Source organism: Acidimicrobiales bacterium (genome assembly GCA_040219085.1).
In the GTDB taxonomy this organism is placed as follows: domain Bacteria; phylum Actinomycetota; class Acidimicrobiia; order Acidimicrobiales; family JAVJTC01; genus JAVJTC01.
The window spans coordinates 57672-115342 of the sequence record JAVJTC010000028.1 but is presented as its reverse complement, the minus strand read 5'-3'; the positions used below and the strand labels follow the sequence as shown (position 1 = coordinate 115342).

Below are 57671 nucleotides of genomic sequence, written 5' to 3'. Positions count from 1 at the left end.
GCTCGCCTCCGGGGTCGTCGTCGGCGCGGTGGCCCTCGTCGGCATCGCCGTCCTCGAGACCGACGCACCGACTCTGGCCGACACCCTGCTGGAGGGGCGTGGCCTGGTGCTCGTCTCGCTGTCAGCTCTGAGCGGCGGCGCAACCATGTGGGCCCTTGCACGCCGCTCCTTCACCGTCGCGCGTCTACCGGCGGTCGCAGCAGTGTCCACGATCATCATCGGCTGGGGCGTCGCGCAGTACCCGTGGGTGCTGGTCGACGAGATCGACATCGACGCAGCGGCCGCCTCGGACCCGACGCTGTGGGGACTGCTGATCGCGTTCGGCGGTGCCGCCGTGCTGGTCATCGCGCCGTTGGCCTGGATGCTGCGCCTCAGCGACACCGGGGCGCTCTCGGAGTCCGCCGACCGGCCCGACTCTTCCTCCGCGGTGCTCGAACGCCTGCGCTCCGAATCCACCCGGGGCTGACCCCACGCGGTCGCAGGGAACGGGTCAGCGCATGCGACGCGGACCGCGGTGGGGATCGACGTCGGTCGGGTCCTCGGGCCAGGCGTGCTTCGGGTAGCGCCCCGCCATGTCCTTACGGACCTCCGCCCACGAACCCGCCCAGAACCCCGCGATGTCACTCGTGATCTGAACCGGTCGGTCGGCCGGCGACAACAGATGCAGCGTCAGCGGCACCGCTCCGTCGGCGATGGTGGGTGTCTCGCTGGCGCCGAACATCTCCTGCACCCGGACCGCGACCGCCGGCGGATCGGCGTCGTAGTCGATCGCCACGTTGCGGCCGCTGGGCACTGCGACGGTCTCCGGCGCGAGTCGGTCGAGTTCGCGACGGTGGTGCCAGCCGATGAGGGTCATGAGGACCGTGGACAGGTCGACACGGCGCAGCCGTGCCCAGGTGGCCACACCGTCGAGGTGGGGGACCAGCCAGTCCTCGAGGCTGTCCAGCAGGGCCTGGTCGGAGAGATCCGGCCACTCCCCCACTCCGTGCCGTCGGCAGAACTGCGCGCGGGAGCGGATCCGACGGGACCGGTCCGTCCAGCCGAGGACGTCGAGGCCGTCTCGACGCACACGGGCGACGAGTTCGGCCGTCACCTCCGGCGACGGCTCGGGACGGCGTATCACCACGTCGAGCGCGATCTCGCCCAGTCGCCGCTCTACACGTTCGGTCAACTCGTCACGTCCGTCGTCCCACATGAGGATCGTGCGTTCGTCGATGCGGTCGCCGAAGTCGGCGAGAAGGTCATCGTGGTCGAGGCCGGCCGCGAGCCGGATGCGGGCATCACGGCGTTTGCCGTCCAGGTCCGCAGCGACGACGAACGCCTCGACGGCGAGAGGGTCGGACTCGGCGATCCACGCCCCGCCACCACCCACGGTGATGAACCGGCCGACGCCGGTGGGGCGCTTGGCCGCGACACGGTCCGGGTAGGCGAGGGCGAGGACGCGCCCGGTGTGGGTCGGATTCACGTGGTCGTCGGTCACCGCGGCCCGGCGTGCGAGGTCGGCCGCGCGGTCACGGGCCCGGTGCAGGGCACCGACGTCGAGCGCGCGATGGCGCCGACCCCGGTCGACGAGCAGACGTACGCGTTCGGTGAGGTCGACGGGGAGATCGTCGGGACGTCCCCGGAGGATGTCGCGGTCGTCGAGGAGCGCTGCGAGAAGACACGCCAGCGCACCGTCCCCGGACGGGACCGCGTCGAGGATCATGCGGGCAAGTCTCGGATGAACGCCGATCGCGGTCATCGCGTGGCCGAGTTCGCTCGGGCGTCCCTCCGTGTCGAGCGCACCCAGGTCGGTCAGTAGTTGGCGGGCCTCGTCGAGGGCACGGCCGGGGGGCGGATCGAGCAGCGCGAGCGTCGTCGGATCGGCGACACCCCAGGCCGCCGTCTCCAGGACGAAACCGCACAGGTCGACCTGGGTGATCTCCGGCGAGCGCCGCCGTGGGCGCGTCCCGTGCTCCATCTTCGACCACAGTCGGATGGCGACCCCCGGCCTGGTCCGCCCGGCGCGCCCCGCGCGTTGGTCGGCGGAGTCCCGGCTGGCGGCCACTGTCACGAGGCGGGTCATCCCGCTACGGGCATCGAACCGGGGCTCACGGGACAGCCCGGCATCGACGACGGCCGTCACACCTTCGACGGTGAGGCTGGTCTCGGCGATGTCGGTGGCGAGCACGACCTTACGTCGCCCCGCCGGACTGGGAGCGACGGCCGCGTCCTGTTCCGCCGCGCTGAGACCGCCGAACAGTGGCCGGACGTCGACGTCCGGAGGCAACTCCGAGAGAGCCTCGGCGCTGCGGCGGATCTCACCCGCGCCGGGCAGGAAGACGAGGACGTCCCCCTCCGACGCCAGTGCCTCGATGACCGCGCGGGCGACGGCGGGTTCGAGGTGGTCGCGTCGGCCCCGCGGCCGGTAGGTGATGTCGACGGGGTGGGTGCGTCCGGCGGCCTCGATCACCGGAACGGGTTCGCCACCACCGCCGACGAGAGCGGCGATCCCCGCCGTGTCGATGGTGGCGGACATGACGAGGAGCCGCAGATCAGGACGAAGCGACGCCCGCACGTCGAGAGCCAGAGCCAAACCGAGGTCGGCTACGAGGTTGCGTTCGTGGAACTCGTCGAAGATCACGGCGCCCACCCCCGACAGCTCGGGGTCGTTCTGGATGCGACGGGTCAGGATCCCCTCGGTGACCACCTCGATACGCGTGCGGGCCGACACCCGCCGGTCGTCGCGCGTGCGATAGCCGACGATCCCGCCGACCTCGTCGCCGAGCAGCGACGCCATCCGCGCCGCGGCCGCACGGGTGGCGATCCGGCGCGGTTCGAGCATCACGATGCGACGGTCGCCGAGCCACGGTTCCGCCAGCAGCCGGAGGGGCACAACGGTCGTCTTCCCGGCGCCGGGCTCGGCGGTGAGCACGGCCGAGCCCCGTGCGGCCAGAGCCGCGCGCAGTTCGCCGACGACGCTCTCTACCGGAAGGCCGGTGTCGGGCGGTCCGTCCGACGGGTCAGCCACCGGTTACCAGCGCCCGGCGTCGGGCTTCCAGCGCCGGCTCTTCTTCTTGTCCGATCGCTGCTTCTTCGCCTTCAGCCGTCGTTCCTTGGACCCCCGAGAGGGTCGGGTGGCACGCCGCTTCTTGCGGGGCCGCAGAGCTGTGCGCACATCATCGGCCAGGCGGTCGTACGCGGCCACACGGTTGCGCCACTGGGATCGTTCGTCGTCGGACACGACCCGGACGACCTCGCCGAGCGCGGCGACGAGCCGGTCGCGGTCCGACGCGCTGAGCACAGCGGACCCGGCGACGTCCCAGACCAGCTCCACCCGGGTGTTGGCCGTGTTCGCGTGCTGACCACCCGGACCGCCCGAACCGGAGAACCGCCACTCGAGCTCGGCCGCGGGAATGACCAGATGGCTCGACACCTGAAGGTCGCCGGTCGGATCAGACATGGCGGCGACCGTAGCGTCGGCGACCGGAGAGCACCCCGGCGGGGACCGCCGGCGGCGGTGGAACTAGGGTTGCCCGATGGCCATCAGGGGGATTCATCACGTCGCCATCGCCACCCGCGACATCGACCGGCTCGTCGCCTTCTACCGCGACGTGGTCGGCTTCACCGTCGTCGCCGAGGGGGGTTGGCCCCGGGGCAGCACCCTCATCGACGAGATCGTCGGACTCGAGAACTCGTCGTCACGCACGGCCATGCTGCGCGCCGCCAACACCCACATCGAGATCTTCGAGTACAGCGCCCCCGAACCCGGTCCGGGCGATCCGCACCGGCTCGTGCACGAGCCCGGTTACACCCACTTCTGTCTCGACGTCACCGACATCGATGCCGAGTACGAGCGGTTGCTGGCCGGCGGCATGACGTTCCACCGGCCGCCGCCGGCTCCCGGTGAACTCGGCCCCGGCCACCGGGCGACGTACGGGCGTGACCCGGACGGAAACGTGATCGAGCTCCAGGAGACCCTCGACCACTCTTCCCCCACCTACCTCGACCTGGACTGACGCGCCGGTGGCGGACACCGTCGTCTTCGTCCACGCCCACCCCGACGACGAGGCCATCTTCACCGGTGGGACGATGCTGCTCGCCTCCAGGGCGGGCGTGCGCGTCGTGCTCGTCGTCGCCACGAGCGGCGAACGGGGCGCCGCCACCGCTGAAGCCTCGGGCGCCGGGACCGCCACACTGGGCGAGCGGCGCCGCGCCGAGACCGCCGATGCCGCCGACCTCCTCGGCGTCGACACAGTGCGGTTCCTCCCCTTCGGTGACTCCGGGATGGCCGGCGACGGGCCCGCACCCGCCGGTTCGCTGTGCGCCGCGAGCCCGGCCGACGTCACGTCGACGCTGGCTGCGGTCCTGGCGGTCGAGAACCCGGTGGCCGTCGTCACCTATGACGACACGGGGATCTACGGACACCCGGATCACGTCGCGGTGCACCGCGCGAGCGTCGCGGCCGCGGCCACCGTCGGCATCGCCACGGTCTACGAGGCGACCGTGGATCGCGAGTACCTGCACTTCGTCGAGACCCACCTCGTCGTGGAGGCCGGTGTCGGCCCCCGCCCAGCCGACCTCGGTCTCGCGTCGACCTCGCTCGGCTCGCCGACGGTCATGATCGACGTGACCGTGGATGTCTCCGACGTGCTCGACGCCAAGCGGGCGGCGATGGCGGCCCACGAGTCACAGATACCGGAGACCTCCTCGGCGATGCAGCTCCCGACGGGCGACTTCGCCGCCGTCTACCGCTACGAGTGGTACCGCCGCACCGGTCCCGTCGGTCCGCTCGAGGCCCTTCCCCGGCTCTGAGGTAGCCGCAGCCGGTAGGGTTGGAGGACCAAACGCTCGTTTGATCCGGAGGTCCGAACCATGGCCGGTTCCGTCATCGTCGCAGGTGCCCGCACCCCTATCGGGAAGTTCCAGGGAGGCCTGTCGTCGGTCTCCGCCACAGACCTCGGCGGTGCCGCCATCGCCGGTGCACTCGCGAAAGCCGGCATCTCCGGTGATGACGTGGACTACGCGATCATGGGCCAGGTCATCCTGGCCGGGTCCGGCCAGGTCCCCGCCCGCCAGGCCGCCGTGGCCGGTGGTCTGCCGATGAGCGTTCCGTCGCACCTCGTGAACAAGGCATGTCTGTCGGGGCTCAACGCCATCCACCAGGCGGACCTGATGATCGCCGCGGGCGAGGCGGACATCGTCGTCGCCGGTGGCATGGAGAACATGACGCGCGCCCCCTACCTGCTGCTCGAGGGCCGCTCCGGATTCCGCTACGGCGACGGCACGGTCCACGACTCGATGCAGAAAGACGGACTGACCTGCGCTTTCGACATCTGCGCCATGGGTGAGAGCACGGAACGCTACGCGGCATCGAAGGACATCGCCCGCGGGCCCCAGGACGAGATCGCGGCGGCCTCACACGAGCGGGCCGCGGCCGCACAGAAGGACGGCCTCTTCGACGCCGAGATCGTCCCGTTCGAGATCCCCCAACGCAAGGGTGACCCGATCGTCATCTCCGAAGACGAGGGCATCCGGCCCGGCACCACCGCCGAGAAGCTCGGTGGTCTGCGCCCGGCGTTCGCCGAGTCGGGCAACATCACCGCCGGGAACGCGTCCCAGATCTCCGACGGCGGCGCCGCCGTCGTCGTGATGTCCAAGGCCAAGGCGGAAGAACTCGGGCTGGCGCCGCTGGCGGAGATCGTCAGCTTCGGTCAGGTCGCCGGCCCCAACACCTCACTTCTCAACCAGCCATCGCAGGCCGCGCTCGCCGCGCTCGCCAAGGCCGGCCTCGGTGTCGGCGACGTCGACCTGTTCGAGATCAACGAGGCGTTCGCCGCGGTCGCTCTCGCATCGATGGACGAGCTGGGTGTCTCGACCGACATCGTCAACGTCAACGGCGGCGCAATCGCACTGGGTCACCCCATCGGCGCATCGGGTACCCGCCTCGCTCTGCACGCGGCCCTCGAGCTCGGACGCCGTGGCGGCGGGCTCGCCATGGCCACCCTCTGCGGTGGCGGCGGTCAGGGCGACGCGATGCTGCTGAAGGTCTGAGCGGCTCCGCGTCGACGGGGAGGGACGTCATCGACGTCGTCATCGTCGGCGCGGGTCTCGCCGGACTGACCGCCGGACGGGAATTGGTCCGCGCCGGCGTGAACGTCCGCGTGCTCGACAAGGGGCGCGGGGTCGGCGGTCGCATGGCTACCCGTCGTCTGGGGGCGGCACGCGCTGACCACGGCGCCCAGTTCTTCACCGTGCGTACCGACGTGTTCCGGGCACTCGTCGACGAGGCTGCCGCCGACGGGGTCGTCGCCGAGTGGTGCCGGGGCTTCGAGGCCGATGACGGCCACGTGCGCTGGCGTGGCAGCGACGGCATGACCGATCTGGCGAAGTGGCTCGCCCGGGATCTCGACGTCACGGTCTCGCACACCGTGCGTGACCTTCGCGACGAACCGGCCGACGCGTACATCGTCACGGCTCCCGTGCCTCAGGCGCTGGCCCTGTTGGTGGCCAGCAGAATGGTGGCCTCGCCGGACCTCGACGATCGCCTTGCGACGATCCGCTACGAGCCGACGATCGCGCTGATGGTCGTCCCCGACGGCCCGACGGCGGTGCCTGCGCCCGGTGCGGTTCAACGTCCCGCCGACTCCGATCTGGCTTTCGTCGCGGACAACTCCGCGAAGGGGATATCGACCGAACCGGTTCTCACGCTGCACGCGACCGCGGCGGCGTCACGGCGCCTGTGGCGCAGCGACGACGAGACGGTGGTGGCCGAGATGTGGGCTGCCGCTGCGCCGTGGACGTCGGGCGCTGGGGTCAGCGGGTTCTCGATCCAACGGTGGCGCTACGCGGCACCGGTGACGCTGTGGCCCGAGGCCTGCGCCGTTCTCGACACCGACCCGCCGGTGATTCTCGCGGGCGACGCCTTCGGATCGGCACGCGTCGAGGGTGCCGTCTGCTCGGGTGCGGCGGCCGCAGCTGCGGTCCTCGCCCGCCCCCGCTGAGACTGATCAGGGGGCCGGCGACTCGATGGGGCGGCCGCGCTGGTCCAGAACACTGATGGCCGTCGGCCCACCGAGTTCCAGCACGCGGCGGATGTCGTCGGTGCGATCGCCGTCGTCGAGATGCACCACGATGCGGGCAGGGGCATCCGGGTCGGCGGCGAAGGTCTCACGCCACGCCGTCGAGGCGGCGGAGCGGGCGAAGAGACTGTAGAAGGCGCCGACCGCGGCCCCGAAGGCGGCGAGGCCCACGAGGGTGGCCGACCACACCGTTGCTCCGGAAGTGTCCGATGTCGCCGAGACGACGCCGCCCACGATGACACCGAGTATCAGCCCGGCCAGAACCCCGCCGAGCACTCCGACACCGAGGCGTCGGGCAGTCAGGCCGAGGAAGCGGCGATCGGCGCGACCCATGGGCGGGGCACCCGAGACGAAGGACGCCTGCCCGCCGTCGAGGCCGTCGCGTTCGAGTGCGGCGAGCACCTCGCGGGCACGGTCGGGGTGTGGGTACACGGCCACGACGTTGGTCTCGCGGAACGGCTGGAGCTCCACGGCGACCGGGGGCTCGGGGGCGTGGTGGGGGTTTCGGGTGGTGTTCGTCATGTCACGTCGAGGGTTACCCGCACCGGGACGGAGCGAAACTTCCAGGAGCCCGACCGTGCTGGCCTGGGCGGGTCAGCTCGACGGGAGCGAGGTGATCTTCCCGCAGGGGAGCTCGTCGCCGACGGCACGCCACGTTGCGAGATACGAGCCGAAGCGGGCCGTGAAGGCCTGCGTGTCCTCTGCGAGTAGTCGCGCTCCGAGACGGCGGGAGCGCCGGAGGAGGTCGGCGCGCTGATGGGCCAGGACGAGATCGAGTTCGGACCGTTCGGAAGCCGTTGCGAAACCCTCGCCGCCGGCGTGCAGCCACGCGGAGAGGACGGCGAGGTCGTGGTCGTCACCGAGGGCATCGGAGAGGGCCTTCAGACCGTCCCCCATGGGGGTGAGCACGCTCGGCGCCGCCATCTCGAGGAGCCGTACCTCGTACCAGAGGTACTTGACGCGCTTGCGCCAGTCGTGGAGAGCGTCGTCGTCGGGTGACGTGGCGGAGCGTTTCAACGCCCGGCGCGACCGGGCGTAGGTCGCGCCCACACCCGCTGCAATCGCATCCAGGTCGTCGCCGAGATCCCAGCTCCCGGCGATCAGGCGGCCCGCACGCAGCTGGCGCCGGGCGACGTCGAGACGTTCGTCGCCGGCGGAGAGGGACGCCGACACCTCTTCGGAGCGACGTTCGAGCTCAGCGCGCACCGAGGGGAAGCCCCCGGGTGCATGGTGACGGTTGGCCTCGACCAGGTGGTCGAACGTCTCGAGGACGGCGTGCGCGTCGCGTATCGCGGACAGGCCCCGGGAGAGATCTCTGAAGTGGACGTTGAGGCGGCTGAACCCCCCGCCGAGCGAGGGCCGCACCAGACGGGCCAGGCCGCGCAGCTTCTTGCAGCGCTTGCGGACGTCGTGGACCGACTCGACGATGCCGAGATGGTCGAGGTCGTCGAGGGTCGCGAGAGCTCCCTGTATCTGTTCGTCCGCGATGCGGCGGGCTGCGTCGTCGACGCGCTCGCCGGTCTCGAACCGGTAACTCACGGGAGAATCCTTCCCATACCGCCAGGTCGATGTGTGCGGGGCCCCTCGCCCGACGAGAAGACCATCGGCAGGTCCCGTTCGGATTCCAGCGTCGGGGAGCTCCGGCCGGTCGCGAATCTACCGCGACATCACCGCGACCTCGGTGTCGGGGCCGCACGACCGGTAGGCGCGGCCGGTGGTCACAGGCTCAGGTGGCGGTGGCCGCCGGTGGCGCCAGGCGATGGATCAGCGATGCGCACGCCGTCGCAGCGACCGCCGCCGACACGACGACCGGCCCGTACTCCGGATCAGACGCGCCCACGAGCCGAGCCGACGCGACGGCCGTCCACCCGAGGGCTGCCACGGCGATGCACGTCTCGACCACGGTGAGACCCCGTCCCGCCGGGCCCCGTGGCGTCGTGCGCAGGGTTGCTCCCACGAGCGCGCCATGGGCGACGAGCCCTGCTGCGATGAAGCCGACCACGACCGGCGTGCCGCCCACCCAGAGGAGGACGACCGTGAGGACCGCGGCGAGGATCACCTCGGCGGCCGCGCCGAGGGCGGCGAGTCCTCCGCACAGGTGACCGACCGTGTCACGCAGGTGGAGCTTCGCCACGCGGGCCAGGTCGCCGGGCACGGAGCGCCAGAGGTGCCACGCGGACCCGCCGAAGCGCACGAGGTCCTCCGCGAGTGCCAACTGGTCGGCCTCGTGGCGCGCGCGGTGCGTGGGCGGTGCCAGGCGCCAGACCTGCCTGTAGATCGCCAGGTGCCGGCGCACGCGACGGGTCGGCATCTCAGGTGGTCCAGGCGACGTTGTTGGAACGGGCGTAGGCGACGATGCGGTCCAGGCGTGCGAGTTCTTCGGCCAGCACGGCACGGCCCTGCGTTGTGATGCGGTAGTAGCGGCGCCGGGCGTCGTCGAGTTCGGGGCTCGGGCGCTCGTCGGTCTCGATGATGAGGCCGAGGTCGATGAGTCGACCGAGTGCCGCGTACAGAGAACCGGGACCGAGGCCGGCCCGCCCACCGGTGAGTTCGTCGGCTTCGGCCATGATCCCGTAGCCGTGGCTGTCACCGGCTGCGAGGACGACCAACACGTGCAGGTGGGATCGTGGAACCGTCACGGCAACAATATAGCGGTATCCGATATAACGATCAACGCGTGTCGACTGGTGTCACACGACGCTGGCAGGATCATGCCATGAACGCAGCGACCCACACCGATCGCCCTTCTGAGGGCTTCGCCGGCTTCCGTGCCGGCCTCGGGATCGTCGACGAGCTCCCTGGCTGGACCCGGGAGGAGTACCACGACCGCAAGCCACGCGTGGCCAGCGAATTGATCGAACCGGCAAGAGCGCTCGTTGGCGACATCGGCGACCGGCTTCGATCCTCGGTCGACGACGGCCTGGTCTGGGAGACGAAGGTCGGCGGGTCCATCTCGCCGCTGAACCGGGATCTGCGCTTCGCCCGCGACACATCGACTCTCTACAAGGATCACCTGCTGCTCACCTGGTGGGGCGGGACCGACAGGCGACGCACCCCGACACTCTGGTTACGGCTCACCGCGGAGGACGTCGGCTTCTCCAGCGGGCTCTCATTCGACGGCCCGGTGAGGCAGCGGTGGCGCGACGCCGTCGCCGGTGCGCCCGGGGCCGAACTCGAGGCGGTCATCGCCACGCTCGCATCGGCCACGGGTGCCGAGGTCCACGGGCAGGAACTCAAGCGGGTCCCGGCCCCCTGGGGAGCCGACCACCCCCGGGCGGACCTCCTGCGCCACAAGGGATTCTGGGTCCGGTGGTCCGAACCGATCCCCGCCGCCGCACGCAACGCCCGCTTCGTGACCTGGGCGGCGCGGAGGCTGGAGCAGTGCGGGCCCGTGCACCGCTGGCTACAGGAGAACCTCACATGAGTGACCGCACCGCATCCGAGGAGCTGTTCTGGGACCTCGCGGAGCAGGTGAGCGCTCGCTGTCCGACGCACTGGCCCGCGGTACCAGGTGAGGTGCCGGCGTCACGTCGAAGTACCGGAGGCGGTGTCGGCATGGCACCATTGGACCAGCTACCCAGGGGGAACAAGATGGCGCGTATCCCGATGCTGTCGGCATCAGAGCTCGACCCGGAACTGGCGGAGATGGTCGACGCCGACCACCGCACACCACTCGAACTCGGCAACATGCGGATCTACGGCCATCGACCCGAGCTGGCCAAGGCGTACGCGCAGTTCGCCGGGGCGATGAAGACACCCGGCCTGCTCCCCCGACGCCTACTCGAGCTGGTCCGACTCCGGATCGCCTTCCACAACCAGTGCCGCAGCTGCATGGCGATCCGCTATGCGGACGCGGTCAACGACGGGGTCACCGAGGACCTCGTCTGCCAGCTGCAGGCACCGGATGAGGCGACCGACCTCACAGACGCCGAGCGCGCCGCGCTGCGATTCGCGGACCTCATGGCCGCCGACCACTGGTCCATCGACGACGACACCTTCGTCATGCTGCGCGAGCACTTCTCCGACGCGGAGGTCGTGGAACTCGGGATGACCATCGCCCTCTGCGTGGGATTCGGGCGACTGTCCATGGCCTGGGACATGGTCGACGAACTGCCGGACCGGTTCCGGGACGGAGCGACGGGCACGGTCACCCCGTGGGGATCAGACGCCATCGTCGTGAGCTGACCGCTCTACGTCGGACGCATTCGCAAATTCGGTTGTCGGCGCAAATGTGAGACGGTAGCGTTTCGTTCGATACGAAACGGTCCCGTTTCACAGTTGCACGTCCGACAACCCGGAGATGACGTCGAGATGGCACCCCCCGTCGCCGCCGACCCCAGCCGCCCACTGCACGAAGACCCTGAGATCCACGCCCGGCGCTGGATCCTGCTGGGCGTGATGTGCCTCAGCCTCGTGATGGTCGTCATGTCCGTCTCGGGACTCAACGTCGCCATCCCCAACATGCAACGCGAACTCGGGGCGACGGCCACCGAACTGCAGTGGATCATCGACGCCTACGCCATCGTCTTCGCCGGGCTCCTGTTGACGGCGGGAGCTCTGGGTGACCGCTTCGGTCGCAAGGGTGCGCTGCTGGTAGGCCTTGTCATCTTCGCGCTCGGCTCGGCGATCAGCGGCCTCGCCGATGAACCCGTCCAGGTGATCATCGGGCGCGGCGTGAGCGGCATCGGTGCGGCCTTCGTCATGCCGGCCACCCTCTCGCTGATCTCCGCGGTGTTCCCCCCCAACGAACGGGCCAAGGCCATCGCCCTCTGGGCCGGCTTCGCCGGGGCCGGCGGAGCCATCGGACCGATCATCAGCGGCGCGCTGCTGGAGGGCTTCTGGTGGGGATCGGCTCTGCTCGTCAACATCCCCGTCGTGGCACTCACGATCGCAGCCGTGGCCGTGTACTCACCCCGCTCACGCGACGACGACGCAACCCCGCTCGATCCGGTCGGCGCAGTCCTGTCACTCGTCGGCCTGGCGGCACTGCTGTTCGGCATCATCGAAGGTCCTGAGCGCGGCTGGGGTGACGGCCTCGTCCTCGCCGGCTTCGTCGTCGCCATCGTGACGCTGACCGGCTTCGTCGTCTGGCAGGCCCGGACCCGGTTCCCGATGCTGCCCCTGCAGTTCTTCAAGGACGGTCGGTTCACCATGGGATCCGTCGTGATCACGGTGGCGTTCTTCTCGATGTTCGGGTTCTTCTTCCTCTTCACCCAGTTCCTCCAGTTCGGACGGGGCTACTCCCCCCTCGACGCCGGCCTCGCAACCCTCCCGTTCGCGCTGGCCATGGTGGTCTTCGCGCCCCGCAGCGCGGGCTGGGCAGAGAGGTTCGGACGGACTCCCGTACTGACAGCGGGCTTCGCGGCGACCGCGGCCGGCTTCGCCATCCTCGCGGTGGCGAACCTGGGCACCTCGTATCTGATCCTGACCATCTCGCTCATCCTGCTCGGCGCAGGAATGGCTCTGACCGCCGCCCCGTCGACCGGAGCCATCATGGACTCGGTCCCGATGTCCAAGGCCGGCGTGGGGTCGGCCATCAACGACACGACCCGGGAGCTCGGCGGCGCCCTGGGCATCGCAGTTCTCGGATCCATCGCGACCTCCGCCTACCGCAACGAGATCTCGCTGGACGGCCTCGGGCTCGACGCCGAGTCCGCCGAACTCGCCTCTGAGTCCGTCGGACAGGCCCAGGGCGTGGTCGCCACGGCTGGCGCCTCAGGCGCCGAGGTGGCGTCCCGCGCCGCCGACGCGTTCGGCGGGGCATACAACACGGTCATGTTCGTCGCGACGATCATCGCCGGCCTGTGCGGCGTCGGCGTGGCGATCTTCGGGCGTCGGGCCGAAGCCGCGGTGACCGACAACGCCCTGTCGGCGTCGGAACGTGCCGTGCTCGCCGACAACGCCCGCAAGGTGGCGGCGGAAGGTCCGTCATGACAGCCGATCCCTCGGCCACCGCGGTGGACCCGCGGGTCGAGAGATCCCGCCAGGTCATCCTCGAAGCGACCCTCGCGCTGCTGGGCGAAGTCGGCTACGGCGCTCTCGCCGTGGAGGCGATCGCGGCGCGCGCCGGTGTCGGCAAGTCGACGATCTACCGACACTGGTGCGGCAAGCTCGACCTCGTCGAGGACGCCCTGGCGACGCTGAAGTCCACGGTGCTCGTCCCCGAGACGGGGGCCTTCCGCGAGCGCCTCGCCGGCTACCTCGTGGAGATCACCCGGGCCGTCAACGACTCGACGTGGTCGTCGTGCCTGCCGGCGATGATCGACGCCGCCGAACGAGACGGCGACGTCCGCGAGATGCACCGCGCCTACACCTGCGGTCGACGAGGCGTCCTCGAGGACTTCCTGAACGAGGGCGTGGCCTCGGGCGACCTTCCAGAGGGGACCGACGTCCGCATCCTGGCCGAGGCGCTGATCGGGCCGATCCTCGCCCGACGGCTCCTGCTCCACGAGGCCTATCCCGTCGACGAGGTCGGCCGCATCGTCGACCAGCTGATCGGCAGCGATGACTGATCGACCGTCATGATCCTCGCGGACTTCACCTTCGACTCGACGGCAGGCCGCTGGGCGATCACCGGCGCCGTCGTCCTCGGAGCCGTGCTCGTCGCGTGGACGGTGGGCCGTGTCGTCGCGACCACCGTCGACGATCCCACCCAGCGCTACAACGCCCGGCGCCTGGTCCGAGGTGCGATGTGGATCACCGTCGCCGTCGCCCTGGTATTCGTCTGGAAGCCGCTCGACGGGAACCTCGCCCCCGCTCTCGGTCTCGCCACCGCCGGACTGGCCTTCGCCATGCAGGAGGTGATCGGCGCGATCGCGGGCTGGTTCAACATCACGTTCGGCCGCGTCTTCCGAGTGGGCGACCGCATAGAGATGGACGGCGTGAGCGGAGACGTCATAGACATCTCACTTCTCAAGACACGGATGATGGAGATCGGATCGGCGGGCGGTGGCTCCTGGGTCCAGGGTCGGCAGTTCACCGGCCGCGTCGTCTCGATATCGAACAAGGCGACGTTCACGTCGCCGGTCTTCAACTACAGCAGCTACTTCGAATACATCTGGGAGGAACTGAGCGTCGCCGTACCCCACCACGGTGACTGGTCGACCGCCGTCGTCATCCTCGAGGAGGAGGCGAACCGGCTCTCCGATTCGGCAGGCGCCCGTGAGGCGATGCGCGAGGTGCGGTCACGTTTCCCCGTGCCGGCGACCGAGGTCGAGCCGAGGGTGTTCGTGTCGGCCGACGAGGACTACATGCGTCTCGCCGCACGTTTCGTGGTCCCGACCCGCAGCGCCCGCTCGGTGATCGACGAGATCACGCGGTCGGTGCACACCCGGCTCGAAGACGCGGGGGTGGAGGTCGTTTCGACCGACGTCGTCCAGCAGGCGCAGGAGACCTGGGAACCCGTGCGCGCCCGGCCCGAGGCTCACGACGAGGCTGGGCCCGGTTAGGAAGTGGCCGGATACTGGGGTACGCCCTCGCCACCGCTGGGGATGTCCGAATCCGGCCCCACGAGACCGTCGGGGTCCTCGGTGACGGGCTCGTCACGCTCCACGTCGGTCGGGTCGGGTGCGTCCGTCTTGTCGTCGAAGTCGCCTTCGTCGAGCTGACCCTCCTCGAGCAGGGTCACGTCGGTGGCGACGACGACGACATCGGCGCTGTAATCGGGCAGCACGGGAACCGAAGTCACTTCGCCGACCGTGCCGATGATCCGGACCAGATCCCCCGCGTCCGCACCATCGAGGTCTTCCACACCGGTGACGAAGAGTGGCTCGGCGCGGGAGTCGGCCCCGCTCACGTAGAACGAGAACGAGGGTGAGTTGGAACCTTCGATCGCTGAGATGATGAACGATTCGATCTCGACGGGCGACCCGACGGCGATCTCGCCCGCGACGATCTCGTCGACCGTGCCACCTCGAGCTGCGATGTCATCGCTACCGCACGCGGCGGCGAGCAACACGACAGCGGCGAGCGCCGCCACCAGGCCACTGAGACGAGACCCGAGCGCTGCGGGCTGTCGACTGACAACTGCCCGGTTGGGCCTCCTGGTGTCCGATCGCCGGTTCTTCGAGCTCATGGTTCTCCGGGGGTCGATGGGATCTGTGTCCGGTCAATCCGATACCCCGAGCCTCGATCGCCGAAACACATTCCCAGGTTCGGCAGCTCCTGATGAGACAGCTCTCGAACGTCGGAACCGCTGATCAGAGGCGATCAGACGGAGAGGGCGCCACTCTGAGCGGGCACTTCAACGCCCAGTGAGCCTGACGAGCTCCTACTGCGGACTGCTTGGGCCTGTGATCGTGCCGCGGTCGGGTCGGTTCGTGAAGTACCAACCTGTCGCTGCCCCGTCGCACGTCAGAATGAGGTCCCTCTGTCACTGCGAGGCGGCCCGCGCCTGCCGCTTGTGCCGATACATGGACTGATCGGCCTTCCGCAGCAGATCGCCCGGCGTGTCCCCCGCCTTGGAGTCCGCGACGCCCACGCTGACCCGCACCTGAATCGGGCCTGCCGTGGTGGAAACGGCCGAGGCGAACTCGGAGACGACTCGGGCGCGGAGGGCACTGTGTCCGGAATCGGCCGAGCAGACGAGAGCGAACTCGTCGCCGCCGAGCCGCGCGACCACGTCGTCGGGTCGCACCGACGCGCGGAGACGTCGCGCCACCGCGGTCAGCACTTCATCCCCCACGGCGTGCCCGTAGCTGTCGTTGATCGACTTGAAGTGGTCGACGTCGACCATCATCACAACGATGCCCTCCGGAGCGTTCCACATGTCCTCGAGTCGCTCGAAAAGGGCACGCCGATTGGCGAGGCCGGTGAGCGGGTCCTGGTGGGCCTCGAGGGTCAGGATCCGCTCGACGAGGTGGTGCTGGGTCACGTCGGTGAAGGTAACGACCGTAGAGGCGGCCACTCCATCCACGCCGGGCACGCACGTGGCGCTCACCGTGAACCACCTCACCTGGCCATCGGTCGTCAAGCCATGCTCGCCCGACCAGCGCTCCGGGGAGTCAGCGGGCAGCTGGTCGGCTGCCGCAGCGTCTTCTTGACGTCGCCCTCCCCGGTCGAGGAACGAGTCGGCCAGTGACGCAGCATCCGCGCCGACGAGGGAACCGCCGGCGGCGTCGAACAGCGCCACGGCAGCGTCGTTGCCACCGGTCACCTTCCCGGAGGAGTCGATCGCCACCACTGCGGTTGGCAGTGCATCAAGCGTGCTCGCGAGCCCATCCCGGTCGTCCTCTATCCGGGCCAGTCGCTCCCGGTGCTCGGTGACGTCGAAGCACACACCGATGTAGCCTGCGAAGGCACCATCGGGCAGCGCCCAGGGCGCCCCGATGTCGAGAATCCAGCGGTCGACGCCGTCGTGGCGTTGCAGGCGGTACTCCATCTCGAAGCGCTCCTGCCGTGCGAACGCATCGAGGTAGACCGACATGCAGTACTGCTTGTCGTCGGGATGGACCCCCTCGAACCAGCCCTCGCCGCGTTCCAACTCTTCGCTCCGGCCGCGGAAGGCCAGCCAGGTCGCGTTGAAGTGCGTGCAGGCGCCTGTCGTGTCCGAGGCCCAGAGCAGTGCGGGTTGGGCATCCGCCATCGCCTTGTACATGGCCACGAGGTACGACTCGTCGTATTCCAAAGGCACGTTCATGGATTCCGACCCATCGTCGTCGGTGGATGAGGGGATCTGTGCCGCCACAAGAACCATCGGCCTTCTCGGGACTCCCTGCGAGAGCCGAAGGTCCCGCGCAAGGGCCGTCCGCTCGAACCTCCGACTTGTTCCTGAGAGGCCGATCGGCACGGGCTGCCGGTCGTGGCCTCCGGTTCTCCTCTCAGGGGTTGGCTCGCCGATCTCCCTGCCGGCTTCGGCTGGCTCCCGGGGTCGTTCAGTCGCAGGTCGTCGTGCAGCGGACGTAGGTCCCCCGGGACGCGACGACCATCAGCCTCGTGCGGACCTCGCGCAGACGAAAGGGAGCCGTCGGGACTTGAACCTCAGCCACTGCAGGAGAGCTCCGGTCAACCCGACTCGCCGAAGTGACGCCGGGCGCCCACAATCGGGGGATGGCCGATGCGACGACATCAGAGATCTCCTTCGTAGGGGCGACCGGCGCCCACCTCAGCGGCGTGCTCCACCTGCCAGAAGATCCGACCGGGTCGGTGCTCCTGGCGCACTGCTTCACGTGCTCCAAGGACCTGCATACGATGACCCGGCTCGCCGATTCGCTCGCCGATCGCGGCTACGCGGTCCTGCGTTTCGATTTCACCGGTCTCGGTGACTCCGGCGGCGAGTTCACCGCCTCGACCGTGTCGGCCAACATCGGGGACCTCACCCGGGCCACCGTCGCCCTCCTCGAACGTGGCTACGGACCGTGCGGGCTCGTCGGCCACAGCCTCGGCGGCGCCGCGGTACTCCTGGCAGCGCACCGACTCAAGACGGTGCGTTCGATCGTGACGATCGGCGCGCCGGCCAGCCCGGGCCACGTGCGGGGCCTCTTCGCTGACTCCACCGACGAGATACGCGCGAGCGGAGAAGCTGTCATCACCGTGGCCGGGCGTGACTTCCCCATCTCCGCCGACTTCCTCGAGGACCTCGACCGCCACGACCAGGCCGACGCCACCGCGGAACTGGGGCGGCCGCTGCTCGTCGTCCATGCGACCGACGACGAGGTGGTCCCGATCAGCGAGGGCGAGAAGATCTTCGCCGCCGCTGACCAACCCAAGGCGTTCTGGGCGATGCCGGGCGCCGATCACCTCCTCACCCGACGTGAAGACGCCGACCGCGCCGCACAGGTGGTCGGGTCGTGGTTGGATTGGACCCGATGAGACCCCGCCGCCGCTCAGCCGCCCGCCTGCTCGCCGCCCTCCTGACCCTCACCCTGCTCGCCGCCGCCTGCGGCGACGACGACGATGAATCCGGCACCGACGGGGACGGGTCCGCCGAAGGCGGCGACAACGCGGAGATATTCGACTTCGCCGAGGTGCAGGCGAGCGACTTCGTGTTCGAGGCCGACCCCGCCGACCCGACCCGGGGCATCTTCCGGGTCACCACCACAGAGCCGATGATCTGCGCCATCGTCTGGGGTGAGGACGGAACGTTCGGGCGGTTCAACAACAGCCTCGCGATGAACGGGACCGGGATCATCGAACACGACGTATTCCTACCGGACCTCGTCCAGGGCGAGCCCTACGCCTTCCGCGTCCAGGGGACCACAGCCGACGGGCGTCAGTTCCGCTCCGACACCCTCGAGTTCACGATTCCCGTCACGGAGCCGGTCGAGGGTGGCGCCTCGGCCGACGAGCTCGGCCTCGGCCAGAACCTCACCCCCGCCGCGACGGTGAGCGACTTCAGCTCGGAGTTCTCCGCCGCGTTCGCGGCGACCAACGCCATCGACGGTGATCCCGGCACGGAGTGGTCCACCCGCGGCGACGGCGACGAGGGATTCATCACCGTGGACCTCGGCGGCGCCACCGAGATCGGCGGCGTGTCGTTCGTCACCCGCTCGATGGCGGACGGATCGGCGATCACCGACACGTTCACGGTCACCGTCGACGGCGGCGAGACCTTCGGGCCCTTCCCGGCCGGATCACCCGCCGACGAACGCATCGCGCAGTTCACCGCGACGGGTTCGGAGCTGCGCTTCGACGTGGAGACGTCCACCGGCGGCAACGTCGGGGCGATCGACATCGCCGTCTACGAGAGCGGTTGACCGGCCGCTGCCGGCCCCGACTCGTCACACCGCCGCAGAACCGCGAGCCGGCTGAGCGGATCAGGTCCCCCCGTCGAGCAGACCCCGCCGGTTCGCCAGCTGGATCGCGAGCCCCGGACGGGCATTGACCTCGAGCACCACCGGTCCGAGCCGATCGTCGATCGCGACGTCTATACCGGCGTAGCCCAACTCCGACGCGATCGCCGCCCGAACCGCCACCTCCACCACCAGCTGCCAATCGCCGATCACGCGCCCCCCGAGCTCGACGCCGGAGTCGGGGTGGGCCGTCACGACCCGCCCGCCGTGGACCGCTCCGGCCGTGCGTCCCGACGACACGTCGACACCTACGCCCACCGCCCCCTGATGCAGATTCGCGCGACCACCCGACTGGGCAGTCGGCAGGCGCAGCATCGCCTGGCGGGCCCTTCCTTCCACGACGAGCACGCGCACGTCGGCCAGGCCGTGTCCCCCGGCTCCCGGGATCACCTGCGACGACGACAACAGCATCTCGACGAAGGCACCGCCACGGCCGTCCCGGTCGAGCAGGCCCAGCGCGTGGCGCCGCAGCGCACCATCGTCGACGACGCGCCCACCGCGGCGCCCTCCATCGTCTCCGGGTTTCACCACGAGGATCCCGGCTCCACGCGCGCCCCTGACGGGCTTCAGAACGAACCCCTCCGGCAACGCCGACCAGTCGAGGCTGCGGACGTCCCGGCGATCCCGGATCGCGGCGAGGGTCGCCGCGACGCGAACCCCGGCGGCCGCCATCGCCGCCTTCGTCACGAGCTTGTCGTCCGCCCTCCGAATCGCCGCGGGCGGGTTCAGGACACGGACCAGGTCCAGATTCCGACGATTCAGGCCGAGGACCGTTCCCACGCCCCGCCGGTGCAGGCGACTCATCGGATCTCCCGGAATCGCACGAGCTCGACCGCCCGCAGGCCCGTGTAGCCACCGAGGGCGACACACACCGGGACGGCGAGAAGGGTGAGGTCCGGAGCCCGGTCGAGTACCCCCGAGACCGAGCCGACCAGCGCGGCGAGCAGGATCGCTCCGGCGACCGTGCCCAGGGCCAGCCGCGCGACCTCGTCGGAGCCGGTCTCCTCGGCCACGGCCGCGAGCCGCTCGGCGAACCCTGCGAGCACGACGAAGGGGAAGACACCCACCCCCAGTTCCACACCCACCGACGCCGCGGCGGCAGCCGCTGCCACGAACGCACACGCGACGGCGGCGACGACCAAACCGAGCCGGGCCGACGCGACGAGGCGGCGCCGCGCGAGCAGACGATTCGTCGCCACCCCCACGATGGTGCCCACGACCACCACCGTGACGCCCGTCACGATCCCCACCTCGACCACGACCAGTGCCAGCAGCAGAGGGGCGAAGACCCCGAGCATCGGCACGCCGAGGAGGAGGCGCAACACCAGCAGGCCGGCGACAGCGACGGGAACCCGGACGAGGGTGGCCGCCGCCTCGACTTCGTCCACCGCCTCGAGATGGCCGGTGAGTCCGCCGATGGGTCGGGTGAGCCACACGCCGGCGGCGACCAGCGCGCCGACCGCCCAGGAACGGACCGGACGCGTCGGCCTCGCGTCGTCGGTCGTCCGGTCCAGGGTCGTGGGATCGGTCTGCATTCGGAACCTCCAGGTCGTCGTGGGGACGACTTCCATGAGAGACCCCGGAGATGTGACCCGCCTGGGACAGGACTGAGATCTCTCTCAGGCCCGTAGGCGGTAGCCCATGTTGCGGACCGTCTCGATGGCCTGGCGCCCGAGCTTGCGCCGCAGGTAGCCGACGTAGACCTCCACCACGTTGGAGTCGGTGTCGAAGTCGTAGCCCCACACCCGGTCCGCGAGCTGCTGGCGCGACATGACCTGCCCGGGATGGCGGAAGAAGGTCTCCGCCAGCGCGAACTCCCTCGCGGTGAGATCCACCGGACTGGCGCCGACGGTGACGGTCCGGGAGCGCAGATCGAGCGACATCTCCCCGACGACGAGCACCGGCGACTCCGCCCGCCCCCCCGCCCGGAGCCGAGCGCGCACACGCGCCAACAGCTCCTCGAACGAGAAGGGCTTGGTGATGTGGTCGCTCGCTCCACGATCCAGAGCATCCACGACCGTCGACGTGTCATCGCGGGCCGTGAGCACGATCACGGGGACCTCAGAGCCGGACCGGCGGATCTCGGAGAGAACCTCGAGACCGTCGCGGTCGGGAAGGCCCAGATCGAGGATCACGAGCTCGAACGCCCCCGACCGTGCCATCTCCGAACCGCTGCGACCGTCGCCGACCACCATCGTGACGTAGCCGGCGGCCCGCAGACCCTTCTCCACGAACGACGCTATTCCGGCCTCGTCCTCCACGATCAGTACCCGGTCCAACTCGTCTCCTCCCGTCCCGGTCCGCCCGGAGGGAGCCGGAGCTCGATGCGGGCCCCTCCTCCCGGGTTGTCGCCGATCACCAGACGTCCTCCGTGGGCTGTCGCGACGGACGAGGCGATCGCGAGTCCCAGGCCGGTCCCCCGCCTCCCTGACGACGACCCGCCCCGCGCGAAGCGTTCCACGAGCTCGTCGCGGCGATCCTCGGGGATCCCGGGGCCGCGATCGGCGACCCAGAGGACGACGTCCCCTTCCTCGATGCCCGCGCCCACCTCCACGTCACCCTCCGGTGGCGTGTGGACGATGGCGTTGTCGGCGAGAGCGACGAGCGCCTGCACGAGGCGACCTTCGTCGGCGATCGCCCGCACCGGCTGCGGCTGTGCGATGTGCCATCGACGCGCGGGGGCGACGGGTCGCATCCGTGCGACGACCGCCGCCGGGATCTCCTCGATGTCCACCTCGGCGGGGTCGAGGAAGTCGGGCCGCTCCGCCTGCGCGATCGTCAACAGGTCGGCGACGAGCCGCTCCATCCGGTCCAGCTCACCGGTGACGAGCTCGACGGTCGCTCGACGGTCCGCGGGATCTCCGACGTCGAGCAGCTCGATGTGACCCCGCACGACGGTGATGGGGGTTCTGAGCTCGTGGCCGACGTCCGCGAGCAGGCGGCGCTGGGATCCGAAGGCGTCTTCGAGACGGTCCAGCATCGCGTTGAACGTGCGGGCGAGATCGGCGAGCTCGTCGCGGCCCCGGACGTCGATACGGTCGCCGAGTCGTCGTTCGCCGACCTCGCGGGCGGTGGTCGCCATCTGGGCGACCGGCCTGGTGAGCCTGGCGGAGAGCCACAGCGCGAGCACGATCGTCGCGGCGATTCCGGCGAGACCGACCGTCGAGGCCGTGCGGGTCACGGCATCGCTGAGCAGGTCCCGCTCGACGTCGTCGAAGATCGCCGTGACGAACACACCGGTGCGTCCGTCGACGTCGACGGGCACCGCCAGGAACTCGACGTGACCGCCGGGCGTGTCGACGTCTCCACGGTCCGGACTCTCGAGGCCGACCCACCGCGACCAGACCGCGGGATCGGCATCGAGTCTGTAGGCGGGTGAGCTCCCGGCCCGGAGGAAGGGCTCGCCGTCGAGAATCGTGAACTGGTACTCGTCTTCGTCGGGGACGTTGCTACGCAGATAGGTCTCGAACAGGTCAGCCACGTCCGAGATCGCCGGTCCGCCGTCGGAGCCACTCGTCGAGGCGAGCTCGCGCAGCTCCTCCACCTCCTGGGCGAGCCGGTCGTCGACCCGGTCGTCGAGCTGGCGGTTCAACCGGAACAGCATCGCTGCAAAGAGCACGACGCCGAGCACGACGACCGCCACCGTGAACGACACGACGATGCGTGTACGCCACCCGGCGAGGAAGCGGCGGACACCCGCGACCCGCTCGCCGAGCTCGTTCAACAGCTCTCAGTCGTCGTCGTCATCGTCGTCGCCCACGTCGTCATCATCATCGTCGGCGGGACCATCATCGTCGTCGCGGCCCACGAACCCGAAACCGTCATCATCATCGTCGCCGTCGTCGCCACCCACGAACCCGCCACCGTCATCATCGCCGGGACCATCATCATCGTCGCCGTCGTCATCGCCGCCGGCAGCCACGGCCGGTCGGTCGACCAGCGCCGCTCCCGGCTCCGGCGACGGCACGTCGTCGCCGGCCGGCACGTCGTCGTCCACGTCGAGGACCACCGGGGTGACCTCGGGCGACGGGGAGGCTCCAGCGACGAGACCGAAGACCGAGAGGGCCCCGAGCCCGCCGATCGCGACGAGGGAAACGAGAAGGTTGCGTCGAGTCATGGCCCCAGGATGCTCCCGCCCCCTGAGGTGCCGCTGAGAACCACCTGAGAAACCTCTCATGTCCCCGGGACACGCCCCGGCCGGGTCAGGCCAACCCGGTCACGACCACCACGCGCGGTGCGGGTTCGTGGCGGGCGACGAGGCCGTTCCCTTCCACCACTATGGGAGGAACGTCCCCTCCCACCCACGCGTCGTCGCCGACACGGACCTCGGTGACCAGCCGGCGACGACCCGCTGTCACCGCCGGGCCTGACCAGGCGACCACGTCACCGCCCACCCGCGTGCCGGTGGCGAGAACCAGCCGGCCGTCACGGGTGACGCGGATGGTCGACGCGAGGTTTCCGGGCGCCTCGCCGGCCCGGCCGAGGACGACCTCGTCGCGCCAGCGCAACCGAGCGTCGCCGGTGAGGTCCACCGTGACCTCGTTGCGATGACGGCACCCGGACACGGCGACAGTCGGTTCGGGCGCGACGTCGATGCTGCCGCCGGCCGCGACAGAGACCTCGTAGCGCAGAGTGGAGGACTCCCCCGCCGGGCCGGGCCAGACGAGCATCGCCGCCACCGAGCGCACCACGACGTGCGCGCCTGGTCCGGCGTCGATCCTCACGACCAGTTCGTCACCACCCACCGGATGGGCGGCCGACGAGACCAGGAACACCGCGTCGTCGACGCGTCGTAGGGCCATCGGTGCCTCGGCCCGCAGCACCCGGTACACGGTGCGGCCGTCGACACTCTCGGCGACGATGCAGGCGGCGGCCTTCAGCCGGCCACCGCCGGGGTGCGCCAGTGGTCGAGGCGGTGCAGCACCCACGAGGCCACCTCGGTCGCGCCGTCCGACCCGCGCAGAGCGGTCGTGAGGACGGGGCGGCCGTCGCGCCGCGCGGACGCGTCGGCGACCATCCGGTCCACGTCGGACCCGACCATCTCGGCCAGGTCGGTCTTGTTGATGACGAGCAGGTCCGCGGTTGCGATGCCCGGACCGCCCTTGCGGGGCACGTCGTCGCCGCCCGCCGTGTCGATCACGAAGATCTGGTGATCCACCAGACCCTGCGAGAAGATCGCCGTCAGGTTGTCGCCGCCGGACTCGACGAACGTCACGTCCGGCGTGAAGCGGGCCTCCAGGTCCTCGACCGCGTCGAGGTTGGCGGAGATGTCGTCGCGGATAGCCGTGTGCGGACAGCACCCCGTCTCGACCGCGACGATGCGTTCGGGGGGCAGCGCGCCGGCCCGTCGCAGCGCCTCCGCGTCCTCGGAGGTGAAGATGTCATTCGTCACGACGACGATGTCGAGGTCCTCACGCAGGGCGCGGCACAACTCGCCCACGAGGGTCGTCTTGCCGCTCCCGACGGGGCCGCCGATTCCGATCCGCAACGGACGACCACCGCGCTCGCCCGTCGGGTGGTGGGGGTCGATCGAGTGGTCGTGGTCATGTCCCAAAGAGACGCACCTCCCAGCCGGAATGGTCCTCGGCCGCGATGTCCGCGGCGGGCCCCGACCATACGGGCAGTTCGGCGAGGGGACCCTCTCCGGCAGACGCCGCCTCGGCCGACACGGATTCGATCAACGGGCCGAGTCTGGCCAGCACCGCCTGGGCCGCCGCCGGGTCGAGCCCCCGGAGCCGCACATAGGCGCCCAGCATCGTGGCGGCGCTCTGATGCAACGACACCTGCGCCAGCGGCGCGGCGCCGACGCCGAGACCGCGGCCGACCAGACCGAAGGCGATGCTCTGGTGCCACCCACCCTCCGGTGGGCCGGCCAGCGCGGCACCGACGGGACCCGTGGCGAGGTCGGGCCAGGTCCCGTGCGCCGCCCGTACGAGTTGGCGCCCGAGCGCACGCGATGCGTTCCGGACGTGGGCGACGACGAAGCGGACGTCGCGCTCGGCATCCGCTGCGTCGGGATCGGCACCCCCGGCGACCGCCGCGGCGAACGAGGCGTCCACCAGACCGCTCGTCGTCAGCGAGCCGGCGACGAAGGACTCGAGGCTGGACGCGTCGGCGACCCCGAGCAGCGCGGCGGCCGCCTCGACACCGAACGAGTGGGCATGACCCCCCGACGGGAACCGCCCGTCGGCGAGTTGCAGTAGAGCCGGGGGGATCGCCGTCACGTCGTCAGAACAGGAAGTAGCGCTGGGCCATCGGCAACTCGACGGCAGGGTCCTCGCTGACGAGTTCCCCGTCGATGCGCACGGCGAACGTGTCGGCGTCTATCTCGATGTCAGGCATCGCGTCGTTCAGCGGCTGGTCCGCCTTGCCCCGCGACCGCGTGTCGGAGACCGGCACGATCGGCCGGCGCACATCCAGGTCGGCGAGTTCGCCGGACTCGAGTGCGATCGGCGCCAGCCAGGCGACGCTCGTCTTCGCCGCCACTGCGGGCGCCGCGCCGAACATCGGCCGGGGCAGAACCGGCTGCGGAGTCGGGATCGAGGCGTTGGCATCGCCCATCGCCCCCCAGGCCACGAAGCCGCCCTTGACGACCACATGGGGACGGACCCCGAAGAACGCCGGATCCCACAGCACGACGTCGCCCAGTTTGCCGACCTCCACCGACCCGACCTCACGCTCGAAGCCGTGGGTGATGGCCGGGCAGATCGTGTACTTCGCCACGTAGCGACGGGCCCGGAGGTTGTCGGCGGGACCGTCGCCGGGCAGCGGACCGCGCCGCTTCTTCATGACGTGGGCGGTCTGCCAGGTGCGCAGGACGACCTCGCCGATGCGCCCCATCGCCTGGGAGTCCGAACCGATCATCGAGATGGCGCCCATGTCATGGAGGATGTCCTCCGCCGCGATCGTCGACGGGCGGATCCGGCTCTCCGCGAACGCGAGGTCTTCGGGAATCGACGGGTTCAGGTGGTGGCACACCATCAACATGTCGAGGTGCTCGTCCACGGTGTTGACGGTGTGGGGACGGGTCGGGTTGGTGGACGACGGCATCACGTTCGGGTGCGACGCGACGGTCATGATGTCGGGCGCGTGGCCGCCCCCGGCGCCCTCGGTGTGGAACGTGTGGATGGAGCGGCCGGCGATGGCGGCCAGGGTGCTCTCCACGAAGCCGGCCTCGTTGAGCGTGTCGGTGTGGATGGCCACCTGCACACCGCTGTCGTCGGCCACGCGCAGACACGCGTCGATTACCGCGGGGGTGGTACCCCAGTCCTCGTGGAGCTTGAAGCCCGCCGCTCCGGCGCGCAACTGCTCCCACAGGGCCTCTTCGGAGACCGTGTTCCCCTTGGCGAGAAGGCCGACGTTGAGCGGCCAGCCGTCGAGCGCCTCGAGCATCCGGGCGATGTTCCACGCGCCCGGCGTCACCGTCGTGGCCTTGGAACCCTCGGAGGGCCCGGTACCGCCGCCGAGTATGGTCGTGATCCCCGAGCCCAGCGCCTCGGGCAGCAGCTGGGGACAGATCAGGTGGACGTGGCAGTCGATGGCGCCCGCCGTGAGGATCTTCCCGTTGCCGGCGAGGATCTCCGTCGACGGGCCGATCACGAGGTCCGGGTGGATGTCGTCGCTGATGTCGGGGTTCCCCGCCCGACCGATGCCGACGATGCGACCGTCACGGAACCCCACGTCGGCCTTGATGATCCCCCAGTGGTCGAGGATCACCGCCCCGGTGATCACGAGGTCCGGCGTACCGCCGGTGCGGGTGGCGGCCGACTGGCCCATCGACTCGCGGATGACCTTGCCGCCGCCGAAGACCGCCTCGTCGCCGCCGACGCAACGGTCCTCGGTGACCTCGATCCACAGGTCGGTGTCCGCGAGGCGGATCCGGTCGCCGGTGGTGGGCCCGTACAGACGCCGGTATCGGTCCCGTGCGATCTCGGCCATCAGCGGTCGCCTCCGTCGGTGTCGTGTACGTCCGACCCGGGGGCCACGTCGAGCGCGCCCCCCACCTCGCCCCGCAGGCCCCGCACGACCCGCCGGCCGGCGAGTGCGACGAGATCCACGCGCTGGGGGATGCCCGGCTCGAAGCGCACCGCGGTGCCCGCCGGGATGTCGAGCCGAAAGCCCCGGGCGGCGGCCCGGTCGAAGCTCAGCGCGTGGTTCGCCTCGGCGAAGTGGAAGTGTGACCCGACCTGCACGGGTCGGTCGCCGGTGTTCTCGACGTCCACGCTCACGGCGTCACGCCCGACGTTGACGACCACGGGATCGTCGGGACCGGTGATCTCGCCGGGGATCATCGGATCGGCTCGTGCAGCGTGACGAGCTTCGTGCCGTCCGGGAAGGTGGCCTCGACCTGGATCTCGTCGATCATCTCGGGGACGCCCTCCATGACGTCGGCGCGGGTCAGGACGCGGGTCCCGGCGTCCATCAGGTCTGCCACCCGGCGACCGTCGCGCGCGCCCTCGAGTACCCACGCCGTGAGGATGGCCACGGCCTCGGGGTGGTTGAGCACGAGACCGCGATCGCGGCGACGCTGCGCGACATCCGCCGCGACGTGGACGAGGAGTCGTTCCTGTTCGTGGGGGGTCAGGTGCACCGCATCCTCCGGGGGGTCAGAAACCGTGGAACTCGGCGAACTCGGCGTCAGCGATGTCGAAGGCGGAAGAGGGGTCACCCGGTGTGGCGATGAGGATGCTGCGCAGCACAGCACCTTCACGGGCGACCCAGATCACGATGGTTCCGCTTGCGTGGTCGAAGCGGAGACCGACGTCACCGGGCTCGGCGCTGGGCAACGTCGCCACCCCGACAACGTCCACTACGCCGAGAGCGGGGTCCTCGAAGCTGGGACAGATGAGCGGTATCCGCTCCAGCAACTCCGTCGTGGCCACGGCGGCGTCGCTCGACGGTGCGACCGCCACCTGGGAGCCGATAACGACGCCCAGGCTGGGGACGAGATACTGCACGATCTCGACCTCGTAGTCCACGGCCGTGTCCGGGCCGCAGCTCAGGAACGCCGCCCCGAAGTCCATGACGACCCCCTCTACACCGAACTCCGGTTGGAGTGTCGCGTCGCCGGGGAGGTCCTGCGGCGTCAGCTGGAGGGCGGCCGGGTCGGAACCCGGACGGGATTCGACGACGAAGATGCCCCCCTCCTGGACCGACATCGTCACCCTGTCGCCGTCAGCCCCGAAGTACTGGCCGAACCCGAGCGGGCCGAAACCGCAGTCGAGTGCCTGGACGTCGATGTCGGTGAACGGGACGGAGAAGGACCGCACGCCGCCCGGAGGGATCACCTCTTCGGGACCCAGTTCGTCGCCACCCCACACCGTCGAGGCCGTCGGCGAGATGTTGACGTAGCAGACCGCCACGTCGAGGTCGTTGAGCAGGGTCAACTCCACCAACGACGACTCACCGATGACGATCGCCTCGCCCACGACGAACTCGCCCTCGACGAGGAGACGGAAGTCCACGACACCGCGGACGCCGGTCATCCCGCCCACGCAGGTCGAGAAGGCGCCGGACTCACCACCGTCCCAGGTGAGCGCGGTCGAGCTGAGGAACGGGTCGAACTCCCCGTCGACGAACACCTCGAGGTCCCACGGGACGCCGTCGGCCATCCCCGAGAAGAACCAGGACAGGCACAGGCTGTCGACGTCGGTCGGCAGGGACCTGACGATGTCGAGCGGGAAACCGTCGGCGTCGAGGTCCAGGGAGAAGACGAGATCCTCGAAGATCACGCCCCCGATGAAGAAGTCGCCGTAGCCCTGGACGTCGACGATGGTGCCGGTACCGGCGATCGCGTCGGCGATGAGCGGCTTCGCGAGGTTCACGGGACGCAACTGGTTCAGGAAGCCGCCGATCGGCACGCACGAGTCGTTGCCGTCGAGGATGCCGTTGCCGTCCGTGTCCTCGATGCGGCGGCAGTCGACCTGTCCCGCCTGGGTCGGGATGCCGACGAGGTGGCCATCGGCGTCGATGGCCAATCCGCCGCTGTTGCCGCCACTGATCGACGCGTCGGTCTTGATCCAGGCACGCTCGGTCTCCGGCGTGGTCGTGAATCCCGACACGAGGCCCTGGGTGACAGTGATGGTCTCCCCCCCGATACCGGGGTACCCGAGGATGAACAGGGGCGAACCGATCGACAGGTCGTCGGAGTCACCGAGAGTGACGACGTCGAAGCTCTCGTCGAGCGGGGAACCGTCGATGCCACCGGTGATCTGGATCACGGCGATGTCCAGGCCGCCGTCGGCTGCCACCGGTTCCGCGTAGTAGATGATCTCCGGCGGGACGTCCGGTTCGGGAGCGAAGCCCACGGTGATCCGTGCACCGGGGCAGGTCCCGTCGAGGTCGAAGGCGACGTGCGCGTTGGTGAGGATGAGGCCGGATTCGTCCACCACCGAACCGGACCCGAACGAACAGCCGAACCCGTTGCCGTCCTCGAGGAGAATGAAGGCCGTCCGACCGATCAGTGTCTCCGCGACGGTCGCCCGGTCCATCTCGGCTTCGGTCGTGGTCGTCGTCGCCGGCGCCTCGGTGGTGGTGGTCGTCGTCGTCGTGGCGTCGGTGGCGGAATCGTCACCGTCGTCACCGGACAGGACGACGAGAAGCACGATCGCGACGATCACGGCGACGACCGTTCCCAGCCCGGCGTACACGGCGAGCCTGTTGCCGCCTCCACCTCCGCCGTCGTCACCCTGGGGCGGCAGGTGGGCGATGTTCGGGTCATAGGGCGGCGCGCCACCCGGTGGGCCGCCTGCAGGTGGTGCTGCGGGCCACGGTTCGGCTGGCGAACCCGCCGACCTCGGCGCCTCGGCGGGCGGCGGCGCTGCCCCGGGGGGCGTGCCTGAGGGTGGCGGAGGAGGAAACTGCGGGGGTGGCTCCGACCGGGGCGGAGGAGGTAGCTCTGAGTCAGCCGCCGGAGATGGCGGGGTCGGGAGATCGGGCGGTGGGGTGGGGTCCCAGCCCGGCGGTGGCGCGAACGAATCCTCCTCAGAGCCATCGTCGGGCGGCGGGCCCGAGGGTGGGTTCGTCATCGCTCGACTCCGTTGCTGTCCGGCCCTGTGGGGGCTTGATACCACACACGATCCCACGCACCGCTGTCAGCACGGGAGATGGCGGCCCCGTATCCATCGGCGGCCCGTACGAGCTGTTGACCGGCCCGACGATCTCGATTCGAAGTGACCTTCGGCGCTGCGCCCCGGGACGGACACCCGCGAGACTGGAGGATCGACCAGGAGTTGACCATGAACACGACCACCCATCACCGCATCGTCGTCATCGGCGGCGGTACCGCCGGGATCACGGTCGCCGCCCGCCTCGGCCGCGCCGGCCAGGCCGACGTCGCCATCGTGGAGCCGTCGGGAGACCACTACTACCAACCGTTGTGGACCATCGTCGGCGGCGGAGCCGCCAAACTACGTTCGACGCGCCGTGACGAGAGCGCCGTCATCCCCCGGGGTGTGACATGGCTCCGCAGCGCCGCCACCGACATCGATCCCGAGAACAAGGTCGTCACGACAGCCGTCGGCGACCGGGTCGGCTACGACGCCCTCGTCGTCTGCCCCGGGCTGAAGCTGGACTTCGACCGCACCCCCGGCCTCGCCGAGACCATCGGCCGCAACGGCACGAGCTCGAACTACCGCTACGACCTCGCCCCGGTCACCTGGGACAACGTCCGCAACCTCCGACGCGGCACAGCCGTGTTCACGATGCCGACCGGTCCGATCAAGTGCGGGGGCGCCCCCCAGAAGGCGGCCTACATGTCTGCCGATCACTGGCGTCGCGAGGGTGTCCTCGACGCCATCGACGTCCACCTCGTCGTCCCCGGACCCGAGATCTTCGGCATCGAGGACTTCGCCGTCCATCTCCGTGAGGTCGTGGCCGACTACGGCATCACGCTCCACACCCGCAGCGAGATGACCGCAGTCGACGGCGATGCACGGCGCGCGACCATCACGAACCTCGACGACGGGTCCACCACCGAACTGGACTACGACATGCTCCACGCCGTCCCCCACCAGTCGGCGCCCTCGTTCATCTCGGCGGGCCCGCTGGCGGACGACACCGGCTGGGTCGACGTGGACCGCGAGACCCTGCGCCATGTCCGCCACGACGACGTGTGGTCGCTCGGCGACGTGTCGTCGACCCCCAACGCCAAGACGGGCGCCGCGGTCCGCAAGCAGGCGCCGGTCGTGGTCGAGAACCTCCTCGCCGGGCTGGAGGAGCGTGCTCCGACCGCCGCCTATCACGGTTACTCCTCGTGCCCCCTCATCACGGCGAAGGGGAAGGTCCTCCTCGCGGAGTTCGACTACGACGGGAAGCCCACTCCCACGTTCCCGGTGATCGACACCACGAAGCCACGACGCGACATGTGGTACCTGAAGCGCTACGGCCTGCCGTGGCTCTACTGGAACCTGATGCTGAAAGGTCGGGCCTGAGGGGAACCCGACACCTGCCCGCAGCGTCCCATGGACATGAGCACCCGACGCGTCCCCATGATCCTTCTCGCTGTGACGGCGGTACTGGCCCTGGTGGCCGGCGCCTGCGGGGACGACGACGTCGCAACCGGCGGTGACGGTTCCCCGGAGGTGGACGGCGGCACCGACACCGGCTCCTTCGAGGGAGCATGGCACCTGACATCCGGCGTCGTGGACGGTGAGCCCGTCCCACTCGTGGAGGGTCACCGGATCACCATGACCATCGCCGGAGGCGAGGTCGGCGGCGTCGCCGCGTGCAACTCCTACGGCGGCTCCGTCACGATCGACGACGGTTCGTTCTCTCTCGGCGAGGTCGGTTGGACAGCGATGGGTTGCGAACCCGCTGTCACCGCATCCGAACAGGCCTACCTGGGCGGGCTCATGCGGGCCACCACGGTCGCCCACGACGGCGATGCCATCGTCCTCGTGGGCGACGGCGTCGAACTGCGCTTCGACGAACTACCGCCGGTCCCGACCGCCGACCTCGTCGACACGGTCTGGGGCCTCGACACGATCATCGACGGCGAGACCGCGTCGACGGTGGCCGGTGAACCGGCCACGCTCGAGCTCCGCTCCGACGGCACCCTGTCCGGATCGACCGGGTGCCGCACGCTCACCGGTACCTGGCTCGAGTCCGGCGACACGATCGTGACCCCGGAACTGGCAGCCGACGGTGACTGCCCTGATGAGCTCGCCCGCCAGGACGGACACGTGATCGAGGTCGTCGGCGACGGGTTCACGGCGGAGATCGACGGACAACGCCTGACCCTCACCTCAGCCGGAAACATCGGGCTGTCGTTCCGGGCCGTCGCCGGCTGAGCGTCAGCTGCGCGTCATCAACAGCTGGAACTCCATGATCCCGTCGTCCTGAAGGGACACGACGATCGCAGCAGACGGCGTGTCGACGTCGTAGTCCGCGAAGACGATGGGGATCGAACCGACCATGGCGATCCGGTCGCCGTCCACCAACTGCGCCTCGATCGGAATCACGACCTCACGGCTCACGCCGTGGATGGTCAGAGTTCCGGGTGCCTCGACGGCGACGGGCGAACCCGTGGCAGCACCAGCGCCGAGTTCGACAGGCTCCGACAGGACGAAGGTCGCGGTCGGGAACTCGCTGGTGTCGAGGGTCCGCTGGACCACACCGTCACGACGGCTGTCGTTGGTCACGATGGCGGTCATGTCCGCGACGATCTCGGCCGAGACCAGGGTGGTCCCGTCGATCTCGATCGACCCCTCGACCTCGGGGGTGCGACCGACCGCCGTGGTGGACCCGATCCCCGCGAGCTCCTCCTCGACACGGAACCCGGCGAAACTGCCCGTCGCCTCTTCGAACGCGAAGTCGCCCAGACTCAGGTCCACCGACCACGTTCCCGAGGCACCGTCCGTGGCCCCGTCAGCGCCACCGTCATCGCCCGGGTCGGTGCCGGCGCCCCCGTCGTCGGTCGCGTCCGCCTCCGGAGGGTCAGCCTCAGGGCCGTCATCTGCAGCGCCGCCATCCGCAGCGCCATCATCGGCAGCACCGTCCGCTGCGCCTCCACCGGCCGCCTCGATGGCCGCGTCGAGCGAAACCTCGTCCGGCGCGTCGTCGCGCAGGTACCACCAGATGCCGACCCCGGCCCCGACGGCCACGAGGACGAACACGCCGGTCGTGACGAGGAACCAGCGGCGCCGCCACAGCGGACGACGGACGGGGGCCTGGGGGTTGTCCATGGGCAGCGAAGTTAGTCGGTGCTGCGCCTCCACCTTCCGCGCAACGGTGTGAGACGCTCTGCACGCCCGAAACCTCGAGGAGCCCACGATGAGCAACCCACCGAGCGACCGACCGACCTGGAGCGGCGTTAACCACCTCGCACTGGTCACCGACGACATGGACGCCACCACCCGGTTCTGGCACGGGGTGCTCGGCGCGCCGCTCGTCGCCACCATCGGGACCGACACGTTCCGGCACTACTTCTTCAAGGTCGGCGAGGGCCAGACCATCGCCTTCTTCGAGTACACGGGCGTCCAACTCGAGCACTGGTCCAAGCCGGCGGGCATCCCGTTCCCACGGGCGTCCCAGTTCGACCATCTCTCCCTGAACCTCCCCGACGAGGATGCACTGGAAGCTCTGCGCACCCGCCTGATAGACCACGACTGCGAGGTGACCGAGGTCGTTGACCACGGCTTCATTCGGTCCGTCTACTTCTCGGACCCGAGCGGCATCGCTCTCGAAGCCTCGTGTTGGACCACCGACATCGGTCCCGACGACTACGAGGCTCCCGGCCGGTTCCACGACGCCGAGCCGGTCGCCGCCGTGCGGGAACTGATCACCGACGGCGAGCTCACCTCGACGCCGCGCACGCACCTGGTCGACGACATCGTGACCGACTGAGGCCGAACGGCCCACACCGCCGACGCCGTGGAGCATTGGCGGATCGCCTCAGAGGCCCCACGCATCCGACAGGGGTGCCGCCGACGTAGAAGCCGGTGAAGCCAGCCACTGAAAGGCATACCGATGCTGACTCGTCAGAAAGCATCGCGACTTCCCCGGCTGAGCACTTTCCACAAGGCGAAAATCGCCTTCATGGCAGCCGGCTTCGTCGCGCTCGTACTCTCCGTCTCGTTGTGGTTCGCGGGCAACGAACAGGAGGGGATCTTCGTGGGTCTGTGGGTCCCGGCGATCCACTCCCTCGGAGCGCTCGTCCTCACCGGAGAGGAGGACCTGTGAGCACGACCCTGATCTTCGCAATCGGCGTGGGCCTGTTCGCCCTCACGACCTGGGCCACCCTCGTCATCGGCTACATGCGGTTCCAGCACATCAACGAACCCGAGTCACCCGACGAGACGGTCGAAGCGGTCCACGACACCCACGAGACCGACGAGACCGTGACCGCCCCGGGACCGACCGTCGACGGGTACGACCAGCCGTCGCTGCGGCTCGTGAGCGGCGAGTGACATGCTGCACCGCCCAGCGGCTCGCCGCGGCGGTACCCGCTCAGGCGTCGCGGAACGCCAGGAGTTCCTCGACCTTCGTGAAGTCGAACGGGTCGGACTTCATCACGATGAAGTGGGTTGCTCCGGCCTCGAGGTAGGCCTCCACGGGATGGTCGTCGTCGGCGGAGAGGGCGACCGTCCGCTCGATCTCGGCCGAGTCCCGGCCGACCTCGGCGCACCAGCGGTCGAGGACTGCGGACTTCGCCGCGAAGTTCTCCGGCGGACCGAACGTGTTCCACGCGTTCGCGTAGGTTGCGACGAGCCGCAGGGTGATCTTCTCCCCGCCACCGCCGATGAGAATCGGCAGGTCCCCGACGGGCTGGGGGTTGAGCGACGAGATCCGCGCCGTCATGCGCTCCAGCGCGGACTCCAGTTCCATGAGGCGACTGCGGGCTGTTCCGAACTCGTATCCGTACTCGGTGTAGTCACGCTCGAACCACCCTGCACCGACCCCGAGGTAGGCCCGTCCACCCGTGATGTGGTCGAGGGTCCGGGCCATGTCGGCGAGGAGTTCGGGGTTGCGATAGGTGTTGCCGGTCACGAGCATCCCTATCTTCGCTCGCGACGTGTCGGCGCCGAACGCCGCAAGGGTCATCCAGCCCTCGAAATGCGAGGCGTCGGGATCTCCGAACAGCGGGTAGAAGTGGTCCCAGGTCCAGATCGAGTCGACGCCCATCTCGTCGGCGGCCTTCGCCGCGGACCGCATGCGGGCCATCGTCGTCGCCTGGGGTTGGAGTTGGATACCGACCTTCATGTGAATCTCCTGACCGCGGGACATCTCTTCGACGCTACCCACCGGGCACAACCGTGCGACCAGCCGTGGAGACGCCCGTGACCGTCGCTCCCGAACCCGTCACGGCGACGACCCCCCGCCCCGTGCGCCGTCCGGTGATGCTCCAGAGCTGGACCGACCTCGTCTATCTCCATTGGGATCACCCGCCCGACGTCGTCCAGGCACTGCTCCCCGACGGCGTGCGCGTCGACACGTTCGAAGACCGCGCGTGGATCGGCCTCGTCCCGTTCATGATGCGCGCCATCCGCGTACCGGGAACCCCGGCCATTCCATGGGTGTCGACCTTCCCGGAGATCAACGTGCGGACCTACGTGATCGACGCCACGGGACGTCGGGCGGTCTGGTTCTTCTCACTCGACATTCCCCGGTCCGTTCCGGTCGGAATCGCACGTCTGGCCTACGATCTGCCGTACTGCTGGGCGGCGGCCCGCTACGAGACAGACGGAGAGCGCCGGCGATACGTCTCGCGGCGCCGCCGGCCTCACCGGTCGGCCGCACGCCTGGACATGACGATCCTCCCCACCGACCCGATCGCCGCCGACCGGGAGACCGACCTCGACCGGTGGCTCACCGCCCGCTGGGGGCTCGTCGCCGGAACCCGCCGCACGCTGCGCCACGCACCCGTCGACCACCCCCGCTGGCCTCTCCACCGGGCGGAGGTTCTCCACCTCGACCAGACGCTTGTCGAAGCCGCGGGGCTGCCCGCACCGGCCTCGCCTCCCCACGTGCTCTACTCCCCCGGCGTCGACGTGAGAGTCGGACTCCCCCGTCGCATCGGCTGACCGTCGGCGAGGAGGACCAGCCGGCCCGTGGCACGATGAGACCATGCGGCAATGGGTTGGTGACGCGTATCCCCTCGGCGCGACCTATGACGGGGCGGGCACGAACTTCTCCCTGTTCTCGTCGGTCGCGGACGGCGTGGAACTGTGCCTCGTCTCGGAGAGGGGCGACGAGGAGGAACGGGTCGAGCTCAGCGAGGTCGACGGGTTCTGCTGGCACGCCTACCTCCCCGATGTCCGACCGGGCACCCGCTACGGCTACCGGGTGCACGGACCCTGGGACCCCGACAATGGCCTGTGGTGCAACCCCGCCAAGCTCCTCCTGGACCCCTACGCCAAGGCGGTCGACGGCTTCATCGACTGGAGCCCGGCATGCTTCGGGTACGTGTTCGGCGACGAGTCGAAACCCAACACCGACGACAGCGCACCCCACGTGCCCAAGGCGCTCGTCCATGACCCGTGGTTCGACTGGGGAAACGACCGCCCACCGGCACATCCGGTGCACCACACGGTCATCTACGAGACCCATGTCAAGGGTCTGACCCGCCGCCATCCCGATGTCCCCCCCGAGCTGCAGGGGACCTACCTCGGCGTGGCACACCCGGCCGTCATCGACCATCTCGTCAGCCTCGGGATAACGGCCGTCGAGTTGATGCCCACCCACCTGTTCGTCCAGGACCACCACCTGACCCAGAGAGGTCTGCGCAACTACTGGGGCTACAACTCGATCGGCTACTTCGCCCCCCACAACGAGTACTCCAGCGTCGACCACCGGGGCCAGGTCCAGGAGTTCAAGACCATGGTGCGCGAGCTGCACCGGGCGGGGATCGAGGTGATTCTCGACGTGGTGTACAACCACACCGCCGAGGGCAACCACCTCGGGCCCACCCTGTCCCTGCGGGGGATCGACAACCCCGCCTACTACCGGCTCGTCGACGGTGACCCCCGCTACTACATGGACTACACGGGCACCGGCAACAGCATGAACATGCGCCACCCGCACGTGTTGCAGATGATCATGGACTCCCTGCGGTACTGGGTGCTCGAGATGCACGTCGACGGGTTCCGGTTCGATCTCGCGGCGACGCTGGCCCGCGAGTTGCACGAGGTCGACCGCCTCTCCGCGTTCTTCGACCTGATCCAACAGGACCCGGTGGTCTCACAGGTGAAGCTCATAGCCGAACCCTGGGACATCGGCGAAGGCGGCTACCAGGTGGGCAACTTCCCGCCTCTCTGGTCGGAGTGGAACGGCCGGTACCGAGACACGATCCGGGACTTCTGGCGGGGCGAGGAGGCGACCCTGGCGGAGTTCGGTTCGCGCTTCACCGGCAGCTCGGACCTGTACCAGTCCGATTCGCGTCGACCGACCGCGTCGATCAACTTCGTGACCGCCCACGACGGGTTCACGCTGGCCGACCTCGTCAGCTACGACAAGAAGCACAACGCCGCGAACGGCGAAGACGGCAACGACGGCGAGTCACACAACCGTTCGTGGAACGGCGGCGCCGAGGGACCGACGGACGACCCGGCGATCCTCGAGAACCGCCGCCGCCGCCGCCGCAGCATCTTCACGACGCTGCTGTTGTCCCAGGGTGTCCCGATGATCCTCGGCGGGGACGAGTTCGGTCGCTCCCAGGGTGGGAACAACAACGCCTACTGCCAGGACAACGAGATCTCCTGGTACGACTGGGAGACGATCGACGAGGAGTTCCTCGACTTCTCCCGCAGGGTCATCGCGTTCCGGGCCGCACACCCGGTGTTCCGGCGGCGACGTTGGTTCCAGGGCAAGGCGATACGCGGCGTGGAGGACATGTCCTGGTTCCGGCCCGACGGCGCCGAGATGACCGGCGAAGACTGGGACGCGGGATACGCCCGGGCCGTGGGTGTCTTCGTGAACGGCGAGGCGATCACCGTGCCCGACGAGTACGGGCGCCGCGTCGTCGACGACAGCTTCCTCGTGCTCTTCAACGCCGGCCACGACAGCATCGGCTGGAAGGTTCCGGGGCGCCGGATCGGGCGGCGCTGGATCGCTGACATCGACACCGCCACACCCGGCAGCCGACCCCGCCGCCTCCGGGCCGGGCAACGCCTCGAGCTGGCCGCGCACAGCGTCCTCGTCCTACGGAGGGTCGAGGAGCCGGCCTGAACGGCCCTAGGTTGGAAGGTCGAGGTCCGCACGCCCACATCGCCGGGAGGCACCACGCGATGACCCCGACCGATCCCGCCACTCAATCGAGCACGAGCCCTCCGGGGAGCAGCGAAGTCACGTCGCTTCCACGCGCGCGGCCCGGTCGGGTGCAGATCGAGCCCGTGTCACCCGTCGTCGACGACGGCCGGTTCTCCGCCAAGGCGACCACCGGCGAGGTGGTGACGGTGACCGCCGATCTGTTCGCCGACGGCCACGTCCGCATCGCCGGCGCACTGAGGTACCGCCCGGTGGGCGGTACCTGGACGGAGGTCCCGCTCGTGCCGGGCGTCAACGACCGCTGGACGGCGTCCTTCGTCCCCGACGAGATCGGACCCTGGGAATACACGATCCACGGTTGGGTCGACCACTTCGAGACCTGGCGCCAGGGCACCACCAAAAAGGTCGCAGCCGGCCAGGACGTCGCTGTGGAACTCGAGATCGGGCTCGGCCTGGTCGACGCCCTGGCGGCACGGGCCCGCGGCGAGGATCGCACCACGCTCGCCGCCGTACGCGAGACCCTCGCCGTGGGGCGGATACCCCGCTTCCTCGAGGACGATGGCGCCGCTGCCGACGCCGCCGCTCTCGCCTGGCGCTGCGCACCTCGCCAGCCGACCAGCCGACTTGCGAAGCCACTCCCGCTGACCGTCGATCGCGAGCGCGCCCGGTTCAGCGCCTGGTACGAGTTCTTCCCACGGTCCACCGTCGACGGCGCCGCCTCACACGGGAACCTCGCGGATGCGATCGATCGCCTCGATCACGTCGCCGAGCTCGGCTTCGACGTCGTGTACATCCCACCGATCCACCCGATCGGCATCACCAAGCGCAAGGGTCCCAACAACACCACGACGTCCGAACCCGGCGACGTCGGCGTTCCCTGGGCGATCGGTTCGAGCGACGGCGGACACACGGCTGTGCACCCGGACCTCGGGACCGTCGACGACGTCGTGGCCCTGGCTGAGGCCTGTCATGACCGCGATATGGACCTGGCGCTCGACATGGCCTTCCAGTGCTCTCCGGATCACCCCTGGGTGAGCGAACATCCGGAGTGGTTCGAGAAGCGCCCGGACGGAACCGTGCAGTTCGCGGAGAACCCGCCGAAGCGTTATGAGGACATCTACCCCCTCCACTTCGAGAACGACGACTGGCAGTCGCTGTGGTGCGCGCTGCGCGATGTGATGCTGTTCTGGGTGGAGCGCGGCGTGAAGGTCTTTCGCGTCGACAACCCCCACACGAAACCGTTCGCGTTCTGGGAATGGGCCATCGCCGAGGTCCGCGCCGACCACCCCGACGTGCTCTTCCTCGCCGAAGCATTCACCCGGCCCCGCGTCATGGAACGACTCGCGAAGCTCGGCTTCACCCAGTCCTACACGTACTTCGCCTGGCGGACCGGGCGCGCCGAACTCGAGGAGTACCTGCGGGACCTCAGCTCCCGGACCGTCGACTACTTCCGCCCCAACTTCTGGCCGAACACCCCCGACATCCTCACCGAACAACTCCAGACAGGCGGACGTGCGGTCTTCCGGTCGCGGGCCGTACTCGCCGCGACCCTCACCGCCAACTGGGGCGTCTACGGCCCCGCCTTCGAGCTGTGCGAACACGAACCGGTGCGCGCAGGATCCGAGGAGTACCTGAACTCCGAGAAGTACCAGCTGCGCAGCTGGGATCTCGAGCGCGCCGAGAGCCTGGCCCCACTGCTCGCGCGTCTCAACGAGATCCGTCGATCCCAGCCCGCACTCCAACACGACCGCACGATCAGGTTCCACGGGTCGGCCGACGAAAGGGTCATCTGCTGGTCCAAGACCGACCCGGCCGGCGAGGGGGCTCCGATCCTTGTGGTCGTCAACCTCGATCCCCACCAGCAGGCGGCCACGACGGTGGACGTCGACTGGGCCGCGCTCGGCCTCGCCTACGACGCCACCTACCAGCTCAAGGATCTGCTCGGCGGCGGCAGGTACACCTGGCACGGCGCCGTCAACTACGTCGAGCTCGCCCCGTGGTCGCTCGTCGCCCACGTGTTCGAGGTCTCAGGACCCCCAGCCCCCGAGGAGGCACCATGAGCGGCAACGGAACCGAATGGGTCCCCCGACCCGAGTGGTACCGCGACGCGGTCATCTACCAGACCCATGTGCGGGCCTTCGCCGACTCCAACGGCGACGGCATCGGAGACTTCACCGGGCTGACCGGAAAGCTCGACTACCTCGCCGAGGACCTGGGCGTCACAGCGCTGTGGGTCATGCCGTTCTACCCCTCGCCGCTGCGTGACGACGGCTACGACATCGCCGACTACAACAGCATCAACCCCTCCTACGGGGACATGCGGTCGTTCCGGCGCTTCCTCGCCGCCGCCCACGAACGCGGCATCCACGTCATCGGTGAGATGCCGATCAACCACACGTCGGACCAGCACCCGTGGTTCCAACGGGCCCGCACCGCCCCGCCGGGCAGCCGGGAGCGGAACTACTACGTGTGGAGCGACACGACCGACCTCTACACCGACGCCCGCATCATCTTCGAACAGTTCGAGCCGTCCAACTGGAGCTGGGATCCGGTCGCCGAGGCCTACTACTGGCACCGCTTCTACCACCACCAGCCCGACCTCAACTTCGAGAGCGCCGACGTGCGCGACGAGGTCTTCAAGGCGGTCGACTACTGGTTCGCCATGGGTGTCGACGGTCTACGCCTAGACGCCATCCCCTACCTCTTCGAAGAGGACGGGACGAACTGCGAGAACCTCCCGCAGACCCACGCCTTCCTCAAGGACCTGAGGGCCCACGTCGACGCGAAGTTCGCCAACCGCATGTTCCTCGCAGAGGCGAACCAGTGGCCCGAGGACGCAGCCGCCTACTTCGGCGAAGGCGACGAGTGCCACATGAACTTCCACTTCCCGGTCATGCCACGTCTCTACATGGGTGTGCAGATGGAGAACCGGACGCCAATCGTCGACATCCTCGAACAGACCCCCGCCACCCCGCCGGGCTGCCAGTGGGCCACCTTCCTGCGCAACCACGACGAGTTGACCCTCGAGATGGTGACCGACGAGGAACGTGACTACATGGTGCGCGCCTACGCGCACGACCCGGAGATGCGTATCAACCTCGGCATCCGGCGGCGACTCGCGCCCCTGCTCGGCAACGACCGCTCGAAGATCGAACTGCTGAACGCACTGCTGTTCTCGCTGCCGGGAACCCCGGTCGTCTACTACGGGGACGAGATCGGAATGGGTGACAACGTCTACCTCGGCGACCGCGACGGTGTGCGGACGCCGATGCAGTGGACCCCCGACCGCAACGCGGGCTTCTCCACGGCGAACCCGCACAAGCTGTTCCTCCCGGTCATCACCGAACCCGGCTACCACTACGAGAACGTCAACGTCGAGGCCCAACTCCAGAACCCCGGGTCGCTACTGCGCTGGACACGTCAGCTCATCGCGCTGCGCAAGCGCTATCCGGTGCTCGGGCGCGGCGACATCACCTTCCTCGACCCGGAGAACCCCCGCGTTCTCGCCTTCGTGCGGACGATGGAGGGATCCGAACCGTTCATGGTGGTCGCGAACCTGTCGCGGCTGTCCCAGCACGTCGAGTTGGATCTGCGCGAATGGATCAACCACGTCCCCACGGAGGTGTTCGGCCAGACACCGTTCCCGTCGGTTGGTGAGCTCCCATGGATGGTGACTCTCGCCCCCCACGGCTTCTTCTGGTTCTCCCTGGTTCCACCCGACCCCGCCGAGGCCGACCTCGGCGGACCACCCTTGATCCCGGGCACGTGGCCCGACGTCGTGCGATCCTCGGGAGGTCGCCTGGCGCGCGCCCTGCGCCGCTGGATCGTCGGACAGCGCTGGTTCGCCGGCAAGGGTCGGCCCATCTCGGAGCTCCACGTCGACGACGTCGTGCAGTTCCCCGACGACGTCGCCGAGGCCGCCCTGGTCGTGGTCAGAGTGGCCTACACCGACGGCGACCCGCAGCGCTACGCGGTTCCGCTCGCGCGTCTCACCGGCGACCGGGCCACGTCGGTCTCGAACCTCCACCCCGGCGCGGTCGTGGCGAGCCTCGACGACGACGCCGTACTCGTGGACGCGATGGTCGACGAGACCTCCGTCGCCGCCGTCGTCCGCACCGCACGCTCACGGCGCCAGCTCACCGGACGCAAGGTCAAGCTCCGCGGGCGGCCCACCCGGCTACTGGGGAACCTCGGCGACGACGTCCGCCTTGTCGGCGTGGAGCAGTCCAACACGTCCGCCATCATCGACTCGTCGGTGATCGCCAAGCTCATCCGTCGGATCGAGCCCGGCGAGAATCCCGACATCGAACTGCCGACGGCCCTGGCCGATGCCGGCTTCGCGCACTCCCCCCGTGTCGCCGGAGCCGTGGAGATGGACCTACCCGGCGAGTCCGAGCCGGCGGTCCTCATGGCGCTTCACAGCTTCGAGGCCAACGAGGGCGACGTCTGGAACTGGTCACAGGACGAGCTCTCACGGCTCTATGACCGCCTGGCGGAGACCGACGACACCGCACCGGCGGGACCCGAGGCGCTCGCCGGGCTCGGCGGCCGGGCGGAACCACGCGGAAACCACGCCGACGCCGTCGGCCCGGCCCTCGACGTCGCCGGCCTGCTCGGTACACGAATCGCCGAGATGCACGCGGCGCTCGCCCCACTCGACGGAGGGCCGAAACCGTTCGCGGTGCTCTACCAGCGCTCGCTCGTCCAGACCCTGCGTGCACAGCTGCGGTCGACGCAGCGGGAACTGAAGCGGGCGAAGGATCTCACCGAGGAGGCCGCATCCCTCGCGGCGCGTGTCATCGACGACGGCGAGTTGTTGCTGGAACGCACCGATGCGCTCCGGGCCCGCAAGCTCGAGGCCGCACGAATCCGCGTCCACGGCGACCTGCACCTCGGGCAGATCCTGTGGACCGGCCGCGACGTCGTCATCATCGACTACGAAGGCGAACCGAACCGGCCACTGAGCGAACGACGGATCAAGCGGTCACCGGTCGCCGACGTCGCCGGTGTGCTTCGCTCGTTCGACTACGCGCCCCGGGTCGCACTCGCGACAGCCTTGGACCGCGGCCTTCTGCACGACTCCGACGTGCCCCGCATGACGGGGTGGGCCCACTGGTGGACAGCGTGGGTGCAGCGACGGTTCCTGTCGAGCTACTCCTCCACCATCGCGGACGCGGGGCTCGTCCCGACCGATACCGACGACTTCGCGCTGCTCGTCGACACCTACGTTCTCGAGAAGGCGCTCTACGAGGTCCGCTACGAGCTGGGTGCCCGTCCCGACTGGGTCTCGTGGCCGCTCGCCGCTCTCGTCGAGATCATCGACCGGGCCGAGCGATGAGCCGCGCCCGAATCTTCGAACGAGTGGGTACGTGAACCCGGACGGCGTCACGCGCCTGCGCGCCGAGCTGATAGGCGTCGAGCCCACCTATGTCGACGTCGACGGGGTGATCCGACACGCGTCTCCCGAGACGTTGCGCGCCATCGTGGACGCCCTCGCAGGCGGCCCGGAACCGGGTGGGCCCCTCGTCGTGCACCGCGGGCTCGCCGACGAGCTGATCGCCCTGCCCGCCGGAACCCGCAGCGTCGAACTCCACACCGCTGACGGAGGAGTGGAACGCCTCGACCCGATCACGACCGGGGCCGGGCCGGTCATCGCCCTGGATCACGAGATCGCGGTCGGCTTCCATCGACTCATCGTCGACGGCGAACACGACGTCCCCGTCGTCTCGGCCCCCGCCCATGTCCGCCGACTCGCCCCCACGACCGGTATCGGCCTGTTCAGTCCCACCTACACGTTGTGGAACGAGCGCGAGCACGGACCGTCGCTCACACTGCTCGCCGAGCTGGCCGAACGCAGCGCCGGACTCGGAATCGACACCGTGGCCACGCTGCCGCTCTACGCCACCTGGATCGACGACCGGACCGAGCCGTTCGAGCCGAGCCCCTACTCGCCTGTGAGTCGGATGCACTGGAGCGACGCCTACCTCGACCACTCGGCACTCCCCGGCGCCGAACCCACGGCGGGTCGACCGGACCCCCTCGTCGACTGGGCCGCAGTCGGCACGTCGAGCCGGCTCGGACTGACCGCTGCGGTGGCTTCCATGACCGCCGCCGAGCGCTCCCGCCTGGACGGCTACCTCGCCGAGCGTCCCGACGTCGCCGACTACGCACGCTTCCGCGCCGCCGTCGAACGGGACGGGGTCGCCCATCCCGGTGGCATCGGCGACGTCGACCCGGCCGTGGTCGACCGCCACGCATACGGACAACTCCTCATGCACGACCGACTCGGCGAACTGGCTGCCGAACTACGGGGCCGCGGCCAGTCACTCGCACTCGATCTCCCCATCGGCTCGCACCCGCACGGCTGGGAGACATGGGCACATCCCGGGTGGTTCGCCACGGACATGTCGGTGGGGGCCCCACCGGACACGCTGTTCCGGGGCGGCCAGAACTGGGGTTTCCCGCCGCTGCACCCCGCGGCGGGCCGCGGCGGGGGCCACGAACCGTGGCGCCGCATTCTGACCCGGGCGTGCGAACACGCCGACCTCCTGCGGATAGACCACGTGATGGGCGTCCACCGGCTGTGGTGGATCCCCTCCGGGGCCGACGCGACCGACGGCGCCTACGTCCGGTACCCCGGCGAGGAGCTGATGGCCGTCATCGCGGCTGTCTCGGAACTCACAGCCACCACGATCGTGGGTGAGAACCTCGGCACGGTCCCCCCTCAGGTCGGGCGGCTACTCGACGACTGGAGCGTGCTCGGTCTCTTCGAAGACCAGTTCGTGATGATCGACGAACATGAGGACCGGGGCCTGCCGGCCGTTCCCGGCAACACGGTCGCCGGGATACGCACCCACGACATGCCGGCTTTCCGCTCCGCCTACCGCGGTGACGACCTGTCGCGCGGACCCACCCCGCCGGACCTCGAGATGTGCCTGGCCCGCCGGCGCCGCGCGGTCGACCGCTATCGCCAGGCGGTTGCGGCCGAGGTCGGAAGACCGGTCGCCGACGCTCCCGAGGAGGTCCTGGTGGCGGCACTCGAACGGCTCGGCCGATCCGACGCCCACCTCGTGATGATCGACCTCGACGACCTCGTAGGCGAGACCGAACCGCACAACATCCCCGGCGTCACGGACCCCGTCGTGTGGCGTCGACGGATGAGCGTCGACGTGACCACCGCGATGGAGGCGGACGCGACCCACTTCCTGCTCGACACAGTGCGAGAGGCCCGCGGCGACGCAGGGCCCGACACCGACCCGGGCGACCCGATCGAAAGGATCTGACCCGATGAGCGACACCTCACCGCTCGGCACACTCGACCTCCATCTGTTCAACGAGGGGACCCACCGACGACTCCACGAACACCTCGGAGCCATCCCCGACCCTGACGGCGGCGTCCACTTCGCCGTCTGGGCGCCCAATGCCACCGCCGTCACGGTCGTCGGCGACTACGACGGCTGGAACATGGCCGGGCGGGCACTCACCCCGGTCGACTCCTCGGGGATCTGGGCGACCCGTGTGACCGAGGCCGCAGTCGGGCAGCGCTACCGGTTCCGTGTGACCACCCGCGACGGGCAGACCGTCGACAAGTCGGACCCGGTCGGTGCCGCCACGGTGGAGGCGCCTTCGATCGACTCGGTCATCGCCGACCTGTCCCATGAGTGGACCGACGGGGAGTGGATGGAGAACCGCGGTGCGCGCGTCGCTCTCGACGCGCCCGTGTCGATCTACGAGATGCACCTGGGTTCGTGGGGACGACACGTCACCGACGGCCAGCGCTTTCCCACCTACGCGGAGATCGCCGACCCGCTGGCCGATCACTGCTCCGCCCACGGGTTCACCCACGTGGAGCTCCTCCCGATCATGGAGCACCCCTTCTACGGTTCCTGGGGGTACCAGACCACCGGCTACTTCGCGCCGAGCGCGCGCTACGGCACGCCGCAGGACCTGATGACGATGATCGACGTCCTGCACCAGCGCGGCATCGGGGTCATCCTCGACTGGGTGCCGTCGCACTTCCCCACCGACTCGCACGGGCTCGCCCTCTTCGACGGAACGCACCTCTTCGAGCACGCCGACCCCCGACAGGGATTCCATCCCGACTGGAACTCGGCAATTTTCAACTACAGCCGCAACGAGGTCCGCTCGTTCCTCGTGTCGAGCGCCATCTGCTGGCTCGACCGCTACCACGTCGACGGCCTGCGCGTCGACGCGGTCGCCTCCATGCTCTACCTCGACTACTCGCGCTCGGAGGGCGAGTGGATCCCCAACGAGTTCGGAGGCCGCGAGAACCTGGCGGCCATCGGGTTCCTGCGCCAACTCAACGAAGCCGTGTACGACGAGTTCCCCGACACGGCCACCTTCGCCGAGGAGTCCACGGCCTGGCCGATGGTCAGCCGACCCACCTACGTGGGCGGCCTGGGGTTCGGTTACAAGTGGGACATGGGGTGGATGCACGACACGCTCCAGTTCATGGAGCGCGACCCGATCCACCGGACCTACCACCACAACGAGTTGACGTTCCGCGGGGTGTACGCCTTCAGCGAGAACTACACCCTGCCGCTGTCGCACGACGAGGTCGTGCACGGAAAGGGTTCACTGCTGGGGAAGATGCCCGGCGACGACTGGCAGAAGCGGGCCAACCTGCGACTCCTCTACGCCAACCAGTGGACCCAGCCGGGCAAGAAGCTCCTCTTCATGGGCGGCGAGTTGGCGACCACCAGCGAATGGAACCACGAGTCGGTGCTGGACTGGTCGCTCCACGACACCGCAGGCCACGAAGGGATCCGGCGCTGGGTGGCCGACCTGAACGCGCTGTACGCATCCGAGCCGGCGCTGCACGTCAAGGACTGCGACCCGTCGGGGTTCGCCTGGGTCGAGGGCAACGACGCCGTCAACTCGGTGGTCGCGTGGCTACGCCTGGGGGACGAGGGCGACCGCCCTGTGCTTGTCGTCATGAACCTCACCCCGGCCGTGCGCGAGAACTACCGACTCGGCGTTCCCGTCGACGGCCTCTGGGTGGAACTCGCCAACTCCGATGCCGAGGTCTACGGCGGCTCCGGTGTCGGCAACTTCGGCGGCGTCGAGGCGCTGCCCGTGGACAGCCACGGTCGGTTCCAGTCGGTGTTGTTGACGTTGCCCCCGCTGGCGACGTTGATCCTGGCGCCTGGATGACCGGCCGGCTCGGCGCCACACCCGTCGGCGACGGCGTCCGCTTCGAGGTCTGGGCGCCGTACGCACGCGCGGTCGATGTGCACCTGCATGCCGACCTCCGCGACGTTCCCCTCGAGCCCGCCGGCGACGGGACCCACGTCGGCGTCATCGACGGGGTCGGCGTGACCGACCTCTACCGGTACCGCCTCGACGGTTCCGAACCCCTGCCCGACCCAGCTTCGCGTCACCAGCCTCTCGGTGTGCACGGGCCGTCGGCCGTGGTCGATCCCGCTGCGTGGACCTGGACCGACGCCAGCTGGACCGGCGTGGAACTCGCGGACACCGTGCTCTACGAGCTACACGTCGGCACGTTCTCGCCGGAGGGGACCTTCGACGGCGTCGTCGCCCAACTCCCCCGGCTCGTCGCGCTCGGCGTGTCGACCCTGGAGATAATGCCGGTCAACGCGTTTCCCGGCGCCCGGAACTGGGGATACGACGGGGTTTTCTGCTCCGCCGTCCAGGACAGCTACGGCGGCCCCGACGGCTTCGCCCGACTCGTCGACGCCGCCCACGGCCACGGTCTGGGCGTCGTGTTGGACGTGGTCCACAACCACCTCGGGCCCGAGGGCAACGTCCTCGGACGTTTCGGGCCGTACTTCACCGACATGTACACGACGCCGTGGGGCCCGGCGGTCAATGTGGCCGACGCGGACAGCGACGCCGTGCGCCGCTACTTCATCGAGAGTGCCGTCGGGCTCGTCGGGGACTTCCACCTCGACGGCCTGCGCCTCGACGCCATCCAGGCGATCGTCGACCCGACGGCTCTGACCTTCATCGAGGAACTCACCGCCGCCGTTCACACGGTGGGCCACGAGCAGGGGCGGCCGGTCCTCGTGTTCGCAGAGAGTTCCGCCAACGACCCCCGGATCGTGCGTGACCCCGATGTCGGCGGGTGGGGCTGCGACGGTGTCTGGAACGACGACGTGCACCACTCGCTGCGGGTCGCGCTCACCGGTGACACGTCGGGCTACTACTGCGACTACTCCGGCGTACTCGACCTGGCGGACTGCCTGGCACATGGCTGGAACCACCGTGGGCGGCGGTCCGAGTTCCGTCGACGGCGACACGGACGCAGCCCGAACGACGTGGCCAAGGCCCACTTCGTCGTCTACGACCAGAACCACGACCAGGTCGGCAACCGCTGGGACGGTGCCCGCCTGGACACGCTCGTCGACGGTGACCGCCGACGGCTCGCTGCGGCGACGGTCCTGCTGTCGCCGTTCACACCGATGCTGTTCATGGCCGAGGAGTACGGCGAGACCGCTCCGTTCCCGTTCTTCGTGGACCACGGCGACCCGGGCCTGCGCAAGGCGGTGCGGCGTGGCCGGGCCGAGGAGTTCGCCGCCATGGACTGGGCCGGAACACCCCCGGACCCCGCGGCGGAGTCGACCTTCGTGTCGGCGGTACTGGACCCGACCCTCGCCGAAGAGGAGCCACACGCGTCGCTGCTCGCGTTCCACCGGGAACTGCTCGCGTTGCGCCGCCGAGCGCCGGCGATCACTCACCCGGACGCAGACCAGCACGTCACCGCAGACAATGAGGGCCTCGTGACACTCGAGCGCAGGCTCTCGCACGAGATGGTCACGATCTTCTTCAACTTCTCCGACGATGCCCGGCCGATCGAGGTCCCGGAGACCGGCAACGTCCTCCTCGACAGCGCCGACAGCCGCTGGGGTGGTCCCGGACCGTCCGCCATGTCCGGTGACGGGCTCACCATCGCTCCCTGGTCCGCGCTGCTCACGTCGACAACGGCCCTCTGAGAGACCGGTCACGACGGGCCGCTGCGCACTCAGAGCGAGCGCAGCGGTGCCGATAGGTCACCGGAGACCCATCCAGGGTCTGTACCCGACTGCCACCACGGACCCACGCATGCACGACAGCACGCGCCGGTCGCCGGAACCCCCGCGGGCGATCCAAGCCGACCACGACGCAATCCGGCGCGGCCGCGTGTGGCCGGCGGTGGCCGTTCTCATCGCCGTGATCGGCAGCGTCTCCGCGGTCTTCGGAGCGAGGGCCGTCGCCACGGCCGATTCCGAAGACTCCCGCGACGCGTTCGACGCGTCGTCCACGGAGATCGCCGCCACACTCGCCGCGGCCGTCGAAGACGAGGCCGATCTGGCTGTCAACGCCGCCGCGTACATCGTCGGGAATCCGGACACGACGAACGACGAGTTCGTCGCGTGGACCGAGAACATCCGACTGATCGACCGCTACCCACAGCTCCGGTCGATCCTGTTCGCCACGATGGTTCCCGCCGACGAGCTGGACGGATTCCTGCGCGACGTGACGGCCCCGCTCTCCCCAACCGCTACCGGAGCGCCCCAGGTGGTGCCCGGCGGCGAGCGCGACCTCTACTGCCTCACCGTGGCAAAGAAGGCGACCGGCACGGCCCTCCCGGCCGGAATGGACTTCTGCGCGACCGCGCTCGGACGCGAACTGCTCGCGGCGCGCGACTCCGGCCTGTCGAGCTACGTGGCGGTCACCGATGAGACATTCACCTCCGCCGCTCGAGAGGATGCCGGTGACAACACGTCGGCGGATCCACAGGTGATCGAGGACGTCGCCCTCCTGCTGGTCCAGACACCGGTCTATCGCTCGGGGACCGTCCCCGATTCGCCCGAGGCGCGACGCGCCGAGTTCCTCGGCTGGATCGGGATGGCGGTGTCACCCGAGGTGGTCCTGCACAGCGCGCTCGTCGGCCGCGACGAAATAGGGCTCCGCTTCACCTACGACACCGGCGCGTCGCGCGTTGCATTCTCGAACAAGACGATGCCCGTGGGCAGCCAGGTCCGGTCCTTCGACTTCGGGAACGGCTGGACGGCGGAGACCTTCGGCGCCGTCGAGGGGTCTGGAGTATTCACGAGCCGCGTGGCACTCACAGTCCTCACCGGCGGGATCGTCCTGAGCTTCGCGGTCGCGCTACTCGTCCTGGTTCTCTCCACGGGGCGGGCCCGCGCCTGGCGCTTCGTCAGGGAGATGACCGACGAGCTGCGCCACCAGGCCATGCACGACCCCCTCACGGGCCTGCCGAACCGGAGTCTGATCGCGGACCGCACCGAGCAACTTCTGGCACGCAACCGTCGGAGCCACACGGCCGGAGCGGCACTGTTCATCGACCTGGACGAGTTCAAGAACATCAACGACACCCTCGGGCACGAGGCCGGCGACGAGCTGCTCGAGTCGGTGGCGCGGCGCCTCACCCACGAGCTCCGTGAGGCGGACACGATCGGACGTCTCGGCGGCGACGAGTTCATCGTGCTCCTCGACGACGCTTCGGTAGGCACCGCCGAGCGGGTGGCTCAGCGCCTGCTCGACGTCATGCGTGAACCCTTCACCCTCGCGGCATCGAACCAACCGATCGTGGTCTCGGCGAGCATCGGGGTGGCCCTCGGCGATCGCGAGTCACCATCGGAGCTGCTGCGCGACGCAGACGTCGCTCTGTACCGGGCCAAGGCGGCCGGACGGAACTGCCACGCGACGTTCTCCTCGGAGATGGAGGCCCACATCCAGCAGCGACTGGAACTCGAGTTCGACCTCCGCTCGGCACTCGACGGCGACCAGTTCCGCCTCGTGTATCAGCCGATGTACGACCTGTCCGACCTCTCGATGATCGGCGTGGAGGCCCTGTTGCGGTGGGACCACCCGACCCAGGGCCTGATCAATCCCGACGGCTTCATCCCGATGCTCGAGTCGAGCGGCAAGATCACCGATGTCGGTCGCTGGGTGCTGGCCGAGGCGTGTGCCCGAGCTGAAGGCTGGCGCTCACGGGGCAGCGCCGTGGGCATCTCCGTGAACGTCTCGGGGCGCCAACTCGTCCACGACAGCGTCGTCGACGACGTACGCGCGGCCCTCGACAGCAGCGGGCTCGAGCCCGCTGCTTTGACGATCGAGATCACCGAGTCGGTGTTGATGCGCGACGTGGAGACCACCGCCCGACGCCTCCGGGACCTGAAATCGTTCGGTGTGGGAATCGCCATCGACGACTTCGGCACGGGCTACTCGTCGCTGGCGTACCTCCAGAAGTTCCCGGTCGATCGGCTCAAGATCGACCGGTCGTTCACTGATGCGATGACGCGGTCCAGTGAGACGGTCGCGCTGATCCACACACTCGTCCAGGTCGGCAAGAGCCTCGGTCTGCGGACGCTGGCCGAGGGCGTCGAGACAGCTGAACAGATCGACCGACTGCGCGCAGAGGGCGTCGACGAGGTGCAGGGGTACCTTCTCGCCCGTCCCCTCGACGCGGCAAGACTCGAGGAGCAGTTGCTACGGCCGCTCCGACCCGACGAGCGTTCCCAGGACCTGTCGTGAACCCTGCGACGGGCCTCAACGGACCCGTCGACTCACAACGACTCCAGGACGGCGACGCCGACCCGACCGAGGATCTGGTCGAGACGGACGGTTCCGGACAACGGTGGTGATCCGTCGCGCAACACGTCACCCCAACGGCCCGGCGGGAGGGCGACCGTCGAGGTGGCGAAACCCCCGGTGACCGCCCAGGGGTGGCGCGTCACCACGGTGACGACCTGGCCGCCACGACAGAACGCCACTGCGTTCGCCGAGCGGGGCCCCGCCGTGGGAACGGCGACGTAGGCACCCTCCGGCCCCGGTCCGAACGCCGCGAGCCGACGGTGACGAAGTGCCAGTGTCCGACTGATGACGACGTATTTCGCCAGGTCGAGATCGCCCCGGCGACACGCACCGTCACCGTCGAGGGCGACGGCTTCCGCGGCCACGGCCCGGATGCGCTCCCGTTCGACGGGGCCGCGGTTGTCGGGGTCGACGAGCGAACGGATCGCGACCTCGGCCCCCTGGTAGATGTCGGGAACACCCGGATACGTCAACCGGAGCACGAGTTGGGCTAGGGACACGGTCCGCGCCTGGCCGTCGAGACGGTCGGCGAGTGCGGCGACGTCGCCGCCGATGCCGTCGGGATCGGTCAGTGCCACGGCGAGGCGACGCAGGGCCGTCTCGTGGTCGTCGTCGGGGTCCACCCACGCGGTGCGCACGTCGGCTTCGCGCGCGGCCTTCACGAGGAAGTCGCCGAGGCGTTCGCCGTCGATGGGCCACGCCCCGAAGACGGTCTGGTAGGCGAGCGAACGCTCCTCAGGGGAGACCCTCTCGGCGACGGATCCGAGATGCCGGGTCCACGCCCGCTCGGTCTCCGCCCACTCACCCGGCATGCCGGACAGTGTCAACAGGCGGGCGCGGACGTCTTCGCACCTCTTGGTGTCGTGGGTCGACGACGTCAGCATCGAGCGGGGAGCCACCGCCTGCGCCCTCGTGGCGGCGGCATGGAACTCCTCCGGCGCCAGCCCCGGTGCCCCGGGATCGCCACCGACCTCGTTCATGGCGACGAGTGGATGGTGGCGGTAGAAGGCGCGATCCTCGGCGGCCTTCGCCGCTACCGGCCCGGTCAGCTGCTGCCACCGGTCTCTCAGCTCCGCGCCGGCGGGGTCCGTGGGCTCACAGATCTCCTCCGCGAGGTCGTCGATGACCCCCGCGAGGAGCGGCCGGCGATTCGCCGCCCGCTCGGCGGCCCGCAGGACCACCTCGACGTCGGATGCGTCGGCGGGGAGGTAGGTCCGGTAGCGGTGCAGGTGCACCGTCAACTCGAGCAGGGCCGCGCGCACCGCGGCGGGCGGGTGGGCGGTGAGGACCCCCACCGCGCAGTCGCCGACCCTGGCCAGATCCGGGGCGAGGTCGCCGTTGAGCACCTCGATCCGCGCGAGGTGCTCGTGTTCGGCCCACGAGAGGGTGTCGCCGGTGCGGGCCGTCCAGTGGTCACGGAGCCGTTCCAGGCCGGCCGGATCCACGAGGAGTTGATCGACCAGGCGGGCGTGCTCGTACCCGGTCGTCCCGTCCGCGGCCCAGTCGGGATCGAGCTCCTCGCCCGGAGCCAGGATCTTCTCGACGAGTATCCACGCACCGCCGACCGCGGCCCGCAGATCGTTGAGATATGCGCCGGGGTCCGCGAGGCCGTCGACGTGGTCGACTCTCACGCCGCCGAGCAGTCCGGCGCGGTCCAACTCGACGAGCGGGGCCGCCACCTCGGCGGCGACGGCGGGGACCTCGGGGCGGATGGCGACGAGGTCGTCGATGGTGAAGAACCGGCGCACGTTTCGGTCCGGGTCGCGCCACCTGTGCAGGACGTAGTGCTGGGCGGCGAGGGTCTCGGCCACGTCGGCCGTGACCGTCCCGGGGGCGAGGGGGAGCTCGAGACCGTGGTAGCGCAGGACGGGTTCGTCACCTGTCTCGTCGATCCGAAGATCCCCGTTCTCGATGGCCTCGGCCGGTGGTTCTGACAGGACGGCCAGGACCACCCGTCCCCGACCCGATGCCCAGTCGATGTCGAAGCGCTCCGCCTCGGGACACGTCGGACCATCCCGCAGCGTGGCCCACCAGGCCCGGTTGAGGCGCGGGACGCTCACCGACGCGTGGTTGGGGACGATGTCGACGACCAGCGACATGCCCCTCCCCTCCGCGTCGGCGGCAAGCTCGCGTAGGCCCTCGGGACCGCCGAGTTCGGCCCGCACCGTCGCATGGTCGACCACGTCGTACCCGTGGGAGCTGCCGGGAACGGCCTCCGCGACCGGCGACAGGTAGACGTGGCTGACCCCGAGCGCGACGAGATCGTCGAGGATCGCCCGGGTCTCGGCGAACCCGAAGTCGGGTCCGAGCTGGACGCGGTAGGACGCGACGGGGGTTGTGGGCATGCTTCGATCATTACCCGTCGCGAGCGTGCGCGAATCCCCACCCCTGTAGAACCGGCTCGGGAGGCCTCATGGACACACCCGAAGACATCGCCGACCACACCGAAGACTGGCCGGTCGACACCGTCGCCGTCGGTGTCACGGACGGGGCTCACACGATCGGTCTCGGGGGCGATCCGCAGTGGACGACAGGTGTGGCATCGGTGACGAAACTCTTCGTGGCCTATGCCGGACTCGTGGCTCTCGAGGAGGGTTCGGTCACCCTCGACGAGGCGGCCGGCGGACGCGAGGGCTCGACCGTGCGGCACCTGCTGGCTCACGCATCCGGGCTGCCCTTCGACGGCGACGAGCCGGTGGCGGCGGTGGGATCCCGGCGGGTCTACTCGAACACCGGCATCGAACGTTTCGCCGACCACCTCGCCGAGCAGACCGGGATCCCCTGGGCCGACTACGTCCGGGAGGCCGTCCTCGGCCCCCTCGGAATGGACAGCACGGAGCTGCGGGGTTCACCGGCCCACGGGGCCCGGAGCTGCGTGCGGGATCTACTGGCGTTCGGGCGGGAGCTTCTCTCGCCCACCCTCGTCGGAGCCTCGACCCTCGCTACCGCGACGACCCCGCAGTTCGCTGACCTGCGAGGTGTGGTCCCCGGCGTGGGCAGCTTCGACCCGTGCCCGTGGGGTCTCGGCTTCGAGATCGTCGGGGACAAGACACCGCACTGGACGGGCTCCGCCAACTCGGCGACGACGTTCGGTCACTTCGGGGGCGCAGGCACCTTCCTGTGGGTGGACCCCGACGCAGGTCTCGCGTGCGCGGCACTGACCGACCGGGAGTTCGGACCGTGGAGCCTCGAGGTCTGGCCCCCGTTCAGCGACGCCGTCCTCGACCGCTACCGGTCGAGGACCTGACCCGATCCCTCGGCGATCTGCGCGACGACCGCCTCAGGGGATTCGACGCTCACCAGGTAGTGCGTGAAGGACTGCCCGTCGGCTGCGATGCTCACCGCCGGCTCGCCCTTGCGGATCCGCACCATCGTCTTGTGGCCTCGGCCACGCCAGGTGCCCAGCCACGTGCGGCCGGGGACCGCCGTGCCGGGCAGCCTCATACCGCGCAGCGCACCACGTGAGTCGTGCTCGACCGAGACCGCCGTGACCGCCGAGAGCGGGATCTCCTGATCGCCGAGGATCCCCATGATCTTCTCGAACCGCGTGAGTTCGATGCGTATGACGTCGTCGTCGACCGTGATGGAAGCCATCGGGTGATCCTCGGTTCTGCGGGTACGGCTGGGCCTGTCTTCTCAATGGATGACCGTACCGACCTGGCGAAACGCGTTCGTCCCTCCACCGGATGATTCGCGACGAACCGCTAGGGGGAGACCGGGATCAGCGGCGACGCGTCACCTGAAGCCCGGAACCCGGATGCCACACGCTGACGACGAGTTCATCGCCGTCGACCTGAACCAGGCTCACACGTTCGATGTCCACGACGAACATCGAGCCCGGTGCCCCCTTCGGCGGCGCCCCGGCTGCGACCAGCCGACCACCGATCTTGGCATCACCGGCCGCAAGGTCCTCCTCCAGAGGGGCGCTGTGGATCTCGACCCGGGGGTCACGCCCGACGTCCGCGAGCTTGCGACTGTCGGGCATCATCCCGAGGCCGACGTCGGAACCGATGGTGACCTCCGTCCCGCTGATGCGAGGCGAGCCGTCGGCGCGGATCGTGCCCAGAAGGTGATGCAGATTCGCGCCGAAGCGGGCCGCGACGGACGCAGCGAACTCCGGCGCCGACGAGGCCACATTCGACCATCTCGTGTACATGGCCCCGACCCTACGGGCCGCCGGTGACAGCAGACACAGAGGGAGGGGGGTACCAGACCCGGGACCTGACACTGCCGCTGAGCCTCCCCAGACGGTAGGCGCCCTCCTGGAGCCACGCCCGCCGTCGCGAGCCGCCCGAGCTGGTCGGGACCGAACGAACGGAACCGTTGAGAAACCGGGCGCATCACGACGACATCCGTTCGAGCAGTCGACGGGCCTGCTCGGTGCCGTCGAAGTGGGCGAGAACGCGCGCCCGGCCACGATCGCCCATGGCCGACGCCGCCGACCGGTCGCCGACGAGGCGTGCGATCGCGTCCGCGAGCGCATCGGGTTCCCGAGCCGGGACGACGAACCCCTCGACGCCGTCGGTCACCGCTTCGGGCATGCCGCCGACGTCGGTCACCACCACGGGAAGGCCTGTGGCCATCGCCTCGAGAGTCGAGTTGTTCAGACCCTCGCTGGTGGACGCCAGGAGGAAGAGGTGAGCCTGACGCATCCGTGCCGCCACATCGTCCGGTGAGATCCACCCCGTCAGCTCGACCCTGTCCTCGAGCCCGAAGCGTCGCACGAGACCGATCAGGCGCTGACGCTCCTGGGGCGTGCCGGACCCGACGATGACGTAGGAGGCGTCGACGCCACGCTCGACCACGGCGGCGATCGCCTCCAGTGCGTACTCGTGGCCCTTGAGACCCTCGTAGCGCGCCACCGTGATGATCCGGACCGGCTCGAGCGGCGCTGGCCTCGTCGTTGGCGAGAACCGGGTGAGATCGACACCCCAGGCGCCGACATGGACCTTGGCGGGATCTGCGCCGAGGTCGACAGCGTGGCCGGCCAGCTCGTGCGAGACGCAGTGCACGATGTCGATCCGGGCGAAGACCTCGCGGATTGCGCGGGCGAACGACGGGTCGCTGCGCGCACTGAGGCGCAGGTCCGACCCGTGGCAGCTGACGACGGTCGGCACGTCCGCGATGTCGAGCAACTCCGTCGCCTCGATCGCATCGGAGATCCAGCCGAAGTGGACAGCCCTGGCGGGACCGGCGAGCAACGGTGCGGTCGTGAAGAGTCGCGACGCGGCGCCGCCCGGCGTCGGATTCCGTCGCAGAACCCGCCTGCAGAGTCGCCCGGCCACACGCGGATCAGCGGCGACGGCCCTGGCGAGAATCCCCGGCAGCGCCATGACCTTGCGCCAGGGTGGAGCCTCCCACGGGACCCTCAGTGTGTCGATGGCACCCGGCCGGGTCACCGGCTCGACGTCCTCTTCGACCAGCGGGCCGGTGATGACGACGCTGACGTCGACACCCAGCCGGGTGACAGCCGTGACGTAGGACGTCATGAAGGCCTCGCGGCGGCTGGGGTAGTAGCGGGTCGACACCACGAGCCGCGGGGCGACGGCCTCAGAGCTCCCACGCCGCATCGACCGATCGTACGACACAGGTACGGTGGGAGGATCGAACAGCAGGACCACGCCACCGGAGAACGCCGGCGTGCATCCCAATTCGAGGCGCAGGTCAGCGTCGTGATCCCCACCCGGGATCGGCCCGAGATGGTTGTCACCGCCGTCCTCTCCGTCCTGTCGCAGACGTTCGACCAGCTCGAGGTGATCGTGGTCGACGACGGTTCGACGACGCCTGCGACCGACTCACTTGCGCGCGTCGACGATCCACGCCTGAGAATCGAGCGACTGGAATCCCCCGCTGGCGTCGCCGAAGCCCGCAACCGCGGCATCGCCGTCGCCCGGGGAGGGCTGATCGGCTTCTGCGACGACGACGACGAGTGGCTACCGACGCTGCTGGAACGGCTGGTGGAGGCGCTCGCAACCGCACCCGACGGGAACGGTTCCCGACCTACCGTGGCGTTCTGCAACTCGGTCATCACAGAAGT

Annotated in this window: 53 protein-coding genes (2 of these 53 cut by a window edge); 27 read left to right on the top strand and 26 right to left on the bottom strand. The window is 69.6% G+C overall.

The window, feature by feature from the left end; genetic code table 11:
- On the top strand, positions 1-466 hold the final stretch of the coding sequence (locus tag RIE08_12175; protein ID MEQ8718357.1) for a cytochrome d ubiquinol oxidase subunit II. It extends 608 nt beyond the left edge of the window; 466 of the gene's 1074 nt are visible here — the last part of the coding sequence; its start codon lies beyond the left edge, outside the window; it ends in the stop codon at positions 464-466.
- A 24-nt stretch (positions 467-490) separates the two neighbouring features.
- Here the strand turns inward: RIE08_12175 and hrpB are convergent, their stop codons facing one another.
- Both hrpB and arfB read right to left on the bottom strand, forming a co-directional pair.
- Positions 491-3010, bottom strand: coding sequence for an ATP-dependent helicase HrpB (gene hrpB, locus RIE08_12170; GenBank protein MEQ8718356.1), 2520 nt, complete (start codon positions 3008-3010; stop codon positions 491-493).
- A gap of 3 nt (positions 3011-3013) precedes the next feature.
- A complete protein-coding gene (gene arfB / locus RIE08_12165; GenBank protein ID MEQ8718355.1) occupies positions 3014-3442 on the bottom strand; it encodes an alternative ribosome rescue aminoacyl-tRNA hydrolase ArfB in 429 nt (142 codons plus the stop codon).
- Between the two features lie 76 nt (positions 3443-3518).
- Here arfB and RIE08_12160 point away from each other — a divergent pair, with 76 nt between their 5' ends.
- The 4 genes from RIE08_12160 to RIE08_12145 are packed head-to-tail and all read left to right on the top strand — an operon-like array spanning position 3519 to position 6983.
- The gene (locus RIE08_12160) at positions 3519-3998 is read left to right on the top strand and encodes a VOC family protein (GenBank protein MEQ8718354.1); all 480 of its coding nucleotides are present in this window, start codon (positions 3519-3521) and stop codon (positions 3996-3998) included.
- Positions 3999-4005: 7 nt separating this feature from the next.
- The gene (locus RIE08_12155) at positions 4006-4794 is read left to right on the top strand and encodes a PIG-L deacetylase family protein (protein MEQ8718353.1); all 789 of its coding nucleotides are present in this window, start codon (positions 4006-4008) and stop codon (positions 4792-4794) included.
- A 60-nt stretch (positions 4795-4854) separates the two neighbouring features.
- Positions 4855-6033 carry an acetyl-CoA C-acyltransferase gene (locus RIE08_12150; GenBank protein ID MEQ8718352.1) on the top strand — a complete coding sequence of 393 codons (1179 nt, stop codon included), beginning with the start codon at positions 4855-4857 and terminating at the stop codon, positions 6031-6033.
- On the top strand, positions 5988-6983 hold the full coding sequence (locus RIE08_12145; GenBank protein MEQ8718351.1) for an FAD-dependent oxidoreductase: 996 nt from the start codon (positions 5988-5990) through the stop codon (positions 6981-6983). The genes RIE08_12150 and RIE08_12145 overlap by 46 nt, the downstream gene beginning before the upstream one ends.
- A 6-nt stretch (positions 6984-6989) precedes the next feature.
- Here the strand turns inward: RIE08_12145 and RIE08_12140 are convergent, their stop codons facing one another.
- From RIE08_12140 to RIE08_12125, 4 genes are all read right to left on the bottom strand, one after another.
- Positions 6990-7583, bottom strand: a complete 594-nt coding sequence (locus tag RIE08_12140) for a hypothetical protein (protein ID MEQ8718350.1) — start codon at positions 7581-7583, stop codon at positions 6990-6992.
- Positions 7584-7655: 72 nt separating this feature from the next.
- Complete coding sequence (locus RIE08_12135; protein ID MEQ8718349.1) at positions 7656-8600, bottom strand: CHAD domain-containing protein; 945 nt, start codon at positions 8598-8600, stop codon at positions 7656-7658.
- A gap of 187 nt (positions 8601-8787) precedes the next feature.
- The gene (locus tag RIE08_12130) at positions 8788-9372 is read right to left on the bottom strand and encodes a hypothetical protein (protein ID MEQ8718348.1); all 585 of its coding nucleotides are present in this window, start codon (positions 9370-9372) and stop codon (positions 8788-8790) included.
- A gap of 1 nt (position 9373) precedes the next feature.
- Entirely contained in the window at positions 9374-9700 is a 327-nt protein-coding gene (locus RIE08_12125) for a PadR family transcriptional regulator (protein ID MEQ8718347.1), read from the bottom strand.
- Between the two features lie 77 nt (positions 9701-9777).
- On the opposite strand from RIE08_12125, the gene RIE08_12120 reads away from it, so the two are divergent.
- From RIE08_12120 to RIE08_12100, 5 genes are all read left to right on the top strand, one after another.
- Positions 9778-10485 carry a DUF2461 family protein gene (locus RIE08_12120; protein ID MEQ8718346.1) on the top strand — a complete coding sequence of 236 codons (708 nt, stop codon included), beginning with the start codon at positions 9778-9780 and terminating at the stop codon, positions 10483-10485.
- Positions 10482-11246: a carboxymuconolactone decarboxylase family protein gene (locus RIE08_12115; GenBank protein MEQ8718345.1), complete on the top strand. Its 765-nt coding sequence runs from the start codon at positions 10482-10484 to the stop codon at positions 11244-11246. Before RIE08_12120 ends, RIE08_12115 begins: the two co-directional genes overlap by 4 nt.
- Positions 11247-11372: 126 nt before the next feature.
- A complete protein-coding gene (locus tag RIE08_12110) occupies positions 11373-12995 on the top strand; it encodes an MFS transporter (GenBank protein ID MEQ8718344.1) in 1623 nt (540 codons plus the stop codon).
- Positions 12992-13573: a TetR/AcrR family transcriptional regulator gene (locus RIE08_12105; GenBank protein MEQ8718343.1), complete on the top strand. Its 582-nt coding sequence runs from the start codon at positions 12992-12994 to the stop codon at positions 13571-13573. The genes RIE08_12110 and RIE08_12105 overlap by 4 nt, the downstream gene beginning before the upstream one ends.
- Before the next feature lie 9 nt (positions 13574-13582).
- The gene (locus RIE08_12100) at positions 13583-14509 is read left to right on the top strand and encodes a mechanosensitive ion channel (GenBank protein MEQ8718342.1); all 927 of its coding nucleotides are present in this window, start codon (positions 13583-13585) and stop codon (positions 14507-14509) included.
- On the opposite strand, the gene RIE08_12095 is transcribed toward RIE08_12100, so the two are convergent.
- Together RIE08_12095 and RIE08_12090 are read right to left on the bottom strand one after the other, a co-directional pair.
- Positions 14506-15135, bottom strand: a complete 630-nt coding sequence (locus tag RIE08_12095) for a hypothetical protein (GenBank protein ID MEQ8718341.1) — start codon at positions 15133-15135, stop codon at positions 14506-14508. The genes RIE08_12100 and RIE08_12095 overlap by 4 nt on opposite strands.
- A 297-nt stretch (positions 15136-15432) precedes the next feature.
- Positions 15433-16698, bottom strand: coding sequence for a diguanylate cyclase (locus RIE08_12090; GenBank protein ID MEQ8718340.1), 1266 nt, complete (start codon positions 16696-16698; stop codon positions 15433-15435).
- 410 nt (positions 16699-17108) lie between these two features.
- Between RIE08_12090 and RIE08_12085 the strand changes: the two genes are divergently transcribed.
- Positions 17109-17870, top strand: a complete 762-nt coding sequence (locus tag RIE08_12085) for an alpha/beta hydrolase (protein ID MEQ8718339.1) — start codon at positions 17109-17111, stop codon at positions 17868-17870.
- On the top strand, positions 17867-18754 hold the full coding sequence (locus RIE08_12080; protein ID MEQ8718338.1) for a discoidin domain-containing protein: 888 nt from the start codon (positions 17867-17869) through the stop codon (positions 18752-18754). Before RIE08_12085 ends, RIE08_12080 begins: the two co-directional genes overlap by 4 nt.
- Before the next feature lie 60 nt (positions 18755-18814).
- On the opposite strand, the gene RIE08_12075 is transcribed toward RIE08_12080, so the two are convergent.
- The 12 genes from RIE08_12075 to RIE08_12020 all read right to left on the bottom strand — a co-directional run bounded on the left by RIE08_12075 (position 18815) and on the right by RIE08_12020 (position 29469).
- On the bottom strand, positions 18815-19654 hold the full coding sequence (locus RIE08_12075; GenBank protein MEQ8718337.1) for a sugar-transfer associated ATP-grasp domain-containing protein: 840 nt from the start codon (positions 19652-19654) through the stop codon (positions 18815-18817).
- Positions 19651-20385, bottom strand: a complete 735-nt coding sequence (locus RIE08_12070) for a 7TM domain-containing protein (protein MEQ8718336.1) — start codon at positions 20383-20385, stop codon at positions 19651-19653. The genes RIE08_12075 and RIE08_12070 overlap by 4 nt, the downstream gene beginning before the upstream one ends.
- A gap of 84 nt (positions 20386-20469) precedes the next feature.
- A complete protein-coding gene (locus RIE08_12065; GenBank protein ID MEQ8718335.1) occupies positions 20470-21129 on the bottom strand; it encodes a response regulator transcription factor in 660 nt (219 codons plus the stop codon).
- Complete coding sequence (locus tag RIE08_12060) at positions 21114-22574, bottom strand: HAMP domain-containing sensor histidine kinase (protein MEQ8718334.1); 1461 nt, start codon at positions 22572-22574, stop codon at positions 21114-21116. The genes RIE08_12065 and RIE08_12060 overlap by 16 nt, the downstream gene beginning before the upstream one ends.
- A 6-nt stretch (positions 22575-22580) precedes the next feature.
- Positions 22581-22967: a hypothetical protein gene (locus RIE08_12055; protein MEQ8718333.1), complete on the bottom strand. Its 387-nt coding sequence runs from the start codon at positions 22965-22967 to the stop codon at positions 22581-22583.
- A gap of 85 nt (positions 22968-23052) precedes the next feature.
- Positions 23053-23778: an urease accessory protein UreD gene (locus tag RIE08_12050; GenBank protein ID MEQ8718332.1), complete on the bottom strand. Its 726-nt coding sequence runs from the start codon at positions 23776-23778 to the stop codon at positions 23053-23055.
- Positions 23727-24404, bottom strand: coding sequence for an urease accessory protein UreG (gene ureG / locus RIE08_12045; GenBank protein ID MEQ8718331.1), 678 nt, complete (start codon positions 24402-24404; stop codon positions 23727-23729). The genes RIE08_12050 and ureG overlap by 52 nt, the downstream gene beginning before the upstream one ends.
- The gene (locus RIE08_12040) at positions 24394-25074 is read right to left on the bottom strand and encodes an urease accessory UreF family protein (protein MEQ8718330.1); all 681 of its coding nucleotides are present in this window, start codon (positions 25072-25074) and stop codon (positions 24394-24396) included. The genes ureG and RIE08_12040 overlap by 11 nt, the downstream gene beginning before the upstream one ends.
- 4 nt (positions 25075-25078) lie before the next feature.
- Positions 25079-26788 (bottom strand): urease subunit alpha, encoded by a 1710-nt coding sequence (locus RIE08_12035; protein ID MEQ8718329.1) that lies wholly within the window; start codon positions 26786-26788, stop codon positions 25079-25081.
- Positions 26788-27141 carry an urease subunit beta gene (locus RIE08_12030; protein MEQ8718328.1) on the bottom strand — a complete coding sequence of 118 codons (354 nt, stop codon included), beginning with the start codon at positions 27139-27141 and terminating at the stop codon, positions 26788-26790. The genes RIE08_12035 and RIE08_12030 overlap by 1 nt, the downstream gene beginning before the upstream one ends.
- Positions 27138-27440, bottom strand: coding sequence for an urease subunit gamma (locus RIE08_12025; protein ID MEQ8718327.1), 303 nt, complete (start codon positions 27438-27440; stop codon positions 27138-27140). The genes RIE08_12030 and RIE08_12025 overlap by 4 nt, the downstream gene beginning before the upstream one ends.
- Positions 27441-27456: 16 nt before the next feature.
- The gene (locus RIE08_12020) at positions 27457-29469 is read right to left on the bottom strand and encodes a serine protease (protein ID MEQ8718326.1); all 2013 of its coding nucleotides are present in this window, start codon (positions 29467-29469) and stop codon (positions 27457-27459) included.
- Positions 29470-30087: 618 nt separating this feature from the next.
- Here RIE08_12020 and RIE08_12015 point away from each other — a divergent pair.
- On the top strand, positions 30088-31281 hold the full coding sequence (locus tag RIE08_12015) for an FAD/NAD(P)-binding oxidoreductase (GenBank protein MEQ8718325.1): 1194 nt from the start codon (positions 30088-30090) through the stop codon (positions 31279-31281).
- 36 nt (positions 31282-31317) lie between these two features.
- Entirely contained in the window at positions 31318-32139 is an 822-nt protein-coding gene (locus tag RIE08_12010) for an META domain-containing protein (GenBank protein ID MEQ8718324.1), read from the top strand.
- A gap of 3 nt (positions 32140-32142) precedes the next feature.
- Here the strand turns inward: RIE08_12010 and RIE08_12005 are convergent, their stop codons facing one another.
- The gene (locus RIE08_12005) at positions 32143-33033 is read right to left on the bottom strand and encodes a YceI family protein (GenBank protein ID MEQ8718323.1); all 891 of its coding nucleotides are present in this window, start codon (positions 33031-33033) and stop codon (positions 32143-32145) included.
- Positions 33034-33121: 88 nt separating this feature from the next.
- On the opposite strand from RIE08_12005, the gene RIE08_12000 reads away from it, so the two are divergent.
- The 3 genes from RIE08_12000 to RIE08_11990 all read left to right on the top strand — a co-directional run bounded on the left by RIE08_12000 (position 33122) and on the right by RIE08_11990 (position 34257).
- Positions 33122-33694, top strand: a complete 573-nt coding sequence (locus tag RIE08_12000) for a VOC family protein (protein MEQ8718322.1) — start codon at positions 33122-33124, stop codon at positions 33692-33694.
- A gap of 192 nt (positions 33695-33886) precedes the next feature.
- The gene (locus RIE08_11995) at positions 33887-34030 is read left to right on the top strand and encodes a hypothetical protein (GenBank protein ID MEQ8718321.1); all 144 of its coding nucleotides are present in this window, start codon (positions 33887-33889) and stop codon (positions 34028-34030) included.
- Positions 34027-34257 (top strand): hypothetical protein, encoded by a 231-nt coding sequence (locus RIE08_11990; protein MEQ8718320.1) that lies wholly within the window; start codon positions 34027-34029, stop codon positions 34255-34257. The genes RIE08_11995 and RIE08_11990 overlap by 4 nt, the downstream gene beginning before the upstream one ends.
- A 40-nt stretch (positions 34258-34297) precedes the next feature.
- Here RIE08_11990 and RIE08_11985 read toward each other — a convergent pair whose 3' ends face one another.
- Positions 34298-35050: an LLM class F420-dependent oxidoreductase gene (locus tag RIE08_11985; GenBank protein MEQ8718319.1), complete on the bottom strand. Its 753-nt coding sequence runs from the start codon at positions 35048-35050 to the stop codon at positions 34298-34300.
- Between the two features lie 77 nt (positions 35051-35127).
- On the opposite strand from RIE08_11985, the gene RIE08_11980 reads away from it, so the two are divergent.
- The 8 genes from RIE08_11980 to RIE08_11945 all read left to right on the top strand — a co-directional run bounded on the left by RIE08_11980 (position 35128) and on the right by RIE08_11945 (position 51574).
- Positions 35128-35871 carry a DUF2071 domain-containing protein gene (locus RIE08_11980; protein ID MEQ8718318.1) on the top strand — a complete coding sequence of 248 codons (744 nt, stop codon included), beginning with the start codon at positions 35128-35130 and terminating at the stop codon, positions 35869-35871.
- 43 nt (positions 35872-35914) lie between these two features.
- Positions 35915-38014, top strand: a complete 2100-nt coding sequence (glgX, locus tag RIE08_11975; protein MEQ8718317.1) for a glycogen debranching protein GlgX — start codon at positions 35915-35917, stop codon at positions 38012-38014.
- A 149-nt stretch (positions 38015-38163) separates the two neighbouring features.
- On the top strand, positions 38164-40113 hold the full coding sequence (locus tag RIE08_11970; GenBank protein ID MEQ8718316.1) for an alpha-1,4-glucan--maltose-1-phosphate maltosyltransferase: 1950 nt from the start codon (positions 38164-38166) through the stop codon (positions 40111-40113).
- Positions 40110-43391, top strand: coding sequence for a maltose alpha-D-glucosyltransferase (gene treS / locus RIE08_11965; protein MEQ8718315.1), 3282 nt, complete (start codon positions 40110-40112; stop codon positions 43389-43391). Before RIE08_11970 ends, treS begins: the two co-directional genes overlap by 4 nt.
- Positions 43392-43422: 31 nt before the next feature.
- Positions 43423-45336 (top strand): 4-alpha-glucanotransferase, encoded by a 1914-nt coding sequence (locus RIE08_11960; protein MEQ8718314.1) that lies wholly within the window; start codon positions 43423-43425, stop codon positions 45334-45336.
- 4 nt (positions 45337-45340) lie between these two features.
- Positions 45341-47227 carry a 1,4-alpha-glucan branching protein GlgB gene (glgB, locus tag RIE08_11955; protein MEQ8718313.1) on the top strand — a complete coding sequence of 629 codons (1887 nt, stop codon included), beginning with the start codon at positions 45341-45343 and terminating at the stop codon, positions 47225-47227.
- Positions 47224-49026: a malto-oligosyltrehalose trehalohydrolase gene (gene treZ, locus RIE08_11950; protein MEQ8718312.1), complete on the top strand. Its 1803-nt coding sequence runs from the start codon at positions 47224-47226 to the stop codon at positions 49024-49026. Before glgB ends, treZ begins: the two co-directional genes overlap by 4 nt.
- Positions 49027-49135: 109 nt before the next feature.
- Positions 49136-51574 carry an EAL domain-containing protein gene (locus RIE08_11945; protein ID MEQ8718311.1) on the top strand — a complete coding sequence of 813 codons (2439 nt, stop codon included), beginning with the start codon at positions 49136-49138 and terminating at the stop codon, positions 51572-51574.
- Positions 51575-51606: 32 nt separating this feature from the next.
- Here RIE08_11945 and treY read toward each other — a convergent pair whose 3' ends face one another.
- On the bottom strand, positions 51607-53979 hold the full coding sequence (gene treY / locus RIE08_11940; protein ID MEQ8718310.1) for a malto-oligosyltrehalose synthase: 2373 nt from the start codon (positions 53977-53979) through the stop codon (positions 51607-51609).
- A gap of 68 nt (positions 53980-54047) precedes the next feature.
- On the opposite strand from treY, the gene RIE08_11935 reads away from it, so the two are divergent.
- A complete protein-coding gene (locus RIE08_11935) occupies positions 54048-54881 on the top strand; it encodes a serine hydrolase domain-containing protein (protein ID MEQ8718309.1) in 834 nt (277 codons plus the stop codon).
- On the opposite strand, the gene RIE08_11930 is transcribed toward RIE08_11935, so the two are convergent.
- The 3 genes from RIE08_11930 to RIE08_11920 form a co-directional block, all read right to left on the bottom strand.
- Entirely contained in the window at positions 54863-55228 is a 366-nt protein-coding gene (locus RIE08_11930; protein ID MEQ8718308.1) for a hypothetical protein, read from the bottom strand. The genes RIE08_11935 and RIE08_11930 overlap by 19 nt on opposite strands.
- A gap of 127 nt (positions 55229-55355) precedes the next feature.
- The gene (locus RIE08_11925; GenBank protein ID MEQ8718307.1) at positions 55356-55790 is read right to left on the bottom strand and encodes a hypothetical protein; all 435 of its coding nucleotides are present in this window, start codon (positions 55788-55790) and stop codon (positions 55356-55358) included.
- 184 nt (positions 55791-55974) lie between these two features.
- The gene (locus tag RIE08_11920) at positions 55975-57204 is read right to left on the bottom strand and encodes a glycosyltransferase family 4 protein (protein ID MEQ8718306.1); all 1230 of its coding nucleotides are present in this window, start codon (positions 57202-57204) and stop codon (positions 55975-55977) included.
- A 102-nt stretch (positions 57205-57306) separates the two neighbouring features.
- On the opposite strand from RIE08_11920, the gene RIE08_11915 reads away from it, so the two are divergent.
- A protein-coding gene (locus RIE08_11915; GenBank protein MEQ8718305.1) for a glycosyltransferase family A protein crosses the window boundary here: on the top strand, positions 57307-57671 show its 5' end (the start). The gene runs 568 nt beyond the window's last position; 365 of the gene's 933 nt are visible here — the first part of the coding sequence; its start codon is at positions 57307-57309; its stop codon lies beyond the right edge, outside the window.

Coding starts and splice junctions, on each gene's coding strand:
- arfB (MEQ8718355.1), bottom strand. CDS start 3,442: ATGTCTGATCCGACCGGCGACCTTCAGGTGTCGAGCCATCTGGTCATT.
- RIE08_12160 (MEQ8718354.1), top strand. CDS start 3,519: ATGGCCATCAGGGGGATTCATCACGTCGCCATCGCCACCCGCGACATC.
- RIE08_12150 (MEQ8718352.1), top strand. CDS start 4,855: ATGGCCGGTTCCGTCATCGTCGCAGGTGCCCGCACCCCTATCGGGAAG.
- RIE08_12140 (MEQ8718350.1), bottom strand. CDS start 7,583: ATGACGAACACCACCCGAAACCCCCACCACGCCCCCGAGCCCCCGGTC.
- RIE08_12130 (MEQ8718348.1), bottom strand. CDS start 9,372: ATGCCGACCCGTCGCGTGCGCCGGCACCTGGCGATCTACAGGCAGGTC.
- RIE08_12120 (MEQ8718346.1), top strand. CDS start 9,778: ATGAACGCAGCGACCCACACCGATCGCCCTTCTGAGGGCTTCGCCGGC.
- RIE08_12115 (MEQ8718345.1), top strand. CDS start 10,482: ATGAGTGACCGCACCGCATCCGAGGAGCTGTTCTGGGACCTCGCGGAG.
- RIE08_12110 (MEQ8718344.1), top strand. CDS start 11,373: ATGGCACCCCCCGTCGCCGCCGACCCCAGCCGCCCACTGCACGAAGAC.
- RIE08_12105 (MEQ8718343.1), top strand. CDS start 12,992: ATGACAGCCGATCCCTCGGCCACCGCGGTGGACCCGCGGGTCGAGAGA.
- RIE08_12100 (MEQ8718342.1), top strand. CDS start 13,583: ATGATCCTCGCGGACTTCACCTTCGACTCGACGGCAGGCCGCTGGGCG.
- RIE08_12095 (MEQ8718341.1), bottom strand. CDS start 15,135: ATGAGCTCGAAGAACCGGCGATCGGACACCAGGAGGCCCAACCGGGCA.
- RIE08_12090 (MEQ8718340.1), bottom strand. CDS start 16,698: ATGAACGTGCCTTTGGAATACGACGAGTCGTACCTCGTGGCCATGTAC.
- RIE08_12085 (MEQ8718339.1), top strand. CDS start 17,109: ATGGCCGATGCGACGACATCAGAGATCTCCTTCGTAGGGGCGACCGGC.
- RIE08_12080 (MEQ8718338.1), top strand. CDS start 17,867: ATGAGACCCCGCCGCCGCTCAGCCGCCCGCCTGCTCGCCGCCCTCCTG.
- RIE08_12075 (MEQ8718337.1), bottom strand. CDS start 19,654: ATGAGTCGCCTGCACCGGCGGGGCGTGGGAACGGTCCTCGGCCTGAAT.
- RIE08_12070 (MEQ8718336.1), bottom strand. CDS start 20,385: ATGCAGACCGATCCCACGACCCTGGACCGGACGACCGACGACGCGAGG.
- RIE08_12055 (MEQ8718333.1), bottom strand. CDS start 22,967: ATGACTCGACGCAACCTTCTCGTTTCCCTCGTCGCGATCGGCGGGCTC.
- RIE08_12035 (MEQ8718329.1), bottom strand. CDS start 26,788: ATGGCCGAGATCGCACGGGACCGATACCGGCGTCTGTACGGGCCCACC.
- RIE08_12030 (MEQ8718328.1), bottom strand. CDS start 27,141: ATGATCCCCGGCGAGATCACCGGTCCCGACGATCCCGTGGTCGTCAAC.
- RIE08_12015 (MEQ8718325.1), top strand. CDS start 30,088: ATGAACACGACCACCCATCACCGCATCGTCGTCATCGGCGGCGGTACC.
- RIE08_12010 (MEQ8718324.1), top strand. CDS start 31,318: ATGAGCACCCGACGCGTCCCCATGATCCTTCTCGCTGTGACGGCGGTA.
- RIE08_12005 (MEQ8718323.1), bottom strand. CDS start 33,033: ATGGACAACCCCCAGGCCCCCGTCCGTCGTCCGCTGTGGCGGCGCCGC.
- RIE08_12000 (MEQ8718322.1), top strand. CDS start 33,122: ATGAGCAACCCACCGAGCGACCGACCGACCTGGAGCGGCGTTAACCAC.
- RIE08_11995 (MEQ8718321.1), top strand. CDS start 33,887: ATGGCAGCCGGCTTCGTCGCGCTCGTACTCTCCGTCTCGTTGTGGTTC.
- RIE08_11985 (MEQ8718319.1), bottom strand. CDS start 35,050: ATGAAGGTCGGTATCCAACTCCAACCCCAGGCGACGACGATGGCCCGC.
- glgX (MEQ8718317.1), top strand. CDS start 35,915: ATGCGGCAATGGGTTGGTGACGCGTATCCCCTCGGCGCGACCTATGAC.
- treS (MEQ8718315.1), top strand. CDS start 40,110: ATGAGCGGCAACGGAACCGAATGGGTCCCCCGACCCGAGTGGTACCGC.
- glgB (MEQ8718313.1), top strand. CDS start 45,341: ATGAGCGACACCTCACCGCTCGGCACACTCGACCTCCATCTGTTCAAC.
- treZ (MEQ8718312.1), top strand. CDS start 47,224: ATGACCGGCCGGCTCGGCGCCACACCCGTCGGCGACGGCGTCCGCTTC.
- RIE08_11945 (MEQ8718311.1), top strand. CDS start 49,136: ATGCACGACAGCACGCGCCGGTCGCCGGAACCCCCGCGGGCGATCCAA.
- treY (MEQ8718310.1), bottom strand. CDS start 53,979: ATGCCCACAACCCCCGTCGCGTCCTACCGCGTCCAGCTCGGACCCGAC.
- RIE08_11935 (MEQ8718309.1), top strand. CDS start 54,048: ATGGACACACCCGAAGACATCGCCGACCACACCGAAGACTGGCCGGTC.
- RIE08_11930 (MEQ8718308.1), bottom strand. CDS start 55,228: ATGGCTTCCATCACGGTCGACGACGACGTCATACGCATCGAACTCACG.
- RIE08_11925 (MEQ8718307.1), bottom strand. CDS start 55,790: ATGTACACGAGATGGTCGAATGTGGCCTCGTCGGCGCCGGAGTTCGCT.
- RIE08_11920 (MEQ8718306.1), bottom strand. CDS start 57,204: ATGCGGCGTGGGAGCTCTGAGGCCGTCGCCCCGCGGCTCGTGGTGTCG.